This is a genomic window from Desulfovibrio piger ATCC 29098 (genome assembly GCF_000156375.1).
Lineage (GTDB): Bacteria > Desulfobacterota > Desulfovibrionia > Desulfovibrionales > Desulfovibrionaceae > Desulfovibrio > Desulfovibrio piger.
On sequence record NZ_DS996359.1, the window covers coordinates 608780 to 666450 of the forward strand.

44 protein-coding genes (1 of these 44 cut by a window edge) are annotated in these 57671 nt (G+C 65.7%); 16 read left to right on the plus strand and 28 right to left on the minus strand.

Going from position 1 to position 57671, the window contains the following annotated elements; all coding sequences use genetic code 11:
• Nucleotides 1-60: 60 nt before the first annotated feature.
• Complete coding sequence (locus tag DESPIG_RS09225) at nt 61-1128, minus strand: tetratricopeptide repeat protein (protein WP_246118345.1); 1068 nt, start codon at nt 1126-1128, stop codon at nt 61-63.
• Between the two features lie 11 nt (nt 1129-1139).
• Nucleotides 1140-2927 carry an LIC12162 family transferase gene (locus tag DESPIG_RS09230; protein WP_006007854.1) on the minus strand — a complete coding sequence of 596 codons (1788 nt, stop codon included), beginning with the start codon at nt 2925-2927 and terminating at the stop codon, nt 1140-1142.
• A gap of 189 nt (nt 2928-3116) precedes the next feature.
• Between DESPIG_RS09230 and DESPIG_RS09235 the strand changes: the two genes are divergently transcribed.
• Together DESPIG_RS09235 and rdgB are read left to right on the plus strand one after the other, a co-directional pair.
• Nucleotides 3117-4031 (plus strand): DMT family transporter, encoded by a 915-nt coding sequence (locus DESPIG_RS09235; protein ID WP_040369783.1) that lies wholly within the window; start codon nt 3117-3119, stop codon nt 4029-4031.
• Nucleotides 4028-4663, plus strand: a complete 636-nt coding sequence (rdgB, locus tag DESPIG_RS09240; RefSeq protein ID WP_006007858.1) for an RdgB/HAM1 family non-canonical purine NTP pyrophosphatase — start codon at nt 4028-4030, stop codon at nt 4661-4663. Before DESPIG_RS09235 ends, rdgB begins: the two co-directional genes overlap by 4 nt.
• Nucleotides 4664-4949: 286 nt before the next feature.
• On the opposite strand, the gene DESPIG_RS09245 is transcribed toward rdgB, so the two are convergent.
• The gene (locus tag DESPIG_RS09245; RefSeq protein ID WP_040369784.1) at nt 4950-6317 is read right to left on the minus strand and encodes a helix-turn-helix domain-containing protein; all 1368 of its coding nucleotides are present in this window, start codon (nt 6315-6317) and stop codon (nt 4950-4952) included.
• Between the two features lie 1463 nt (nt 6318-7780).
• Here DESPIG_RS09245 and DESPIG_RS12915 point away from each other — a divergent pair.
• The gene (locus DESPIG_RS12915) at nt 7781-9403 is read left to right on the plus strand and encodes a GGDEF domain-containing protein (protein ID WP_050760307.1); all 1623 of its coding nucleotides are present in this window, start codon (nt 7781-7783) and stop codon (nt 9401-9403) included.
• Nucleotides 9404-9461: 58 nt separating this feature from the next.
• A complete protein-coding gene (locus tag DESPIG_RS09260; RefSeq protein WP_006007872.1) occupies nt 9462-10877 on the plus strand; it encodes a TolC family outer membrane protein in 1416 nt (471 codons plus the stop codon).
• Between the two features lie 536 nt (nt 10878-11413).
• Here the strand turns inward: DESPIG_RS09260 and DESPIG_RS09265 are convergent.
• The 10 genes from DESPIG_RS09265 to DESPIG_RS09310 all read right to left on the minus strand — a co-directional run bounded on the left by DESPIG_RS09265 (nt 11414) and on the right by DESPIG_RS09310 (nt 21602).
• Nucleotides 11414-11962, minus strand: coding sequence for a 4Fe-4S dicluster domain-containing protein (locus tag DESPIG_RS09265; RefSeq protein ID WP_006007874.1), 549 nt, complete (start codon nt 11960-11962; stop codon nt 11414-11416).
• The gene (locus DESPIG_RS09270; RefSeq protein WP_006007876.1) at nt 11955-12335 is read right to left on the minus strand and encodes a hydrogenase maturation nickel metallochaperone HypA/HybF; all 381 of its coding nucleotides are present in this window, start codon (nt 12333-12335) and stop codon (nt 11955-11957) included. The genes DESPIG_RS09265 and DESPIG_RS09270 overlap by 8 nt, the downstream gene beginning before the upstream one ends.
• A 13-nt stretch (nt 12336-12348) precedes the next feature.
• Nucleotides 12349-13437, minus strand: a complete 1089-nt coding sequence (locus DESPIG_RS09275) for a hydrogenase large subunit (RefSeq protein ID WP_006007878.1) — start codon at nt 13435-13437, stop codon at nt 12349-12351.
• Nucleotides 13434-13973 carry an NADH-quinone oxidoreductase subunit C gene (locus DESPIG_RS09280; protein ID WP_006007880.1) on the minus strand — a complete coding sequence of 180 codons (540 nt, stop codon included), beginning with the start codon at nt 13971-13973 and terminating at the stop codon, nt 13434-13436. The genes DESPIG_RS09275 and DESPIG_RS09280 overlap by 4 nt, the downstream gene beginning before the upstream one ends.
• A gap of 21 nt (nt 13974-13994) precedes the next feature.
• Nucleotides 13995-14576: a 4Fe-4S binding protein gene (locus DESPIG_RS09285; RefSeq protein WP_006007882.1), complete on the minus strand. Its 582-nt coding sequence runs from the start codon at nt 14574-14576 to the stop codon at nt 13995-13997.
• A gap of 215 nt (nt 14577-14791) precedes the next feature.
• Nucleotides 14792-15241, minus strand: coding sequence for an NADH-quinone oxidoreductase subunit B family protein (locus tag DESPIG_RS09290; protein ID WP_006007884.1), 450 nt, complete (start codon nt 15239-15241; stop codon nt 14792-14794).
• Nucleotides 15242-15252: 11 nt separating this feature from the next.
• Nucleotides 15253-16215 carry a respiratory chain complex I subunit 1 family protein gene (locus DESPIG_RS09295; protein WP_006007886.1) on the minus strand — a complete coding sequence of 321 codons (963 nt, stop codon included), beginning with the start codon at nt 16213-16215 and terminating at the stop codon, nt 15253-15255.
• 15 nt (nt 16216-16230) lie between these two features.
• Nucleotides 16231-20016 (minus strand): complex I subunit 5 family protein, encoded by a 3786-nt coding sequence (locus DESPIG_RS09300; RefSeq protein WP_006007888.1) that lies wholly within the window; start codon nt 20014-20016, stop codon nt 16231-16233.
• 178 nt (nt 20017-20194) lie between these two features.
• Nucleotides 20195-21187 carry an NAD(P)H-dependent glycerol-3-phosphate dehydrogenase gene (locus DESPIG_RS09305; RefSeq protein ID WP_006007892.1) on the minus strand — a complete coding sequence of 331 codons (993 nt, stop codon included), beginning with the start codon at nt 21185-21187 and terminating at the stop codon, nt 20195-20197.
• Nucleotides 21188-21404: 217 nt separating this feature from the next.
• Nucleotides 21405-21602, minus strand: coding sequence for a heavy-metal-associated domain-containing protein (locus tag DESPIG_RS09310; RefSeq protein WP_040369785.1), 198 nt, complete (start codon nt 21600-21602; stop codon nt 21405-21407).
• A gap of 112 nt (nt 21603-21714) precedes the next feature.
• Here DESPIG_RS09310 and DESPIG_RS09315 point away from each other — a divergent pair, with 112 nt between their 5' ends.
• Nucleotides 21715-24075, plus strand: coding sequence for a heavy metal translocating P-type ATPase (locus DESPIG_RS09315; protein ID WP_040369786.1), 2361 nt, complete (start codon nt 21715-21717; stop codon nt 24073-24075).
• A gap of 551 nt (nt 24076-24626) precedes the next feature.
• Here DESPIG_RS09315 and DESPIG_RS09320 read toward each other — a convergent pair.
• The 4 genes from DESPIG_RS09320 to DESPIG_RS09335 form a co-directional block, all read right to left on the minus strand.
• On the minus strand, nt 24627-25523 hold the full coding sequence (locus DESPIG_RS09320; protein WP_006007900.1) for a tRNA (adenine-N1)-methyltransferase: 897 nt from the start codon (nt 25521-25523) through the stop codon (nt 24627-24629).
• Nucleotides 25524-25803: 280 nt separating this feature from the next.
• Nucleotides 25804-28266 carry a penicillin-binding protein 1A gene (locus DESPIG_RS09325; protein ID WP_006007903.1) on the minus strand — a complete coding sequence of 821 codons (2463 nt, stop codon included), beginning with the start codon at nt 28264-28266 and terminating at the stop codon, nt 25804-25806.
• 149 nt (nt 28267-28415) lie between these two features.
• Nucleotides 28416-28733 carry a TusE/DsrC/DsvC family sulfur relay protein gene (locus DESPIG_RS09330; RefSeq protein WP_006007905.1) on the minus strand — a complete coding sequence of 106 codons (318 nt, stop codon included), beginning with the start codon at nt 28731-28733 and terminating at the stop codon, nt 28416-28418.
• 226 nt (nt 28734-28959) lie between these two features.
• Nucleotides 28960-29616 (minus strand): CBS and ACT domain-containing protein, encoded by a 657-nt coding sequence (locus DESPIG_RS09335; RefSeq protein ID WP_006007907.1) that lies wholly within the window; start codon nt 29614-29616, stop codon nt 28960-28962.
• A 155-nt stretch (nt 29617-29771) separates the two neighbouring features.
• Between DESPIG_RS09335 and larC the strand changes: the two genes are divergently transcribed.
• From larC to DESPIG_RS09355, 4 genes are all read left to right on the plus strand, one after another.
• A complete protein-coding gene (gene larC, locus DESPIG_RS09340; RefSeq protein WP_006007909.1) occupies nt 29772-30932 on the plus strand; it encodes a nickel pincer cofactor biosynthesis protein LarC in 1161 nt (386 codons plus the stop codon).
• Between the two features lie 122 nt (nt 30933-31054).
• The gene (locus tag DESPIG_RS09345; protein ID WP_040369787.1) at nt 31055-31579 is read left to right on the plus strand and encodes a hypothetical protein; all 525 of its coding nucleotides are present in this window, start codon (nt 31055-31057) and stop codon (nt 31577-31579) included.
• 171 nt (nt 31580-31750) lie between these two features.
• Nucleotides 31751-32980: a dicarboxylate/amino acid:cation symporter gene (locus DESPIG_RS09350; RefSeq protein WP_006007913.1), complete on the plus strand. Its 1230-nt coding sequence runs from the start codon at nt 31751-31753 to the stop codon at nt 32978-32980.
• 294 nt (nt 32981-33274) lie between these two features.
• Nucleotides 33275-34561: an L-cysteine desulfidase family protein gene (locus tag DESPIG_RS09355; protein WP_006007917.1), complete on the plus strand. Its 1287-nt coding sequence runs from the start codon at nt 33275-33277 to the stop codon at nt 34559-34561.
• Between the two features lie 624 nt (nt 34562-35185).
• Here DESPIG_RS09355 and gatA read toward each other — a convergent pair.
• The 5 genes from gatA to dnaK all read right to left on the minus strand — a co-directional run bounded on the left by gatA (nt 35186) and on the right by dnaK (nt 41263).
• Entirely contained in the window at nt 35186-36646 is a 1461-nt protein-coding gene (gene gatA, locus DESPIG_RS09360) for an Asp-tRNA(Asn)/Glu-tRNA(Gln) amidotransferase subunit GatA (RefSeq protein WP_006007919.1), read from the minus strand.
• Between the two features lie 12 nt (nt 36647-36658).
• A complete protein-coding gene (gene gatC / locus DESPIG_RS09365; RefSeq protein WP_006007921.1) occupies nt 36659-36955 on the minus strand; it encodes an Asp-tRNA(Asn)/Glu-tRNA(Gln) amidotransferase subunit GatC in 297 nt (98 codons plus the stop codon).
• Between the two features lie 23 nt (nt 36956-36978).
• A complete protein-coding gene (locus DESPIG_RS09370) occupies nt 36979-38385 on the minus strand; it encodes a type 1 periplasmic-binding domain-containing protein (protein ID WP_006007923.1) in 1407 nt (468 codons plus the stop codon).
• A gap of 547 nt (nt 38386-38932) precedes the next feature.
• On the minus strand, nt 38933-39226 hold the full coding sequence (locus tag DESPIG_RS13830; protein WP_147589012.1) for a hypothetical protein: 294 nt from the start codon (nt 39224-39226) through the stop codon (nt 38933-38935).
• A 117-nt stretch (nt 39227-39343) separates the two neighbouring features.
• Nucleotides 39344-41263, minus strand: coding sequence for a molecular chaperone DnaK (dnaK, locus tag DESPIG_RS09375; protein ID WP_006007927.1), 1920 nt, complete (start codon nt 41261-41263; stop codon nt 39344-39346).
• A 430-nt stretch (nt 41264-41693) separates the two neighbouring features.
• Here dnaK and DESPIG_RS09380 point away from each other — a divergent pair, with 430 nt between their 5' ends.
• On the plus strand, nt 41694-42530 hold the full coding sequence (locus tag DESPIG_RS09380) for a split-Soret cytochrome c (protein ID WP_040369788.1): 837 nt from the start codon (nt 41694-41696) through the stop codon (nt 42528-42530).
• Between the two features lie 152 nt (nt 42531-42682).
• On the opposite strand, the gene DESPIG_RS09385 is transcribed toward DESPIG_RS09380, so the two are convergent.
• The 5 genes from DESPIG_RS09385 to DESPIG_RS09405 all read right to left on the minus strand — a co-directional run bounded on the left by DESPIG_RS09385 (nt 42683) and on the right by DESPIG_RS09405 (nt 47973).
• Nucleotides 42683-43498: a ZIP family metal transporter gene (locus DESPIG_RS09385; protein ID WP_006007932.1), complete on the minus strand. Its 816-nt coding sequence runs from the start codon at nt 43496-43498 to the stop codon at nt 42683-42685.
• A 558-nt stretch (nt 43499-44056) separates the two neighbouring features.
• Nucleotides 44057-44671 carry a recombination mediator RecR gene (recR, locus tag DESPIG_RS09390; protein ID WP_006007935.1) on the minus strand — a complete coding sequence of 205 codons (615 nt, stop codon included), beginning with the start codon at nt 44669-44671 and terminating at the stop codon, nt 44057-44059.
• A 3-nt stretch (nt 44672-44674) separates the two neighbouring features.
• The gene (locus DESPIG_RS09395; protein ID WP_006007936.1) at nt 44675-44986 is read right to left on the minus strand and encodes a YbaB/EbfC family nucleoid-associated protein; all 312 of its coding nucleotides are present in this window, start codon (nt 44984-44986) and stop codon (nt 44675-44677) included.
• A complete protein-coding gene (gene dnaX, locus DESPIG_RS09400) occupies nt 44979-46991 on the minus strand; it encodes a DNA polymerase III subunit gamma/tau (RefSeq protein ID WP_006007937.1) in 2013 nt (670 codons plus the stop codon). The genes DESPIG_RS09395 and dnaX overlap by 8 nt, the downstream gene beginning before the upstream one ends.
• Nucleotides 46992-47052: 61 nt before the next feature.
• Nucleotides 47053-47973, minus strand: coding sequence for a branched-chain amino acid transaminase (locus DESPIG_RS09405; protein ID WP_006007938.1), 921 nt, complete (start codon nt 47971-47973; stop codon nt 47053-47055).
• 473 nt (nt 47974-48446) lie between these two features.
• Here DESPIG_RS09405 and DESPIG_RS09410 point away from each other — a divergent pair, with 473 nt between their 5' ends.
• The 6 genes from DESPIG_RS09410 to DESPIG_RS09435 all read left to right on the plus strand — a co-directional run bounded on the left by DESPIG_RS09410 (nt 48447) and on the right by DESPIG_RS09435 (nt 57341).
• Nucleotides 48447-50183, plus strand: a complete 1737-nt coding sequence (locus DESPIG_RS09410; RefSeq protein ID WP_006007940.1) for a hydantoinase/oxoprolinase family protein — start codon at nt 48447-48449, stop codon at nt 50181-50183.
• 265 nt (nt 50184-50448) lie between these two features.
• Nucleotides 50449-50934 carry a tRNA (cytidine(34)-2'-O)-methyltransferase gene (locus DESPIG_RS09415; protein ID WP_006007942.1) on the plus strand — a complete coding sequence of 162 codons (486 nt, stop codon included), beginning with the start codon at nt 50449-50451 and terminating at the stop codon, nt 50932-50934.
• 355 nt (nt 50935-51289) lie between these two features.
• Complete coding sequence (locus DESPIG_RS09420) at nt 51290-52030, plus strand: sulfite exporter TauE/SafE family protein (RefSeq protein ID WP_006007943.1); 741 nt, start codon at nt 51290-51292, stop codon at nt 52028-52030.
• Nucleotides 52031-52171: 141 nt separating this feature from the next.
• Entirely contained in the window at nt 52172-55324 is a 3153-nt protein-coding gene (locus DESPIG_RS09425; RefSeq protein WP_040369923.1) for an efflux RND transporter permease subunit, read from the plus strand.
• Entirely contained in the window at nt 55314-55940 is a 627-nt protein-coding gene (locus DESPIG_RS09430; protein WP_040369791.1) for a hypothetical protein, read from the plus strand. Before DESPIG_RS09425 ends, DESPIG_RS09430 begins: the two co-directional genes overlap by 11 nt.
• 186 nt (nt 55941-56126) lie before the next feature.
• Nucleotides 56127-57341: a bifunctional 3,4-dihydroxy-2-butanone-4-phosphate synthase/GTP cyclohydrolase II gene (locus DESPIG_RS09435; protein ID WP_006007946.1), complete on the plus strand. Its 1215-nt coding sequence runs from the start codon at nt 56127-56129 to the stop codon at nt 57339-57341.
• 197 nt (nt 57342-57538) lie between these two features.
• On the opposite strand, the gene DESPIG_RS13835 is transcribed toward DESPIG_RS09435, so the two are convergent.
• Nucleotides 57539-57671: the 3' portion of a hypothetical protein gene (locus tag DESPIG_RS13835; protein WP_006007947.1), read on the minus strand. 212 nt of this gene lie beyond the right edge of the window; the window shows 133 of its 345 coding nt (coding positions 213-345); the start codon falls outside the window, past its right edge; it ends in the stop codon at nt 57539-57541.

Genomic DNA, 57671 nt, shown 5'->3' on the forward strand with positions numbered 1-57671 from the left:
GAGGGAGGACCCTTTTCCAAAAGGGTCTCCCTCTCCCCCCTCATAAAAAACTCTTTGCCGTTACTTGCGGTTCTGGGCGCGCAGATAGGCCTTGGCGTCGGGGTCGCCGTTCTTGGCGGCCAGACGGTACCAGCGGGTGGCTTCGGAAAGGTTGCGCTGCACGCCGGTGCCCTGGTCGTACATGAGGCCCAGGCTGTACTGGGCGGCGGGCTCGTTCTGTTCGGCGGCCTTGCGGTACCATTCCACGGCCTTGGCGTAGTCCTGCGGCACGCCGCGGCCCTGTTCGTACATGAAGCCCAGGTTGTACTGGGCCTCGGCATAGCCGCGTTCGGCGGCACGGGTGTACCATTCCACGGCCTTGAGGTTGTCCTGGGCAAAGCCGCGGCCTTCGGCATACATGTAGGCCAGATTGTTCTGGGCCTTGAGGTGGTCCTGTTCCGCGGCGCGCTGGAACCAGTGGGCCGCCTTGGTGTCGTCCTGGTTGCTGGCCTTGGCGTTGAGATACATCCAGCCCAGGGAATACTGGGCATCGGCCAGGCCCTGGTTGGCGGCACGGCCGTACCAGTCGATGGCTTCATTTTCGCTTTTGCGCACGCCGCGACCGTGGGCGTAGAGGTAGCCCAGATTGTACTGGGCCATGGCCAGCCCCTGTTCGGCGGCCTTGCGGAACCAGCGTCCGGCCTCGCCGTAGTTGCGCCGCACGCCGTCGCCCGTGGCCAGCGCGGTGGCCAGCGCGTTCTGGGCGTTGGCCAGCCCCTTGTCGGCGGCCTGACGGAACAGGGTCACGGCACGCTGGGGGCTCTTCTTGACGCCGCGCCCGTCCTGGGTCAGGCGGCCGAGGATGTACAGGGCCTCGGCATTGCCGCTCTTGGTGAGCGGCGTGAGCAGGGTGACGGCTTTTTTGTAATCCTTGCTGTCCAGGGCGCTCTGGACTTCGCCCAGCACGGCTTCCGCGGCGCGCTCTTCGGGGCTGGGGCCGCTTTCGACGGCCTGCGCGGCGTCAGGGGTGGGAGCCGTGGCATCGGCCGCCGGGATGGGCGCGGGCAGCAGCAGGGTCAGGGCCAGGACGGCGGGCAGGGCGAACAACGGCAGGCGGCACAGGGCGCTGCCGGTGGACATACGGGACATGGGAGGTCTCCTTACAGACGTTGCAGCAATGAAACGATATGGGCATCCGGGCCCTTGGGATCGACGAAGGCGTGTTCGCGGCAGAACGCCCGGCGGGCGGACTGGACGCGCTCATCCTGCCACCAGCGGGCGGGGTTGTCCCAGACTTCCCGGACCTTGGCGGCGGCCGCCTCGGCAGAGGGCTGCCAGATGCCGGCCTCGGCCAGCAGGTCCAGCCGGGCCAGGGCTTCGTCGGTCATGGGCCAGATGGATCTGTCCCAGTAGGCGATGGTGGGCACGTTGGCGGCCAGGGCCTGGAGCAGGGTGGTGCCGTGATGGTCCAGGACCATCAGCGAACAGGTGAGCATCTGCGCTTCCAGCGGGCCGCTGCACAGGCGCACATGGGGGAAACGCGGCAACAGCCAGGGCGCATCGTCCAGCGCGCCTGGGGCGTCGAAATGGGGGCGGTAGAGGATCTTGTCGTGCAGGCGGCGGGGCAGGTCTTCCAGGAACCACTGTTTGTCTTCCCGGTACTGGAGCCACTGCAGGGGCGTGGGGCGCGAATCGAGACGGTGGCCGTACAGGGGCATCTCCGCGCCCACGAAGAGCAGGGTATCGTCGCCGCCGCGCCACTGGTCGGCCATGTTGGCCAGCAGGGGATAGGGCAGCGGCAGGAACTGGCCGCCCTTGCCGGCGCCCGTGGCGTCGTAATGGTCCCAGCCCCAGGTGCCGAACGCATGCTGGCTGAACTCCACCAGCGGGGTCTCGCACAGGCAGCGCACCTGGCCCACGTTGCCCCCGTGCTGGACGAACATGACACGGTGGCCGCGGGCACGCCAGATGGCCAGCTGCTGGCGGTAATGGGTATCCTCGTGGGCACGGACCGAGGCCACGCGCACGCGCGGGACGCGCGCCGGGGCGACGTGGTCGGGATGCTCCAGCTCGGCAAGGGTCTGGGGCAGGGCCCCGATGAAAATGGGCAGGGGATCGAGCGGCAGATCGTGCGCCACACCGGTGGCCGCGCTGCCGAAATGGGCGGCCAGAGGACGGCTGGCATCGGGCTGGCGGCTGGGATGGAGCAGGGCCAGCGAATAGCGCAGGGCCTGATGCAGCCGCATGCCGCGCAGGGGCGGGCAGGGCAGGCGCAGCACGCAGGAGCGCGCCCAGGCCCGCAGGCGCTGTTTCAGGCTGCCGCTGTCTTCCGGCGGGACGAGCTGGCCATAGGAGGTGCATACGGGCAGGGCGTAGGAGCGGGTCCAGCGTTCGGGCCAGACGGCCTCCAGCAGGCGGGACATGAGCCAGGTGTTCCAGTCCGCGCCCAGGGCGCCGCTCATAACGAAATCGTGTTCCGTGGCAAAGGAAAACGCGCAGTCCTCGGGCAGCAGCTCCACATGCAGGGGCAGGTGGCCCCAGTCCTCCACCATGGCGCGCACGCGCAGCCAGCGTTCCACCAGCTGGCGCGCCACCGTACAGGCCCAGGGGGTCAGCAGGGTCTCCCAGTAGACGCCGGGCAGATCGACCTCTTCCGGGCCCAGCAGGGTGCTGACGGGATTGTTCTCCTCGGCGCGGCGGCGTTGCAGGCCCAGCAGGTGCCGCCCCAGGGCGGGGATGCTGTCCACGGTCAGGGATTGGGCCATGAGCACGGCCCTGTCCAGCGTTGCGGGATCGCGCAGAGGTTCCCGGCCGAAGACGAAGCTGTCTTCCCAGCCGGGAAAGAAATCTTCTTCCGTATCGAAACACCAGGGCCCGGCTGCCCAATGGGTATCGGGATCGGCCCCACGGGGCATGAGCCCAAGGACAAGGTGGCGCGTCTGAGCCATGAGAGCAAACCTTGGTGGAAGTGGGCAGCGGGGGAACCCCGTGCAGGAGTGGAGACAGCGCGACACGCGCCGCGTAACGGCCAAGATAGCCGGTTTGCAGGGAAAAGGAAAGACTGCCCCGTCCCGCTTTTGCCATTTGCAGGGCAACCTGTTATGAGAGCGCAGGAGGACGGCAGCGCCGGGAAAAGCATGAAACAGAACACATCAGGCTACTTGCTGGCCCTGCTGGCCGTGGTCATCTGGTCGGGGAATTTCGTGGTGGCGCGCGCCGTGGCGGACATGATCCCGCCGTGGCAGTGCAACTTCTGGCGCTGGTTCACGGCCTTCGTCACCATCCTGCCCTTTGCCTGGCGCCACCTGCGCGAGGACTGGCCCGCCCTGCGCCGTCACTGGCGCTTCGTGGTGGTCATGTCCCTGCTGGGCGTGACGCTGATGAACACCTTCTTCTACAAGGCCGGACAAAGCACTGAGAGCCTGAACATGGCCCTGATCGCGCCCACGGCCCCCATCATCATCCTGATATTCTCGCGCCTGCTCTATGGCGAGGCCATCACCCCGCGCCGTCTGCTGGGCATGCTGGTGGTGGCCACAGGCATCGTGATCCTGGTCAGCCGCGGCGATATGGAACGCCTGGCGGCCCTGCGCTTTGCCCCCGGTGACCTCTGGTCCCTGGGCGGGGCGGCCAGTTTTGGCCTCTATTCGCTGTTCATGCGCCACCGGGGCACGGACCTTTCCGTCTTCGGCTTCAGTGCCGCCACCTTCGGGCTGGGGACGCTGTTCTGCGTGCCGCCCGTGCTGGCCGAGATGAGCTGGCTGCCGCCCGTGCAGTGGGAGCCTGCCGTCATTATCGGCGTGCTCTATGCCGGGGTGGGCTGCTCCTTCTGTTCCTTCTGCCTCTGGACGGCCGCCATCAGCCGTATCGGGCCCGTGCGTGCGGGCATCGTCTACTACAGCATGCCCGTCTTCGCCGCCACGGGGGCCCATATCGTCCTTGGGGAGGCCGTCAATACGGCCCAGGTGGTGGGCGGCCTGCTCATCATCGGCGGTATCCTGATCGCGACACTGCAACGACCGCACCTGCCGGTGCGCAAGGAGAACTCATGAACGACAACGGAAAGCTGCGGGTGGTGCTGGCCACCCATAATGCCGGCAAGATCCGGGAACTGGCCGATCCCATGGCCGACTTCGGCATCGAGGTGGTGGGCCTTTCCCTCTTCCCCGAGATCGGCGAGATCGAAGAGACCGGGACCACCTTCGAGGAAAACGCCCTCATCAAGGCCCGCGCCGTGTGTGCCGCCACCGGTCTTGTGGCCGTGGCCGACGACTCCGGCCTGGAAGTGGACGCCCTGGACAAGGGCCCCGGCGTCTATTCCGCCCGTTATTCCAACGACTGGGAAAGCCTGCCCGGCGAGAGCGTGGACAAGCGCAATATGCGCAAGCTGCTGTTCGAACTGCGTGACGTGCCCCAGGCCCGCCGCTCCTGCCGCTTCGTGAGCTGCATGGTGGCCGTGCATCCCGACGGCCGCGAGCTCGTGGTGCGCGGCACCTGGGAAGGCCGCATCCTCGAAGAGCCCCTGGGCGAGAACGGCTTCGGCTACGATCCCCTGTTCTGGGACGAGAGCATCCGCAAAAGCGCCGCCCAGCTCACCCGTGACGAGAAGAACGCCCGCAGCCATCGCGGCAACGCCCTGCGTGCCCTGCTGGCCCGCTGGTCCGATTTCATGGCCGGGGAATAGGCTCCACCGCGACATGACAGGCGGCCTTGGGGCCGGGAAGCGCCGTGTGCCCGCGCCGGCACGCGGGAAGGCCCCCTGGCCTGGGCGATGACGTCCAGGGGCACGCTTTTTCTTCGTCCAGGACACGAGCGCCCGTTACCGTAAGGACGGTAACGGGCGCTCGTGTGTTTTTTGGGCTGTCACCGGCAGATGCCCGGCAGCCCCGCCGGTATGGCGGCGGGCCCGGGCTGGGGCAGCGACGCAGTAGGGGCGACATCGGCAGGCCGGCGGGGGCGGATGACGGAGGTTACGGGGGCGTCTGGCCGAAGAAGGCTGTCACCAGCTCCAGACGGCCGCTCACACCGCACTTGGCGTAAATGGAAGTCAGGTGCCGTTGCATGACCCGTTCCGATATGCCCAGGCAGACAGCGATATTCCCCAGGGGATCCGACGAGGCGAGCACGGCGCGCAGCACGTCGGTCTCCCGGTGGGTCAGGGCGTGTTTTTGCGCGAAAAGGCCGATGGCCTGAGCCTGGCGCAACGGCGGCGCGGATCTGGCGGCGCCGTGATCGCGCAATTGTCCGCTCCAGAAGAATATGGCGCACACGCCTGCCAGCAGCAGGGTATTCAGGACGATGGAGTACTCCTGCCCCAGCAGCCCGAACAGGTCGCTTGGACACAGAAAAAAGGCGCCCACACACAGGGAGCGGCAAAGGCGTCCCATACCGGCCCAGAGCAGCGGCCAGCGCGTCCCGGGGGCCAGGTCGAGGAAAAGCACGGTGAAATAGACGACGTAAAAACCGCTGTAAAAATACAGGATGGACAGATTGAGCTGGTAATGCCGCGGGTCGCTCAGGAAAAAAATCGCCATGTTGGACAGCATGAGCACGCACAGCGTGATCACCGGCATGAAGGCACGCTTGCGTATGTCCGCAAGGAAGCCCGCCAGCAGCAGGCTGGCCAGATAGCACAGGCGGGGCCAGGAGGTCACGTCCAGCGCCCCCGTGGCGTACAGCCGGGTGACGATATCTTCGTTCAGGCCCACGACGATGGAAAGGATGGCCGTGCCCGCCGTGACCAGAGCCAGTGTGCGCCGGGAAGGGGGGGCGGAGGGGGCCTCATCCGCCGTCGCGGGAGCGGGCGTCCGGGCCAGCAGCATGGCCAGGACCAGCGAGACCAGGGCCAGCAGGATGGCGGTTTGCCCGCTGTCCAGGCAGGTGTCCGTCAGGAACTGGATGGCGACGGCCAGGCCGATGCTCCCGCCTGCCACCCTGCCGGTCACGGCGCTGCGGTGCAGGCAGAGGGCCGCACTGTAGTGGAGGAAGGCCCCGGTGCCCCCCAGAAAATACGAGCAGGCGGCGGCCCACAAGAGCAGGGAGGCCGGGATGCCCATGAAGGCAAGGGCGATGAACAGCAGCGCGGGGAACAGCATGGCCGCCGCCGCAACGCTTCGCAAAAGGCCGTAGGCGCAGCGCCGGCACAGGGCCAGGCTCAGATAGCCCGCCGCCAGGTAGGCCATCTGCCCCAAAAAGAAGATGTGGAGGTCTTCCGGCCTGTCCAGCGCCAGCAGGCAGTCTTGCAAAAAAACTTCCGAGGTGAGGAAGACAAAAAAATACAGCGTAAACAGGACAGCGGTCCACAGAGAGGAGATGTGGGGACGGGGTATCGTGCTCATGGCGCCTGGGCCTTGCAGATGGACGGTAACAGGCAGGACGTGGCATATGGTGCCCTCGGTCCTGCTTCTCTGCCTTCCCGGAAACATCCGACGATGGCGGAGGGCCATGCCGCGCTTCAGATCGGCGGCCAGCCGACGCCACCCATGCGGACGGCCCCCGGTGGAGAGCATGTATGGGACATACGGCGGAGGACGTTCCTCGGTTTGTCCAGCGGCGCGCTCCCCGTATGAAAACTTCTTGCTACAGTGCCATCTTAAACAAGGCGCTTGCTTTCAGCAAGCTGCCTGCCTTGGCGGTGCGCATCGCAGCGCCAAGGCAGGATGCATGATGGGGCGTCCAGGCGGAAAAGGGCCCCAGGCCCGCCAGGGGGCCACTTCCCCGTCCCGCGCAGCATCGCCGGGATGATCGCAGCTTCCTGCGTCGCAACGGACATGGCCGGCGGCCGCCATCCGGTGGCCCCCATGACGCGCTTTCATGCGGAAGAGGACCGGCGGGCCAGGGGCGGGATCGCCCCCGCGCAGACGAGCGGGGATCTTCCTTTTCAGTCTGTCGTGGCGACATGTTCAGCCGGGCGCCGCTCCGTGATGCGTCCTGGCTCCAGGAAAAACCGCCTTGCCCGGGAAAGCGCCCTTTTCTTCCAGCGCCGGAAGGACGGGGCGCTTTCCTGTCCGGATTGCGCGATAGTGCGCGATCCCTTTTATCTGATGGAGAGCATGTCTTTTGGGGGGCGTGGCGTAAAGACGACCCCCCGTTTGCGCGACAAAGGACGCATTTTGGCGGCGGGACGGCCTGCCCACATCAGGTCGGCCGGGCTATAGTCAGCGCTGGATAGGGCAGGCAGGGCGTTGTGCGGACACGGGCACCTGAAGGAAGAGGGGTGTCCCTCTCCTTGCCATGGCCTGCCTTCGTGGGAACAGCCCGAGCCGCGCGGACTTTTCCAGACGAGCGCGCACGCCTGGACAGGAAGGGGAACCTTCGCACCGGGCCTCTCCAGGCCGCGCGGGACGGCGACGCTCAAAGGGCCCGGCCATGCGGGCGGCGACAGGCGGCGGCACAGGAAGGCACAGTCTTCGCGGGCCAGGTCGGCCGGGGAAGCAGGACGACCTGGCGGCCCATCCGTGCGGCAAACTGGCGACAGGTAAGAATCATCAATCGTACAGGGTGGAAAAATATCGATAGGAAGGCAAAAAAGTGTACTTTTTTAGCGTATTATATTCCTTAATACATGTGGCTGAAGATAGCTTTCCAAATAGTTATGGCAAAAAAGTACACTTTCTTGCCATAATATGGAATTTTTATTGGCTAGCATGCAGCCATATCCCTGAAACAGGATGGCTGGCTGCCGGAAAAGGAAGGAGATAGGGGCCGCAGCTCCCTGTGCTGCCGCTTCTGAAAGGCTATCCCGTTTTTGACGGGATAGCGCATCGCCTGCTTCCCTATCCCCCGTAGCCGAGGAGGCAACGTGCTGTTCTCCACCTCTTCCTCTCCCGCCTTCTCCTGGCACCTCCAGACGGACACGCTCCTTTTTTGCACGTCGGCCCTCGCCATGTTGGGGATGCGGGAGGACACAGCCCCGGCGACGATGGAAGCCCTGCTGGAGCATGTGCCGCCCTCGCAACGCCGTTTCCTGCGACAGCAGCGGGCTGTCCTGCGCTCCGGCGGAAGGCTGCCCGGAGCGGCCTGCGCCTATGTCTGCAACGGGAGGGACGTCAATGAGCATATGCATGTCCTCCGGCGCGATGACGACGACAGGCCGCAGATTATCCTTGCCTGCCTGGAGTTGCTGGATCCTCCGGCATCGTTGCCGGAAGACGTTGAGGATGGCTACTGGAGCTATACGCGGGGCCAGGCCATGCCCTTCCTGGACATGCGCTGCATGCTGTTGCTGGGGCTGGGCGAGGCGCCCGGTACGCTGGACAGGGAGGGGCTGCGCCGTCTGCATGGCCGCTACCGGGTGGCCGGGCTGCTCTCCCGACTGCGGCGCTGGCTGGACGCCCGCGACGGCGCGGAGCGCCTGCGTCTGGTGCTGATGCCGCGCAGGCCCCAGGGGACGCCCCTGCTGTTCACGGCTTCCGTCCTGGTCCGTGACGACAGGGGACGTGCCTGCGCGGCGGCGGGGACCCTGGCGCCGCTGCTGGAGCACAAGGCGGCCTCCGTAGGCGGGATACGGCGCCTGCTCCTGGCCATGACCGGTTGCCGCGACGGTCTTTGGGACTGGGACGTCTGGAGCGGCCAGGTCTACTACAGCCAGAGCTACCTGGCCATGCTGGGACACACAGCGGAGACCTTCCCGGCGGAGCTGGGGTCGTGGATCCGGGCCATACATCCCGACGACCATGAAAAAGCCGTGGCCTTGCCAATGAAGGTGGCGGCATCGCCGGATGCGGGGGATGCTTTTGTTTGCACCTACCGGATGCGTCATGCCGACGGTTCCTGGCTGTGGATACTGGGACGCGGCTGCGTGTCCGGCAGGGACAGCGCGGGGCGGGCCCTGCGGGTGGTGGGCATGCATACGGACGTCACGGCGTTGCAGGAGGAACGCGATGCCCTTGAAGGGAAGGTGCAGACGGATCCTCTGACAGGCGTATCCAGCCGCTACCATCTGGAACGGGTGTTGCAGCACGCAGACGGGCAAGGCCGGCCCCTGTATGCGGTCATGGCCGATGTGGACGGCCTGAAGCTGGTCAACGACCACTTGGGCCATGAGGCCGGCGATACGTTGCTCTGTCGTGCCGCCCATCTGCTCCAGGCGCATATCAGGAAAGAGGACTGCCTTGCCCGCATCGGGGGGGACGAATTCGTCATCCTGTTCTTCTGTCCGGGAGCGGTGGTGCGCAAGCGGCTGGCGGCCATCCGGCAGGCCCTTTTGCACAGGCGGCAGGACAGTGGCCTGCCTGTGGAGCTTTCTTTCGGCGTCGCCGGATCGGACAAGGGTGGCATGGATGCCGAGGAACTGTTGCGCCGGGCCGATGTTGCCATGCTGCGGGCAAAGAAGCGCCGCCGCGCCGCATCCCATGCCCGCATCCGCGCATGGCTGGAGCGGCATACGGGGCGGGAAGTGGCGTCCGGTGATCCCCGGCTTTAGAAGAGGGCGCATGGGCGCCCTGCGATCTCTGTCATGGTGCAGAACGTAAGGAGGAGTTATGGACGATCTGAAAAAATGGATGCCGGCAGCTTTGGCTGTGGCCTGTTTGCTGGTCTGGAGCGCCGGGAGTGCCTGGGCAAAGGACGATGTCCGGCCGGGGAGCACGCGGGCGCACATCACGGTGAACGATACCGTCCACGGTGTCTTGAGCAGCCACCGCAGCCTGATGAGCATCAAGGAGAACCGTTCCGCCCTGGAACATGAGGTCAGCAAGGCACAGGCGGGTTTCGGGCCCCGTGTGGACGTCAGCGGCTCCATCGGGGTCGGTGTCCTGAGCGATACCACCTCCCGCGGGCTCGATGTCGATGACCAGTGGCTGAGCGTGGGCAGCGTGTCCGCCAAACTGGTCCAGCCCATCTGGGACGGCTTCGCTACCCGCAGCCGGGTACGCACGGCCCAGGCCACCCTGGATTCGGTCAAGGCCCGGGTCTTCGATACGGCCACGTCCCTTTCCCTGGACGGCATCATCGCCCATATCGACCTGTTGCGGCGCATCAAGCTGCTGGAGCTGGCCCGTACCAATGTGGCCCGTCATGAAGCCATCCTGGGCCAGGCCCGCGACCGGGCCAGCATGGGGGCCGACACCCAGGCCGACGTGACCCAGGCAGAGTCCCGTCTGCAACGCGCCCGCTCTTCCCTGGCCGAGGCCGAGGACGCCCTGCGCGTGGCCTATGCCACCTATTCCCGCCTTACGGGCATCTATACGGTGGGGCAGCTGGATGCCGTCCCCATGCCGCCGGACATGCCCGATACGGTGGCGGCCTTCATCGAGACGGCCGAAAAGCATAACCCCAAGCTGGCGGCCTTCCTGCAGGACATCCGCGCTGCCAAGGGGCAGAAGGAGCTGGCCGAGGCCAACATGTACCCGACGTTCCAGCTGGAGGCCGGGCCGGAGTACAGCGACCGCGGTGGCGACCGTGACCGCTGGGTCTACAGCTTCGACGTGCTGGCCACGGTGCGCTGGAACGTGTTCAACAGCGGCGCCGACGTGGAAGGCATCCGGGCCGCTTCGGCACGGGAACGCGAAGCGCGGCAGAACCTGTACGACTATATGGATACCCTGCGCCTGGACATGGAATCCACCTGGAGCAACTACCAGGCCGCGAAGGAGCAATACAAGCACTACTCCGATGCCGTGGTGAACAATACCTATACCCGGCAGGCCTATCATGACCAGTTCCTGCTGGGGAACCGCAGCCTGCTGGACGTGCTGGACTCCGAGAACGAACTTTACAATTCCGCGTCTCAGGCCGAGACGGCACGGGGCAATATCCTGGTGGGGGCCTATCGTCTGTGTGCCCTGTCCGGCGACCTGTTGCCGCGCATGAGCGTCCCGGAAGAACTGGTGACTGGCGGCCCCGGAGAAGCCAAGCCCGTCAAGGGGGAGGATTTCGATCTGGGCTGGTTCCGCTAGTCCCAAGGCCCGGCCGTCCGGCGGCCCGCATCTCTCCCCCCCCTGCGGGCATACGGCGGCCCGTGCCGCACCCTGACCGGCGTCCGTACCTGCGGGCGCCGGTCGTCTTGTTCCCGGGCATGGGCCCGCCACCGGAGCCGCCGGTCAGGGAAGACCGTGCCGCAGCGTTCATGGAACGTCCGTCAGGAGACGGGGCTTGCCCGCTGGTACAGGATCGCCGGCCTCCAGCGGCCCTTTCCTCTTGCCACGGCGGAAGGAGGGGAAGGCGGGGCAGGAAGATGGGCCGGCCGGATGGCGGCCCATCTTCCTGCCCATCGTGACGAAGGCCCGGAGCGTCGCGTGCGCAGACAACAGCGGATGAAGCCGGTGCGTGACGGCGTCGCGTCCTGCGCAGGCCCTGCGGACAGCATCCGCCGCACGACGCAGCGGGTATCGGGAACAGGGAGAGGCGAGGGGGGAGAGGAGGAGCTTTTTCAAAGCTCCTCCTCTCCCCCCATCGAAATGCGGCTGCAACGCCGCCTGGTGGCCCGTGCGCGCTATTCGGCGGCGGGCTTTTTCTTTTCGGGCTTGGGCGCTTCGATGATGGTGCCGTCGGGCTCCACCATGGAAAGGGCGTGCACGGGGCAGGCCTCCATGCAGGCGGTGATCTTTTTGCCGTTCTCTTCGCGCCATGCCTTGCACATGTCGCAGCGCACGGCCACTTCACGGCGGCTGCGCTGGGCCATGGTCTCGCCGCCTTCTTCGGGCATGCCGATGGTATCCAGCGAGATGGTGCCGTAGGGGCAGACGGCGATGCACATCTTGCAGGCCACGCACAGCTGCACGCGCATGGTGATGCGGCCGTCCTCTTCCTGCTGCAGGGCGCCGGTGGGGCAGATGTTGCAGCAGGGGGCGGGGCTGCACTGGTGGCAGCGCACGGTGGTCTTGAAGCCTTCGGCCTTGACCACCTGCACGCGCGAGACCAGCACGTCGCGGTGCTTCATGGCTTCCTTGAAGGTCATCCCGTGGTGCGCGGCGATACAGGCCACTTCGCAGCGGCGGCAGGCGCGGCATTTGTCGGGTATTACCTGAATATGCTCAATCATGGCTTTCCTCCGGCTCCACCTCCAGATTGGTCATCACAAGACCGTGTCCGCCGGTGAAGCGTATGGCGTCGCTGCCGCAGTGGGGGCAGGTAAAGTGCCTTCTGTGCAGCTCGAATGTATGTCCGCAATCCGTGCAGCGGCAGGGCAGGGGAGCGGTCTGCAGGATGAGCTCCGCGCCTTCGGCCATGCCGCCCTGGGCAAGGATCTCGAAGCAGCCTTTCAGGGTCTGCGGCTCCACACAGGAGATGAGGCCCAGCTCGCAGGTGATGCTGCGGATGCGCCGCACCCGCTGTTCCGGGTGGGCCGCATTGTGGTCTTCCACAGTTTTCAGGGCTATCTTGAGCAGCCCCTGGACAAGACTGGCTTCGTGCATCCTTGTTTCCGGCCTAGCGCTCCGTGCAGGAGACGCAGGGGTCGATGCTGTTGGTGATCAGGGCCACGTCGGCCACGGCGCAGTCGCGCATCATGACGCCCAGGGCCTCCCAGTTCATGTACGAAGGCACGCGCCACTTGAGGCGGGCCGGGATGTCCGTGCCGTTGGTGCGGATGTAGTAGAAGACCTCGCCGCGGGGCGCTTCGCTGCGGGCACAGGCTTCGGCCGTGTGGATCTGGCGCATGGGCACGCAGTGGGGGCCTTCGGGCATGCGCTCGCAGCACTGGCGGATGAGCTTGAAGGATTCGAAGATCTCGTCCAGGCGCACCATGGTGCGGGAGTGGATGCAGCAGCCGTCATGGGTGATGCTCTTGAACTCCAGGTCGGGATAGGCCGCATAGGGCGAATCCTTGCGCACGTCGATGGCGATGCCGGAACCGCGCGCCACGGGGCCCACCACGCCCAGACGCAGGGCGTCTTCCCTGGGCAGCAGGCCCAGGCCCTTGGTACGGCCCAGGACCATGGCATTGGTGGCATAGATCTCGCGGATCTCGTCCACGGCGGGCTCCACCTTGTCGACCATGCCCAGGATGTACGTGAGCATGTCCGGGGGCACGTCGCACTTGACGCCGCCGATGCAGTTGGAGGCCAGGTTCATGCGGTTGCCGTAGACGGTCTCCTTCACGTCCTGCATCATCTCGCGCACTTCCATGACGTGCATGAACAGCGACTTGAAGCCGATGATGTGGGCCTGGATGGCGGTGTTGAACAGGTGCGAGGCAACGCGCTTGATCTCTTCGGCCAGCACGCGCAGGTAGTGGGCGCGGACCGGGATCTCCATGCCCAGCACGTTTTCCACGGCCATGCTGTAGGTGAAGCTGTGGCTGTTGGAGCACAGGGAGCAGACGCGCTCGGTAAGGGTGACGTTCTTGATGAGGTTGCGCTGGGTGGCCAGGGCTTCCATGCCGCGGTGCACGTGACCGGAGGTCAGCTCCACCTTGCGGATGGTCTCGCCTTCCACGGTGAGGTTGAAGTAGACGGGCTCTTCAAGCGCCACATGCACGGGGCCCAGCGGCATGTTGAAAGTGGTGAGCTTGCTCATGCGCGTTCCCCTTCCTTTTCTTTCAGAATGCGTTCCCAGAGGTCCGTGGTGCAGGCCCCGTTCATCATGATGGACAGCGGCACGGCCTCGTTGAGGATGCCGGCGTCCAGTTCCTCGTCAAGGAAGAGGCGGCGCGGGTTGGGCTGGTTGGCCACACGGATGCCGTACAGTTCCATCATCTCGCGCTCATGCCAGTCGGCATTGGCGAACAGGGGGGTGATGGAAGGCACGGTGTTGTGTTCGGCGGTCAGGGTGACGGTGATGTTGTAGACCACGCCCTGCAGCTCGAAGTGGTAGCACAGTTCCTGCTGCTGTTCTCCCAGCTGCTTCAGGTTGTAGGCCGTGATCATGCACAGACGGGCATGGGCGCCCTGCAGGGCGGTGGCGGCCTGGCTCATGAAACGGGGATGGTCCAGGCGGAACCAGTGGTAGGCGTTGCCGTAGGCGTCGGTGCTGTGATGTATGGCTTTGTCGCGGGTGCAGAGGGCTCCCAGAGCCTCTATGAGCGCGGCGTTGCCTTGCAGAATCTCTTGCATGTTCAATCCTCGTAAAAACGGCTAATCCGTGGTGGGCGCGGCAGAAGCGGGGGTCTGGGCGGGCTCCATGGCCTTGTGGGGCTCGGGCAGATGACAAAGGCTGCGCTTGGCGTCCTCGATCTGGCGGCACTTGGGGCACAGGTGACGGATCTGGTCGGGGTCGATCTCGCTGTTCTGGGCGTAGAGTTTTTCCGCCAGTTTGAGCGGCAGGGGCCGCATGAGGGTGCCGCAGTGCGAGCAGGGTTCGTAATTGATGGTCTGCTGCTCCACACGACCGAACTTTTCGGACTCCAGGTGGGCCGAATGCCAGTCATTGGTGATGCTCATGGCACCGGTGGGGCAGTACTGGCGGCAGGAGGCGCACAGACAGCAGGAGTCCTGCCAGACCGTGATGGTGTAGCCGCTGTTGTCCGGTTTCTGGCGGATGTTGATGGCCCCGGCGGCACAGACATGACGGCACACGCCGCAGCCCATGCACAGGTTGGGGTCGATCTTCACCCGGCCCCGCAAGCGCTCGGGCGTGAATGTTTCACCCAGCGGGAACGGGTCCGTGCTGGGGCCTTGCAGCAGATTGCGGAACAGAATTTTCAGAAAACCCGCCATAATTATTCCTCCGGGCCCGGGCGCGGGCCTTTGGGCGTACGGGGAATCAGACCGCAGACGTGGTGGCATATGCCGCAGCGCCGGCAGGGCTGATCCCCGGAAGTTGTCTCGGCAGCGGGGGAGGCACTGTCAAGAGGTGCGGTACCGTCAGCGGGAGCGGCGTCACGCAGCCCCAGCCAGACGGCCAGCCGATGCAAAGGCTTCCCCCTGTCCATTTATTCCTCGATGCCCAGCTTTTTGAGCCACATCTTGCGTGCCAGCACCACGCCTTCCAGGATGGCCTGGGGGCGGGGCGGACAGCCGGGCACGTTCACATCCACGGGGATGTAGCGCGAGATGGGGCCCTCGATGGAGTAGCCTTCGCGGAACACGCCGCCGGAGATGGGGCAGATGCCCACGGCCACGGTGATTTTGGGCTCGGGGATCTCGTTCCAGACCGCGAGCACGCGGTCGCGCACACGGGTGGTCAGCGGGCCGGTGATGAGCACGATGTCGGCATGGCGGGGGCTGCCGCAGTACCGGCACCCCAGGCGTTCCACGTCGTAGCGGGGGATGCAGGCCGTGGTGGCCAGTTCCACGTCACAGCCGTTGCAGGAGCCCGCGTTGATGCGGAAGAGCCACGGCGAGCGTACCGACAGTTTCTTGAGCATGTTGTCCAGACTCATGCCCGACCTCCTTACAGCGCCCACACCAGCACCAGGCTCACCAGAGCCAGGACGGTGGGGACCTTCACATAAAAGCGGAACGCCTGGTCGATGCGGAAACGCCCGGTGGCGGACTTGACCAGGGTCAGGGACAGCAGCATCAGCACCAGACACTTGAAGACGAACCAGATCAGGTTGACGATCCAGAAGTCGGAGATGGTGCCGGGGAAGAACAGGGCCACGCCCAGGCCCAGGACCACGAAGGTCTTGAGGGCGGAGCCGATCTGGAACAGGGCCAGCAGGGGGCCGCCGTATTCCAGCAGGGGACCTTCCAGCACTTCGGTCTCGGCTTCGGGGATGTCGAAGGGCGGCACGCCCATGGTGCCGGGCAGGAAGATCAGGTAGGCCAGCAGGGCCGGGATCATGACCGGGTTGAGGCCCAGGGAACCGGCGTTCTGCTGCCAGTCCACGATGGCCAGCAGCGAGAACTCGGCACCGGTACCGGTGGCCTTGCCCACCAGCATGGCCACGGCCAGCAGGATCATGAGCAGGGGGGTCTCGTAGGCCAGCATCATGAGCATCTCACGCGAGAAGCCCATGGCGCCGAAGGGCGAGCTGGAGGCCGAGCCGCCCAGCATGATGGCGATGGCCGGGATGGGCAGCAGGTAGAAGAGCACCAGCAGGTCGCCCATGTTGTACAGGCCGCTGAACACGCCGGGCACGGGGATGAAGGCCGCACAGACGGCCATGCCCGCAAAGCCCACCACGGGCGCGGCCAGGAAGACGCTGCGCACGGCCGTTTTGGGGATCAGGGTCTCCTTGGTCAGCAGTTTGGCGATATCCAGCAGGGGCTGGATCAGCGGCGGGCCCACGCGGCGCTGCAGGCGGGCCTCGACGCGACGGTCAAGGCCTTTGAACAACAGCCCCACAGCCAGCGCGAACAGGCCGCCGGGGAAAATGCACATGTGCAGCACACCAAGAATGATGTCGGTCATCTCGGTTTCTCCTTCCTAGCTCTTGTTGTCTACGCTGGTATTGCCCGGGAACCAGGCCAGGCGGCGAACCAGCCCGCCGTAGATGCCCGAGGGCGCCATGCGGCTGGTGGCCACCTCGGTGGGCAGACCGCAGGTATGCACGTCCACTTCACGCAGCACCACGAAGCGGCGCACGAAGTACCAGCCCGCGGCGGCGGCGATGGCCATCATCACGCTCAGGCCGGTGGCGTTCCAGGCACCGGGGCCTTCCTGCAGGCCCGAGAGGCCCACCACCAGGCTGCCGGCGTTGTAGTCGCCCAGGATGGCGTTGATGGGCCAGAGCATCAGGCCGGGGAAGATGCCGGTGATGATGCAGCCGATGGCCAGGATGGCCATGGGCACGCGCATGGTCAGCGGGGCTTCCTGCACATGATCCAGATGCGTGGAAGGCTGGCCCAGGAAGGCCGCATGCAGGAACTTGGCGATGTAGGCCAGGGTCAGCACGCTGCCCACCAGGGAGAGCAGGGCCAGGAAGGGCTGGTCCGCCTGCATCAGGGCGTGGTAGATGATCCACTTGGACGAGAAGCCGCTGGTGGGCGGCACACCGACCACGGACAGGCCGGCGATGGCGAACATGCACAGGGTGAAGGGCATCTTGCGGCCGATGCCGCCCAGGTCATCCAGGCTGTCGGCGTGGGTGGCGAACATCACGGCGCCGCAGACGAGGAAGAGCAGGTCCTTGAAGAACACGTGGTTGACCACGTGCAGCATGCCGCCCGCGTAGCCCAGGGCACCGCCGGCAGCCACGGCCAGCACCATGTAACCGATCTGGCTCACGGTGGAGTAGATGAAGACCAGCTTCACGTTGTTGACCAGCAGGGCCTGGGTGGCGGCCATGACGATGGTGATGCCGCCGATCCACATGACCACGGTCTGGATCAGTTCATTGGGCCAGGCGGCGCTGACGCCGATCATGGCCAGGCTGCCGCCCATGAGCATGAAGAGCTTGATGAGGCCCAGGATGGAGCTCTTCAGCAGCACCGAGGATATGTAGCCGGACACGGGCGTGGGGGCCAGGGCCGGATGCATCTGCCAGTCGATGCGGAAGGGCAGCTGGGCGGCCTTCATGACGAAGCCGATGGCCAGCAGGGCGGTGCCGCCCCAGACGACCCAGCCGGGCAGCAGGAAGAGCTTGGTCAGGTGCTGCATGGACTCGGACGAGAACGGCGTGGCCGGACCGAGCACACAGACGCCCACGAAGATGAAGCCGGCGCCCAGCACGTTGAAGAAGAAGTACTTGAAGGCTTCGCGCAGCGAGGCCTTGTCGCCTTCATGGGCGATGGCCATGTAGAGCGTCCACGAGCTCATGATCTCCCAGAACAGGAAGAACTGGAAGAGATAGGTGCTGGCGGAGATGCCCACCAGGCCGCCGCACATGGCGGTAAAGGCACAGTAGAAGCGCCACTGGGTGTGGCTGTGGGACATGTAGCCCTGGGCGTAGAAGACGTTCAGGGCGCCGATGAGCGGCACGATGAGTGCGAAGCAGTAGCTCAGGGTATCCAGGTCGCGGCCCAGGAAGATCACCAGGACGGCGGTCAGCAGCAGCACGAAGGCGCTGGAGCGGGCGGCCCAGATGGGGTTGCGGCGGAAGAAGGCCGGCAGCAGGGCACCGAACACGGGCACGGCCACATAGACGGGCCAGGGCGCCATGACGGACTGGAGCACGACCAGATCCATGGAGGCCGGGGCGAAGCAGGACGAGGCCACGGGGATGACCAGCGTGAGCGGGGCCCAGGGAGCCAGGCCCAGCAGCAGGCTGAGGGCGGCCAGGGCCATGAGGGCGCCGCGGATGGACCACGGGGCCTCTTCCACCATGGGCAGGTCAGCGGGGCGTTCCTCGAAGACCAGGGTCTTGAGGATGCGCACGTAGTAGATGGCGCCCACCAGGGAGCCGATGAGGATCAGGGCCGCCAGCGCGGGATGACCGGCGTGGATGGCGGACTGGATCATCAGGTATTTGCTGAAGAAGGCGGTGAACGGCGGCAGGCCCATGATGCAGATGAGGCCCACGGCCATACAGCTCACGGTCCAGGGCATGCACTGGCCAAGACCGCGCAGGTCGGCGAGCTTGCGGCTGCCGGCCCGCAGGATGAGGGCGCCCGCACCGAGGAAGAGCAGGTCCTTCATGATGGCGTGGCTGAGCATGTGCGACAGGGCGCCGGCCGTGGCCAGCCAGGTGCCCATGCCCAGCACCAGGGCGATCTCGCCCAGCTGGCCCAGGGTCGAGTAGGCCAGCATGCGCTTGATGTCGTCCTGCTTCAGGGCCATGAGCTCACCGAAGATCAGGGTGGCCGCGCCCATGAAGGTCAGGATGGAGCCGAACCAGGACAGGCCGAAGACCTCGGCCTTGGCGAACAGGGCGCCGTTGGTCTGGCCCAGCAGCAGGACCACGATGCCGAACATGCCCATCTTGGTGATGATACCGGACAGGGGACCGGACACCGAGGAAGGCGCGGCGGGGTGGGCGTCGGGCAGCCAGGAGTGCAGGGGCACCAGACCGGCCTTGACGCCAAAGCCGACGAGGCAGAGCAGGGCGGCCATGTTCAGCACATGGGGCGAGAGCAGGGCGCTCTGGATGCGAACATCGGCAAGGCCCAGGCCGCCGTTGCCCAGCAGCAGCATGCCGGGCAGCATCAGCAGGGCGCCGCCCGCGCACATCAGGTAATATTTGAAGCCCGCGTCAAAGGCCACGCGGTTGGCTTCGTGCACCACCAGGAAGTAGGAGGCAAAGGTCATCAGTTCCCAGTAGCCGTACATGGCGGCCATGTCGGGCGTGGAAACGATGCCGGCCAGAGAGGCGAAGGTCAGCAGCAGGAAGAACCAGTACCAGCCCTGCCGGTGGGCGTGGGCCATGTAGCCCAGGGAGTACACCGAGACGATGAAGGCGATGAAGCCGATCATCACCAGGAAGAGCAGGGCCACGGGCGCGGGCGCATCCAGCGTCAGGGTCGCGGCCAGGGCGGCGGCACAGGCCAGCACGCCAAGGTGGGGCATCCAGCGGAATTTCGCCCAGGCGGCCACGCCGCAGACGAAGGCACCGGCAAAGTAGATCCAGAAGGCGGGATGCACGGTGGCGTGGGCCACCTGCAGGCCCGCCCAGCCGGCGGCCACATCCAGCATGGGCGCGCGGGCCAGGCCCATGAGGGCCACCAGCACGCCCAGCACCAGGGTCAGGGCGTCGGAGCGGCAGCTGGCGGGAGCATCGCCGTCACAGGCGGCGCTACAGGGCTGCAGGAAGCACTGGCGCAGGGCGTCCACATGCAGGGCGATGAGGACCGTGGCCGTGACGGCCGCCAGCACGGTGCAGAACAGGCCGCAGTGCAAAGGCAGGGAAGAGGCCAGTATGCCCTGGGTGATAAAAAGACGCCCTTCCGGGATCAGGAAGGGCGAACCGCCCACGCTGGCCATGAGGCCGAGGGCGAACAGGGCACCATTGACGGGCTGGAGTTTGACGGCCCCGCGCAGGGCCGCGAAGGTCGCCGACGGCGCGGCGGGCCCGGCCAGGGAATTGAGGGCGCTCCAGCTCAGGCCGCGGGCCAGCAGCTGGAAGGCAACGAACAGCCAGACGCCGGTACCGGCGGCAGCATTGGCCGCACCCAGCGCCATGCAGATGAGGCCCGCGTCATGCACGGCCCCCCACAGGATGAGCCGGCGGGCGTTCTGCCGCTGGCGGATCGCCTGCCATGCGCCGTACAGCAGGAACAGCAGGCCCGGGATGAAAAGAATGAAGGAACCGCTTGCCGTGTAGGATGGTATTGTCATACGCGCCCCATTGTCTGCCGGGTAAAAAGTACAAAATTATTGCAGAGGACGTGGATGCGCGTCATCTGCCCGTGTTTGCCCTTCCGGCGGGATATCCTCGTGAAAAAAATTTTTTTCACGATTAGCCAAAAGATACGCGACATTCCTGACTGGTGCAAGCCTCTTTTTGGCTTGCTTGTCATTCCTGGCGCAAAGTCCTCGTCATCAGACGCATGACCGCTTTGCGGGGGGATTCGCCCCCGTGCAGCAGGCCCTGGACGGTATCGGTCACCGGCGTCTCCACGCCCAGCCGCCGGGCCAGGTCGTAGACCGCCGCGGTGGTCTTGACCCCCTCGGCCACCATGCCCAGGCTGGAGGTGATGTGCTCCAGGCTCTCCCCCTGCCCCAGACGCAGGCCCACCTGCCGGTTGCGGGAAAGGTCGCCCGTGCAGGTCAGCGCCAGGTCGCCCAGGCCGGAAAGCCCCATGAAGGTGGCCGCCTGCGCCCCGCAGGCCTCGCCGATACGGCTCATCTCGGCCAGGCCGCGCGTCAGCAGGGCGGCCCGGCTGTTGTGGCCCAGCCCCAGCCCGTCGCAGACGCCGGCCGCGATGGCCATGACGTTCTTCAGCGCGCCGCCCAGCTCCACGCCCAGCACGTCGGTGCTGGAGTAGCAGCGGAAGGTGGCGCAGGAAAAAAGTTCACGCAGACGGCAGCCCAGGGCTTCTTCCGCCGTGGCCAGCACCACGGCCGTGGGCTGGTCGCGCACCACCTCGGCCGCGAAGGACGGCCCGGAAAGCATGGCGTAGTGGAACGGCCTGCCCGCCAGCTCTTCCGCCACGATGCGGCTGCACGGAGAGAGCGTGCCCAGCTCCAGCCCCTTGGCGGCATTGATGAGCACGGGCTCGGCGTGCAGATGCTCCCGCATGGTGTGGAGCCAGCCGCGCAACTGCTGGCAGGGGATGGCCAGCAGGAGGAGCTCCGTGCCCAAAAGCTCCGGCCCCGTCCCGGCCTCAAGGTCGGGATGCAGCGCGAGCCCCGGCAGGTAGCGCGGGTTCTCGTGCCGGGTGTTGATGGCCTCGGCTACGGCGGCATCGCGCAGCCACAGGCGCGTCCTGTGCCCGCGGACTGCCAGCAGATGCGCCAGGGCCGTGCCCCAGCTGCCGCCACCGGCCACAGTGATGGTGTGTCGCATGTTCTCTCCTGACGATCTGCGGACAATAAAACTCTTCGTTATTACGGCTTTTGTGCCATCACGGCAAGTAGGGAACGCTTGTTGCCCTATACGTGTAGAATCATTGGAATAAATCAGAAAATATTTTATAAGATATTTTCTGGGGATAAGGATCCTGCCGTTCGGGGACAAAAAAAGGCCGCATGCGCGGCCTGAAAAAGATGTGTCGGTCGTGGGGCTATTGGGGATCGAAGCCGATGTCGAAGATGGCCTGGCGCAGGGCGGCCTCGTCGACCGGAGCGCTTTCTTCGTAGCGCAGTTCCTTGGCGTCCAGGTCCACCACGGGGTTGCTCACGCCGGGGATCTTGGCGGCGGCTTCTTCCACAGCGGCTTTGCAATGGCCGCAACGCATGCCGTTGACTTTGAGGATCTTCATGCGACACTCCTTGCTGTGTTCCCACATATTGATTTTCATTTTCAATGGGAGCACCATCAGGAATAATACTGCCGGAACGGAGCGTCAAGACCACCGGCAGGCAGGAGGTTTTATGGAAACGCGAAAGGCAGGTCCCTTGCGTTTTGATATCGGCGGCATGCATTGCGCCGCCTGCTCCTCGCGCATCGAGCGCGTGGTAGGGCGTATGGAGAACGTGGAGCGCATCGCGGTCAACCTGGCCACGGCCAAGGCCCAGATCTGGCTCAAGCCGGGCACGGAAAGCGCGACGGTGCCCCTGATCATGGAACGTGTGGCGGGCATGGGCTTCAGCGCCGTGCCGTCACAGGAAGAGGACGTGGCCGTCCAGTACGAGAAAAAACGGCAGCAGGACGAAAAAGACCGGCGCGTGCGTCTGGGGCGGCTGGGCCCCATGCTGGTCTTTGCCGTGCCCCTGCTCATCCTCTCCATGGGCCATATGCTGGGCATGCCCCTGCCCGTCTGGCTCGATCCGCATCACGCGCCCCGCACCTTCATGCTGGCGCAGCTGGCCCTGACCCTCCCCGTGGTCTGGCTGGGCCGCCATTTTTACCGTGAAGGCCTGCTGGCCCTGGCACACAAGGCCCCCACCATGGACAGTCTGGTGGCCGTGGGCACGGGCTCGGCCCTGCTCTACAGCCTGTGGACGACCTTGCTGGGCCTTGCGGGCAGCGAGCCCCAGCTGCGGGCCATGAACCTTTACTATGAGTCCGTGGCCGTTCTGCTGACCATGATCGAACTGGGCCAGTTCCTGGAGGCCACGGCCAAGCGCAAGGCCGGGGACGCCATGGGCGCGCTGCTGCGCCTGACGCCGGAAACGGCCCTGCGTCTGGAAGCTGATGGCCAGAGCCGCGAGATCCCGCTGGCCGAGGTCATGCCCGGTGATACCCTGGTCATCCGGCCCGGCGCCCGCATCCCCGTGGACGGCAGCGTGGCCGGCGGCAAGAGCGCCGTGGACCTCTCCCTGCTGACCGGGGAATCCATCCCCGTGGCCGTGGGCCCCGGCGACAGCCTTGTGGCCGGGAGCGTCAACGGGGAGGGCGCCCTGACCATGACCGCCGAGCATGTGGGGCAGGACACCCGTCTGGCCCGCATCATCCGGCTGGTGCGCGAGGCCCAGGGCAGCAAGGCCCCCATCGCCCGCCTGGCCGACCGCGTGAGCTTCTATTTCGTGCCCGCGGTCATGGGTATCGCCACGCTGGCCGGGCTGGCCTGGCTGGTCTTCAGTGACGAGCCCGCCACCGTGGCCGTCACGGTCTTCGTGGCCGTGCTGGTCATGGCCTGCCCCTGCGCCATGGGCCTGGCCACGCCCATGTCCATCATGGTGGGCACAGGGCGCGGCGCCCAGCTGGGCGTGCTCATCAAGAACGGCGCGGCCCTGGAGCAGGCCGGTCACGTCCGGGCCATCGCCGTGGACAAGACCGGGACCCTGACCACCGGCAAGCCCGTGCTGACCGGGGTCATCCCCCTCGCCGCCCATGACGAGCAGGCCCTCGTCACCCTGGCCGCCGCGCTGGAGGCCCGCTCCGAGCATCCGCTGGCCCTGGCCCTGGTGACCGCAGGCAAGGAACGCGGCTGCCCCGCCTGCCCGGTGGATGCCGTGGATGTGGCGCCGGGCCTGGGCATCGCCGGTGTGGTGACGCTGGACGGCACGGCTTGGCGCGTGGCACTGGGCAATGCCGCCTTCATGGAACAGAACCGCATCGCTCCCGATGCCGCCGTGCTGGAACGGCTGGCCACACTGGCCGAGGCCGGGCAGACGCCGCTGCTGCTGGCGCTGGCTCCGGCCCGTGCCGCCCTTGCCGATGCCGGTGAGGACGACGGCGCCCGCTGGCAGTGGGACGACCTCCGGATGGCGGGCATCCTTGCGCTGGCCGATGCCCTGCGTCCCGAATCCGCCGCGGTGGTGGCCCGTCTGCACGAGATGGGCATCCGGGTGGTCATGCTCACCGGGGACAATGAACGCACCGCCCGGGCCGTGGCCCGGCAGGCCGGTCTGGATGACGCCGACGTGGCCGCAGGACTGCTGCCCGCCGAAAAGGCCGAGCGTATCCGCCAGCTCCAGGCCGAAGGCCTTCTTGTGGCCATGGTGGGCGACGGCATCAACGACGCCCCGGCCTTGGCCGTGGCCGACGTGGGCATGGCCGTGGGCAGCGGAGTGGACGTGAGCGCCGAAGCCGGGGACGTCGTGCTCATGCGCGGCGGCATGGAGGCCGTGCTCACCGCGCTGGCCCTTTCCCGCGCCACCATGCGCAACATCCGCCAGAACCTGGGCTGGGCCTTCGGCTACAACCTGCTGGGCCTGCCTGTGGCCGCCGGTCTGCTGCATGTCTTCGGCGGGCCCATGCTCTCACCCATGATCGCCGGTACCGCTATGGCCCTGTCTTCCTTCTCCGTGGTCAGCAACGCGCTGCGACTGCGGTTTTTCAAGGTATAGGCGGGGGCTGGTTGTTTGCAGGGGGGGAAGGGAAACCTTTTTGGAAAAAGGTTCTCCCTTCCCCCCTTGCATCCCCCCATCCTTTCCAAAAACTTTTATCTTGAAGGATGGCAGTGGCGGGAGGGGCGGCGGCCTGGTCGCCGGCTGCCGGTCTCCATCAGGCAGGACAGGATATGCATGAAAGGCCGTGACCGGATCGCGGCGAGCGGGCAGCGGTCGCCTGAAAAGAGAGTGCGGTCACTCCCCTTGTCATCTCTCCGCTCTATCCAGATACCAAAAAAGAGAACGTCCGAAGACGTTCTCTTTTTTTGTGCGGGCAGGCCGGGACGATGGATTTCCATGAGCGGTGGCCCCGGTGCTGCGGGCGTGATCTGCCGTTGCTATTCGGGATCAGGGCCGCGTTATTTTCTGCTGTGAGGCAGCGACGGGGACCTGCCATCCCGACCAGGAAAAAGTTTTTTCAGGGTGGGGGGAGAGCACGAGAGGGGGGAGGGACAGTTTTTACAAAAAACGTCCCTCCCCCCTCTCGTTCAAAAAAGCGTTGCGGCCAACTATTCGTCGTCGCCGGCGGTCTCGCCGTCGTCGTAGGGATTGGTGCCGCTTTCGGCAAGGCGGGCCTGACGGGCGGCTTCCTGCTTGCGCTGGCGGGTGCCCAGGGGGCGGCTGTATTCGAAGTCGGCGCTGCGCTCCTGATGGCGGCAGAAGATGAGGAAGCCGGTATGGGCGTTCATGCGGTCTTCGGGGCGCAGACGGTCAGCCACGGGCTTCCAGTTGCGCATGAGGATCTCGCAGACTTCGATATCGGCGAAGGGGCCTTTTTCCAGCCCCATGAGCAGCTTGCTGACCTGATCCACGGTGGGCACGAGGAAGCCGAACATGGCGCCGGGCTTCACGGCCTTGACGGCATGGTCGAGGTATTCCCAGGGGGTGCGCACGTCGAGGAAGAGGGCATCGGCGTTGTCGATGCAGAAGCCGTCGGCGATGTCGCGGTGGACGATCTCCACGTTGTCGCCCACGCCGGCCCATTCGAGGTTGCGGCGGGCCAGCTTCATGAATTCTTCGCGGGCCTCGTGGCTCACGACGCGGCCGGTGGGGCCGCAGAACCAGGAAAGGCCGGTGGTCAGGCCGCCGGAGCCGCAGCCGGCCTCGATGATGGTACGGCCTGGACCGGCGCCGAGGCGCAGGCAGATATAGGCGATATCCTTGGGATAGATGATCTGGGTCTGGCGCTTGAGGCCCTTGAGGCGGTCGTGCAGGGTGGCTTCCAGCACACGGATGGGGATATCCAGGCTGGTGCGCACTTCGCTGCCGAAGTTGGCGGCATGTACGGCTTCGGCGCTGAGGACGCCGTCGTTGCTGTGCCAGTCCTGACCTTCCTCAAGGCGCTTGATGTAGCGCCGGTCCTTGTTGGGGGTGACGTAGACCACCAGAGAGCCGTAGGGGATCATGTGTTTCCTTGTGGTTGGAGTGGGTCGGGCAGGGCGCGGGCACTGCCCGGAAAGGGGCGCCGCAAGGCAGGGGATGCCGGGCGGCCGGGGCCTTTCGTTATGGTCCGGGCCTGTCCGTCCGGGAAAGGAGGGCAGGCGGATCCGAGACTGTCGCAGCGCCGGGCTGCGGGGGCTTCGTGTACATCAGGCGGGGCCTCCTTCCGGTGGACGGAGGCCCCGCAGTATGCGTGCGTTTGTTTTTTCAGGAGCTGCCCCTGCCGGGACAGCAGGGTGCCGGGGGCTAGAACATCTGCCGCATGAGGTCTTCGCCGCCGCCGGAGGTGTCGGGGGCCGTCGGGGTACTGCTGCCCGTGGCCGGATCCTCGCTGGCATTGTCGATGGCCGAGAGGCCGGGACCGGGCACGCCCTGGAAGGCCAGGCCATCCTGCATGGTGATGCCGGGCGGCATGGTGAAGTCCTGGGGCTGGTCGTTGTACAGGTCTTCGATCTGGCTGCGGTAATAGCGGAAGATGGGGGCCGCGGTACGTCCGCCCTGTTCCTGCTTGCCCAGGGACTGGAGCTGGTCGAAGCCCACATAGACGCCCGTAACCAGAGAGGGCGAGAAGCCCACGAACCAGGCATCGTTCTCGTCGTTGCTGGTGCCGGTCTTGCCGGCGATGACATGGCCTTCCACGCGGGCACGGCTGCCGGTGCCGGAGTTGACCACGTTCTTGAGCAGGGTGGCCATCTGGTAGGCATTCTGCGGGGTGAGGGCCTGCCAGTGCTGGATGTCCTGGCGGTAGAGCTCGCGGCCGTTGTTGTCGGTGATGGACGTGATGATGCGCGGGCGCACGCCCAGGCCCTGGTTGGCGAAGGCGGCATAGGCCTGCGTCAGGTTGAGGGGCGAGACGGCCACGGCACCGAGGCTGATGGACAGTTCCTGCGGGAAATGGGGCTCGAGGCCCAGCATTTTGGCACGCTGGATGACGTTGCTGATGCCCACCTTGTGGGCCAGACGCACGGTACAGGTGTTGCGGGAAAGGGTCAGGGCCTCATAGAGCGGCATGATGCCGCGGAAGTTCTTTTCGTAGTTGCCGGGGCGCCAGACTTCGTTGGTGTAGGGGTTCACATAGACGAAGGGGCCGTCCAGCACCGAGGACGTGGGCGTGAAGCCGAAGTCCAAGGCCGTGGAGTAGACCACGGGCTTGAAGCTGGAACCGGGCTGGCGCCGGGCCTGGGTGGCACGGTTGAAATGGCTGTCGCCGAACTGGTAGCCGCCGATGAGGGCCACCACGTCGCCGCTCTGGGTCTCCACGGAGGCCAGAGCGCCCTGCACCAGCGGTTCCTGCTGGAGGAGCAGGGTGATGGGCTTTTGCGGCGAGACCATGGCGGGATCGAAGTCCACGGTCTTGGTGGCGGCTTTGCCCTTTTTGCCGCCTTCGGCCTGGACGGTCACGGGCGCGGCCGAGACCATGATCAGGTCGTTGACGTTCAGCACCTTGCGGGCGTCGCGCACGGCGGGAGCGCCCCAGCCGGAGATCTTGCGGTTGGGGGTACGGGCCCAGGACATGTTGGCCACGGGGATGTAACCGGTGTAGCCCTTGCCCAGCATGACGCGGGCGCCCTTGGCGTCCACGGCGGTGACCACGGCCTGCACCCAGGCCTTGCCCATGAGATCGGCTGGAGCGAAGGTGCTTTTTTCGCCGAACTCGGTCACCTCGGCAGGGGAGAGCTTCTTGACCGGGCCGCGCCAACCCTGGCGCTTGTCCAGCTCTTCCAGACCGCGGCGCAGGGCCGCGCCCGCGGCATCCTGCTGCACGGGATCCATGGCGGTACGCACGGTGAGGCCCGCGGTGTAGACGTATTCCTCGCCGCTCTTCAGGGTATCGATGCCCAGGGTGCGCAGGTTCTCTTCGGTGAAGAATTCCACCAGCAGGCGGCGGGCTTCTTCGAAATACCATTTGGAGGCCCCGCCGCGGTTCTCGGGCATGCTCCAGTAGACCAAGGGCTCGTTGATGGCCTGCTGGTACTGTTCCTCGGTGATCCACTTGAGGGTGCGCAGGCGGCCGAGGACGTACATCTGGCGGGCCTTGGCGGCCTCGGGATGCCGGAAGGGATTGTAGCGGCTGGGGGCCTGGGGCAGGCCGGCGATGACGGCGCTCTCGGCCAGGGTGATGTCGGAAGCGTGCTTGCCGAAGTAGGTCCGGGCCGCGGCCTCCACACCGTAGGCGTGCTGCCCCAGATAGATATAGTTGAGGTAGGTCTGGAGGATGTCGTCCTTGCTGACGGTGTGTTCCAGCCGGTAGGCCAGGATGGCTTCCTTCATCTTGCGGGTGTAGCTGCGTTCCGAACTCAGCAGGAGCTGTTTGATGATCTGCTGGGTGATGGTGCTGCCGCCCTGCTGGCCGCCGCCGGAGGCCTTGTTGCGCAGGTTGTAGATGAAGGCGCGCACGATGGCCACGGGATCGACACCATGATGCTGGTAGAAGGAATCGTCTTCCGCAGCCAGGAAGGACATGGGCAGCCAGGGAGACATCTCCTTGAGGGTGATGCTGTAGCGTTTTTCCGTGGCGAGGGTGCCGATGGTGGAGCCGTCACGGGCCAGGATGACCGTAGCCTGCGGGGCTTCGTAACCGGTAAGGCGTTCCAGGTCGGGCAGGTCGCGCGAGGCCCAGTAGAACAGGCCGGCCACGGCGGCGCAGCCGAGGATGCCCAGCGTGAACAGCAGGCCAAAGGACCAGAGGAAGACTTTTTTTACGTTCATGGCAAGGCGGATACCGTTTTTTTGTCTGCGCGTAAAGGGAGGGCGCGGGGCGCCGCGGGCCGGGAAAGAAAAAGGCGTCCGCCTGCGAGAGGGGACGCCTGAAAGGGAAAAGGCGGGACGAAGCCCCGCCTTTCAAGCAATGCTGAGAACTACACGCAGCCGGTGGGCTTGGGCAGGCCAGCCATCTTGCAGGCGCCTTTGCCGGGGCCGGAGGGGAACAGTTCGTACACTTCTTTCAGCTTGTAGCCGGTGTTCTTGGACAGAATGCGGACCATGGGAGCGATACCGTTCTTCTTGTAGTAGTCCTGCAGGAAGTCCAGGATCTTCTGGTGGTCAGCGGTGATTTCGGCGATACCTTCGGATTCCTTCACGAATTCCATCCATTCCGGGCACCAGTCGTCGAAACGGAGCAGGAAGCCGTCTTCATCAACTTCGAAGGTTTTGCCCTGAAAGCTAATTTCAGCCATGCGTGTCCTCCTTGGACGTTTGCTCTATTCGGGCCTTGCGGCCCGAGCCAGACAGCCGAAGCATATGGTGTTCGGCTCATTCCCCATTGATTGCGAAAGCTCTGCAATCGCAAATGCACACTTCTTTTGCCACAAAAAAATAATCTTGGCAAGCCCTGAAAAAACCGTCAAAACCTACGCATATACGAAGATTTGCGTCTGCTGCTTGCTTCAGGGAGGCGGTCAGCTACACATCATAAGGAGCAGCCAGCAGCAGCGTGCCGGTCGCTTCCAGATCTTTGACGAGGGCTTCGACAGCGGATTCTTCCATGCTGCGGATACGGACATAGATCTGGCGCTTGTTGTCTTCCATATAAGAAGACAGCACCGAGATGATGCGGGCATCGTGCTTGCGCAGGGTATCGAAGATCACACGCATGCTGCCGGGGGTATCGGACAGTTCGAAAGCGAACTGCATGCCTTCCACACGGGCGCCGGTGATGTTGATCAGCAGCTTGAAGATATCCTGGTCGGTGATGATGCCCACCAGCTTGTTGTCTTCGGAGACCACGGGCAGACCGCCGAACTTTTTGTCCATCATGAGGATGGCCGCCTGTTCCACGCTGTCCCAGGGCTTGATAGTGACCGGCTTGGCGGTCATAATGTCCTTGGCCTTGAGTTCTGCCAGAAGGTATTGCATTTCATGCACTTCCAGCGCCGTGGCCTTGGAGGGCGACGCGCCCTTGACGTCTCTGTCGGAGATGATGCCCACCACCCGGTTCTGGTCATCGACCACGGGCAGGCGGCGGATCTGGTGTTCCTTGAGCAGGTTGCGGCACTTCAGCAGGGACGTGTCGGGCTTGACGGCAATGACGTTGGTAGCCATCCAGTTTTCTACGAGCATGGATCCTCCTGTTGAACAGAGACCCTGCGGCATGCCGCGGGCGGGAAGGTTCCCTTTTCTGTCCTGTCCTTTCACCATATACCAAGCCGCGCCCACAAACAAGCCTGTAGGCAAAAGTGTGGCAGCGCGGATTTTCATGACGGAGTCAGTATCAGATGCAGCATCTTTTCCTTGATTGCAGTCACGGCATGAGCGGGGACATGACCCTGGCGTCCCTTGCCCATCTCGGTGTGGACCTTTCCCCCCTTCCGGGCCTGCTGGCACAGGCGGGCGTGGCCTGCCGCCTGGAGGTCTGGCGGGAAGAGCGGGGCGGCGGTCCCGGATGCCGGGTGGAAGTCAGCTGGGAGGCGGAGGGCCAGCCCCTGCGGCACCAGGCGGACATCGCCGCCATCTTCGCCGCCGTGCCCGTGGCCGACAGGGTGCGCGAAAGGGCCCTGGCCGTGCTGGAAGCCCTGACCCTGGCCGAGGCCGAGGCCCACGGCATCGCCCCTGAAGAGGTCCATTTCCACGAAGTGGGCGCCGTGGACACCCTGGTGGACATCCTGGGCGCCTGCTGGGCGCTGGACCGGCTGGGTGTGGAGCGGGTGACGGCCTGTGCGCTGCCCTGGTTCGGGGGCAGCATCACCTGCGCCCACGGCGAGATCCCCCTGCCCGCGCCCGCCACGGCCAATCTCATGCGCGGCCTGCCCGTACATCCCACCGATGCGAAGACGGAGCTGGTGACCCCCACCGGCGCGGCCCTGGCCCGTGTACTGGTGGACGAGTTCGTGGACGGCCCGGAAGGTCGCCTGCTGGCCATGGGCACGGGCTACGGCGCGCGTCCGGCGCCCACCGGCCTGCGGGCCTGGCTCGTGGAGGCCCGGGAGCCCCGTCAGGCCGATCACGGCCGGGGGGGCGAAGAGGACGTGATGCAGCTGGAGTGCCATCTCGACCATCTGACCGGCGAGGAACTGGGCACGGCCCTGGAACGGCTGGCCGCTGACGCCGGGGTGCTGGACGTGCTGTGGCTGCCGGGCACAGGCAAGAAGAACCGCCCCGCGGGCCTGCTGCGGGTGCTTTGCCGTCCCGCCGATACGGAAGAGATCGCCCGGGCCGTCCTGCGCCATACCCACACCCTGGGCCTGCGGCGCCAGCTGCTGCAACGCCTGGTGCTGCCCCGCAGGGCCACGACCTGTACCTGCGGCGGGGCAAGCCTGCCCGCCAAGGAATACGAACTGGAAGGCAGGACGTATGTCCGGCCGGAGGCCGACGCCGTGGCCCGTCAGGCAGAGGCGCTGGAGCTGGGGGCCCCGGCATTGCGCTTTGGGAGAAAATGAAAGCTTTTTCCACTATCTGTAAAAATATTTAGCCTTGCTCCTCTCCTTCGGGGATGCTATGCGGGAAATGTGGGGCAAAGCTGCCCGCAACGGGTGGCCCCCGACTCGCAAGGAGTTTTGCCATGAGCGCAAAGAACTTTCGTCTGCTGCTGCCGGCCCTGGCCCTGGCCTGTATGACCACGTTCGCTTTTGCGGATGAAGGACAGGCCGCGCAACATGTCGCTGACGGGATGCCCGTGGTCGCGGATCATGCCGACCACGTGGGCGTGATGCCCGGGACCCTGGTGGCCCGCAACGACAACGGCCGTCATGAAGGCTGGCATAAGGATAAGCCCCGTCCCAAGGGACATTACAAGAAGGGCCCCCCTCCCGGACCCCGCCCCGGGTACCATCGTCCCGGCGACCGCCCCGGACCCCGTCCCGGTTATCACCGTCCTGGTGATCGCCCCGGTCCCCGTCCGGGCTACCACCGTCCCGGTCCTCGTCCCGACGGCCCGCGCCCCGGCTATCATCGCCCCGGTGACCGTCCCGGACCCCGCCCCGGCATCCATGACGGTCGCGGCCCGCGCCATGATGGTCCCCGTCCCGGCCCGCGTCCCGCTGGCCCTCGTCCCGATCACCGGCCTGATGGCCCCCGTCCCCGTTAGGACGCTGTCCTTTCCCGGTTAGGTAATCCACAGGAGGTCTGCTTTGCAGGCCTCCTTTTTTTGTCAGGGAAAGCAGGCCATGCGGCACGGCGCATTGCAAAAGCCTCTGGCCTGCGCTACGGTAGCCAAGGTGTCTATGGTTTGCGTATCTTAACCCCCCGGAGGTGCAGGATGGCTGCTAAGGTCGGCGATTTTTCCCTTATTCTCAAACTGTTGGGCGGCATCATCATCGGCGCCCTGCTTGGTCTGTACATCGGCGAGAACGCCGACGGCTCCCTGAAGCACGTCATGGACGTGGTGGTCTCCCTGCGCCATATCTTCGGCCAGATCATCTTCTTCCTGGTGCCCCTGGTCATCGTGGGCTTCATCACCCCCGCCATCGTGCGTCTGGGCCAGAACGCCAGCAAGATCCTGCTGGTGGCCGTGGCCCTGGCCTACATCTCCTCGCTGGGCGCGGCCTTGTTCTCCATGATCTCCGGCTACTGCATCATCCCCAACCTTTCCATCGCCACCAGCACCGAGACCCTGCGCTCCCTGCCCGAGATGGTCTTCCGTCTGGACATCCCGCCGCTGTTCAGCGTCATGAGCGCCCTGGTGCTGGCCCTGACCATGGGCGTGGCCATCGTCTGGACCAAGTCCGAGACCCTGGGCAAGATCTTCTGCGAGATGGAACGCATCATGACCGCCCTGGTCAACCGCATCATGATCCCCATCCTGCCCTTCTTCGTGGGCCTGTCCTTCCTGGGCCTGGCCTATGAGGGCTCCCTCAGCCGCCACCTGCCCGTGTTCATCATGATGGTGCTCATCGTCATCGTGGGCCACTTCATCTGGCTGGCCGTGCTCTACGGCATCGGCGGCGCCCTGTCCGGCCGCAACCCCTCGCAGGTCTTCCGTCATTACGCGCCTGCCTACCTGACCGCCGTGGGCACCATGTCCAGCGCCGCCACCCTGCCCGTGGCCCTGGAATGCGCCCGCAAGTCCTCCGTTCTCAGCCGCACCATGGTGGAATTCATGGTGCCCCTGGGCGCCACCGTGCACCTGTGCGGTTCCGTGCTGACCGAGACCTTCTTCGTCATGACCATCAGCCTGATGCTGTATGGTTCCCTGCCTTCCGTGGGCACCATGCTGCTCTTCTGCGTGCTGCTGGGCATCTTTGCCGTGGGCGCCCCCGGTGTGCCTGGTGGTACCGTGGTGGCCTCGCTGGGCATCGTGACCGGCGTGCTGGGCTTCGACCCCAATGGTGTGGCCCTGCTCATCGCCATCTTTGCCCTGCAGGACAGCTTCGGCACGGCCTGCAACGTGACCGGTGACGGCGCCCTGACCCTGATGCTGGAAGGCCTGTTCAACCGCAATGGCGAACTTGGGCCGTTGCAGGACGTGGCTCCGGCGGAAAAGATCTAGGCGTTTTTTCAGTTTCGATCGTTTGACGGGGAGGGGCCCGGCGGCAGGTACGCTCCGGCCCCTGTCTCCGGGCCCTTCCTGTTCTGTGTCCTTTCCGGCGGCCATCCTTTTTCTCATGGCTGCCCATGTGTCCCCTGTCCGCCGGGAGCCCGGAACCGGCCCCCTGCCGAAAGCGTCGTCCCGCTGTCCGCGCCGTGCTGCTGCCGGAAGGGGCTCTGGTCGCTATTTCCGGGAGCCTGTCTCCCGTTCCCTGTTCCAACCTTCTACATCGTGGGCCTCAGGCCCGGAGAATGCATGAGTCTGTCTCTTGCCGACAGGCAGGCCATCCTGGCCCTGCTGCATCAGGAAGTGGTGCCCGCCCTGGGCTGCACCGAACCCATCGCCGTGGCGCTGACCGCGGCCCGTGCCGCCGAGGCGCTGGGCCGGACACCGGAACGCCTGGACGTGGCCGTCAGCGCCAATCTGCTCAAGAACGGCATGGGCGTCATGGTCCCCGGCACGGGCGAGATGGGCCTGGCCATTGCCGCCGCTGCCGGTGCCCTGGGCGGGAAGAGCGCCCTTGGCCTGGAATGCCTGGCCTCGCTCGATCCCGCACAGGCCGAAGCCGCCCGGGCCATGGTGGCCGCCGACGCCGTGGAGCTGCACCTGCCGGACAACGACTTGCTGCTGTACTGCCTGGTGACGGCCCATGCCGACGGGCACAGTGCCGCCGCCGAGCTGCGTGACAGCCATGACAACATCACCCGCGTCTGGCAGGACGGTGCCCTGGTGGAAGACCACATGCCCGCGGAGACCGGCGAAGCCGCTCCCGCCGACTGGCCCCTGACCCTGGCCCGGGTCTACGAATTTGCCACCACCGCGCCGCTGGAAGAGATCAGCTTCATCCTCGAAGCCGCGCGCATGAACCGCCAGGTGGCCGAGGAAGGCCTCTCCAGCCAGTACGGTCTGGGCGTGGGCAAATCCATGGACGCCCGGGTGCGCAAGCACATCCTTTCCGATGATCTGCCCACCTTCGCCATCCGTCTGACCGCCGCCGCGGCCGACGCCCGCATGGCCGGGGTCATGATGCCCGTCATGAGCAATTCGGGCAGCGGCAACCAGGGCATCACCTGCACCATGCCCGTGGTGGCCTGCGCCATCCGGCAGGAAAGCAGCGACGAGGACCTGGCCCGCGCCCTGATGATGAGCCACCTCACCTCCATCCACATCAAGCATCACCTGGGCCGCCTTTCCGCCCATTGCGGCGCCATGGTGGCCGCCACGGCCGCCGGGTGCGGCATCGCCCTGCTGCTGGACGGCGATCTGGCGGTCATGGAGCGCACCATCCGCAACATGGTGGGCAACGTGGCCGGTATGATCTGCGACGGTGCCAAGAGCAGCTGCGCCCTTAAGGTCGCCACCGCCGTGGGCGCCGGCATCCAGGCCGTCATGCTGGCCCTGGACGGCTCCGTGGTGCCCGGTAACGAAGGCATCACCGACGACGATATCGAAGTCTGCATCGCCAACCTGGGCCGCTTGGGCTCCACGGGCATGAAGGAAGCCGACAAGGTCATCCTGGATATCATGCTCAAAAAGTCCTAAGCAGGAAGGATGGCTGAAGAAAATGTTTGATGAGGGGAGAGGGAAACCCTTTTGGAAAAGGGTTCTCCCTCTCCCCTCATGCTCCCCTCTCCCTTCCCAAAACTTTTGTTCCGGTCTCCGGCAGGTGGCGTAGCGCCACAGGCGGAAGAAGATGGGCAGTCTCCAGAAGAGCATGGGGGAGGACGGTAAGATCTGCTTAACTCAAGCATAAAAAGCGCCCGGTCGTTTCGACCGGGCGCTTTTGCATTCACAGGGCGAGGGGCCGGGCAGGCCGTGTTTTCTCCACGGGGTGTCATATCGTCCCCTTTGGGCAGTCGTGGTCGATTGACGATCCAAGAGACAGGATGGCCCGGGGAGTTTTGTCTCCTGCACGAACGGTCAGACGAGAGGAGCCCGGTCAGTTTCTGGCCGGGCTCCTCGCATCTGGCGGCCCCGCATCCGAAGACGGGGACCTGCATGCAGATCAGAAAAAGAGGTTTTGGAAGGGAGGGGGGAAGGCCGACCAGGGGCGGCCCTCAGAGCCGTGCCCGTTACGACGAAGGAAGTTACGGGCATCGAGAGCTGGCTGGAGGGAGAACCTTTTCTCGAAAAGGTTTCCCTCCCCCGTTGCCTTGCTTGCGCATTCTACAGCTGGGCCAGACCGATGCCGGGCAGGGCGGCTTCGAGACCGGCACCCAGACGGAAGAGGCCCGCTTCGTCAAAGGCCTTGCCGATGAGCTGCATGCCCACGGGCATCTTGCTTTCGGCGGCCATGCCCACGGGCAGGGACAGGCCGGGCAGACCGGCCAGGTTCAGGGACAGGGTGTAGGCGTCCATGAGGTACATCTGCAGCGGATCGGCGCTGTGGCAGCCCATTTCCCAGGCCGTGACGGGGGAGACTGGGGCCAGCAGGGCGTCGCACTGTTCGAGGGCGGCCAGGTATTCGTCACGGATAAGGCGGCGGACCTGGGCGGCCTTGCGGAAGTAGGCGTCGTAGTAGCCGGAGGAGAGCACATAGGTGCCCAGCAGGATGCGGCGCTTGACTTCCTGCCCGAAGCCTTCGCTGCGCGAGCGCACGTAGAGCTCGGCCAGCTGCTTGACGTCGGCGGCGCGATGGCCGTAGCGCACGCCGTCGAAGCGGGCCAGGTTGGAGCTCGCTTCGGCCATGGCGATGATGTAGTAGGTGGCGATGGCCGCATTGGTGTGCGGCAGGCTCACTTCCACGATCTCGGCACCTTCGGCGCGGGCCGTCTCGATGGCTTTTTCGCACACGGCGCGCACTTCGGGAGCGAGGCCTTCGGCATAGAATTCCTTGGGCAGGCCCAGGCGGGCGCCCTTGAGGGAAGGCGCGGCGGCAGCGGCGTCATAGTCGTCCACGGGGCGGGGATCGCAGGTGGCGTCGCGCTGGTCATGACCGGCGATGACGCCCAGCACGCGGGCGCAGTCGGCCACGCTGCGGCCCAGGGGACCGATCTGGTCCAGGGAGGAGCCGTAGGCGATGAGGCCGTAACGGGACACGCGGCCGTAGGTGGGCTTGATGCCGGTGCAGCCGCAAAGGCTGGCGGGCTGGCGGATGGAGCCGCCGGTATCGGAACCCAGGGAGGCGAAGCACTGGCAGGCGGCCACGGACGCGGCGGAACCGCCGCTGGAGCCGCCGGGCACGCGCTGGAGATCCCAGGGGTTGTGCGTGGTCTTGTAGGCGGAATTTTCCGTGGTGGAGCCCATGGCGAATTCGTCGAGGTTGTTCTTGCCCAGGATCACGGCACCGGCCTCACGCAGGCGCTGCACGGCAAAGGCGTCGTACACGGGTATGTAGCCTTCGAGGATGCGGGAACCGGCGGTGGTGGGCATGCCCTGGGTGGACAGGGCGTCCTTGACGGTGACGGGCACGCCCCAGAGGGGCTGGGAAGCATCGGGGCCCTGGGCGTCCAGCTGGCGGGCGCGGGCCAGGGCGCCTTCGGCATCCACATGGAGCAGGGCGCCCACGCGTTCTTCAGTGGCGGCGATGCGGTCGAGGCAGGCGCGGGTGGCTTCTTCGGCACCGATCTCTTTCTTTTGCAGGGCATCGGCCAGCGCGGTCAGGTTCAGCGAGCAGATCTCGTTCATGATGCGTCTCCTTTAGACGATGCGCGGCACGATGAAATAGTCTTCATCATGTTCGGGAGCGTTGCCCAGCACGTCCTCACGGCGGCGCTTGCGCTCGGGCTGGTCGTCGCGCATGGGGGTGGCATGGCTCACGGGGCTGTAAAGGGGTTCCACGGCGCTGGTATCCACCTGGGCCAGCACATCCATATAGGCGAGGATGTCGCCGAACTGGCGGGCAAAGAGGGCCTTTTCCTCGTCACTGACGGCAAGGCGGGACAGCTGGGCCATGTGGGCCACGACGTCCTGGCTGATATTCTTGTTTTCGGACATGGGATCTACCTTGAGGTGCACCGTTATCGGGCGGTACGGGTTGTGCCGGTGGTGGCCGGCGAAAGGCGCAGTTTGTACGACGGCTGGGGCGTGGTGGACAGGGGCGCCACACCGGGCGTCGGGGACGTGGCCGCGGGCGTGTTGAGCACGGCGGGCCCGGCCGACATGCCGGGCAGGCCCGGGATGAGGGAGTTGCCCTGTTCGTCCACGGTGGGCAGGCCCTGCATGCGCAGGGCGGCACGCTGCAGGATGGCTTCGCGCATGTTGCGGAAGCGGGTCAGATCCAGCGGCTCCATACCGTTGGCGCCGGGCTGGAACAGATGCAGTTTCTGGTGGGCGATGCCCTTTTCGTCCCAGGAAAGGGGGGCCATGGCCCACTGGATCTTCATGTTGGCGGCCTGGGCATTGACCGTGGCGGCCGGGGGACGGCTGTCGAAGGCCATGCGCACGGCAAAACGCACGAAGTCATAGCCCAGGGCCACCCAAAAGTCGGTACCGGGGGCCCGCAGGGCGGCGGGGGCCTGCGTGATGTCCCAGGCGGCGGGGAAGACCGCCAGGGCATAGCGGTCGGGCTCGGCCACGGTCTTGCCGTCCAGGCCCTGTTCCCACAGGGTGGTGCCCAGCAGCACGAGGCGATCCTCGCCGTTGTACATCAGGCTGGTGGTCAGCAGGTTCATGTTCTTCCAGGAGTCGGGCAGGAAGAGCGCTTCGAACTGCGTCTGGGGGATGGGCGCGGTGATGTTCTCCTGGGTGGTCGGATTGATGAGCGTGGCGGCCTGGCCGCTCCAGGTGCTGGACTGGCCGGGCGTGTAGCTGGCCGAATGCAGGGTGATGCCCATGCCGGTGAGCTTCTGGTCCAGCAGGCCGGTCATGCGGGGGCCGTAATTGTCCGTGGGATAGAAGGCGCCAAAGGTGCGCAGGCCCAGGTCTTCGGTGACGAAGCTCACCAGACGGTCGATCTGGTCCTGGGGGCTGGGGAAGAAGCGCCAGGCCCGCACGCCTTCGTCACCGGGCAGCAGGCTGGGCATGAAGGCGAAGAAGACGCGCTTTTCCAGCATGCCGGACGTCTGGATCTGCTTGAAGATGGGGGCCTGCAGGGGGCCGCCAACCATGACGCAATTGGGGGGCAGGGCGGCAAGCTGGGCGTTCCAGTCGGACTTGCTGGTATCCACCACATGCAGCTGTGCCAGCAGGCCGCCGGCCTGGAGTTCGCGCAGGGCGATCTCGGCGCCGTTGCGGATCTTGGCGGCAACGCCGGCATAGGGGCCGCTGCTGGGCAGGGCCAGGGCGATATGGGGCCCCGTGGGCGTGGCGGGCTTGGGAGCCGGAGCCTTGCTGGGAGCGGAGGGGGAGAACTGGCAGGCGCTGAGCGCCAGCACCAGGAGCAGCAGGATGGGGAGAAAAACGCGGGGCGAGCAGCTGTTTTTCATGGCAGTACAGGGCTGAAAGGATGCGTCGTTTCCGGACGCGGGACGGGCCGGGACCGGATGGCCGGTGATGGCATGCCTCAGGCAGGCGGCATGGTGGACATGCTGCCGGATACGGGACGGGCGGGAGCGGCGTTCCCGGGCAAGTCTGGAATCATAGCCCGCTCTGCAACGTGGCGCAAGGGGCGGGAAGGAGGTGCGCGGGGAAGGGGGAGAGGAAGGGACAAAAAAACGCGACGCGCCCAAGGATTGGATTGGAGCGGAGCGCGTCGCGGCTGTGCCTGTGGGAGGCACAAATATGGCAGGCTTCCGGGGTACCGGAAGGGGGACCTTTTTCAAATCCAGAAAGTTATGCAGCAAAAAGAATTTTTTGTAAAGATGCGTCATGGCAGGAAATATCCTTGCCCTGCCAAAGCGTTTCCCGGCAGTGGCAAGCGGTACGTCCCGGGCCTTTCCAGCCCGCATGCGGGACGATGCCACACGCCCTTTGATCCGGATGCGGGCCGGAGACAAAAAATGCGGAAGCTCCGGAGAGCTTCCGCAAAAGGCATCAGCGACGCGGGGGATGATCCCGCCTGTCATCGCGTCGGTCATGGACTGGGACGGGCTTGTTGTCCCCGTGGCGGGGCTCCGGGCGGGGAGTCACATGGGCCGGGGGCGCGGGCTTGCTGGGCTGGACCCTGTGCGGCGGGGGCGGCGGTTGCCGGTGATGGCGCGGCGGTGGCGGGTCGTCGTACCAGGGATCGTTGTTATGCACACAGCCTGTCCCCAGGAGGAAGAGCCCGGAGAGCAGGATCAGGGCCAGGACGTGCAGGAGCCTGACAAAAGCGGGATATGGACGCATAGGCACTCCTTGGTTCCCTTCAGGATAGCATCCCCGGCGCAGGAACGAAAGAGTCTGCGGGCACAAAAAAAAGGACGGCCCCGAAGGGCCGTCCCTGATATCCGGTTGGTGTGGGGATTATTTCTTCACTTCGGTGAAGTCGGCGTCCACCACGTCGTCGTTGTTGTTGCCCTGGGCGGCACCGGCGCCGGGATTGGCGCCCGCACCGGGCTGCTGCTGGGCACCGCCGTTGGGAGCCTGCTGCTGGTAGAGCTGTTCAGCCAGCTTGTGGGAAGCCTTGGCCAGCTCTTCGGTGGCAGCCTTGATGGCGGCGGCGTCATCGCCTTCCATGGCCTTGCGCAGGGCGGCGATCTTGCCTTCCACGTCGCTCTTCACAGCGGCGTCCACCTTGTCGCCCAGATCGTTCAGGGACTTTTCGGTGCCGTAGATCAGGCTGTCGGCGTGGTTGCGGGCCTCGATGGTCTCCTGCTTCTTCTTGTCTTCGCTGGCGTGGGCTTCAGCTTCACGCACCAGGCGCTGGATGTCTTCTTCGGACAGGCCGGAAGAGGACTGGATCTTGATGGACTGTTCCTTGCCGGTGCCCATATCCTTGGCGGACACGTTGACGATACCGTTGGCGTCGATATCGAAGGTCACTTCGATCTGCGGCACGCCACGGGGTGCCGGCGGGATACCGGTCAGGTCGAAGCGGGCCATGGTCATGTTGTCGGCCGCCATGGGACGTTCGCCCTGCAGCACGTGGATGGACACGGAGGGCTGGTTGTCAGCGGCCGTGGTGAACACGTTGCTCTTGCGGGTGGGGATGGTGGTGTTGCGGTCGATCAGCTTGGTGAACACGCCGCCCATGGTCTCGATACCCAGGGACAGGGGCGTCACGTCCAGCAGCAGCACGTCCTTCACGTCACCGGCCAGGATGCCGCCCTGGATGGCAGCGCCCATGGCCACCACTTCGTCAGGGTTCACGGAACGGTTGGGATCCTTGCCGAAGAACTCGCCCACCTTCTTCTGCACCAGAGGCATACGGGTCATGCCGCCCACCAGGATGACTTCGTCGATCTGGTTGGGGGAAAGACCGGCGTCGGCCAGGGCCTTCTGGCAGGGAGCGATGGTGCGGTCCACCAGGTCGCTGACCAGGGCTTCCAGCTTGGCGCGGGAGAGCTTGACCACCAGGTGCTTGGGACCGGTCTGGTCGGCGGTGATGAAGGGCAGGTTCACTTCCGCTTCCATGGAAGTGGACAGGTCCTTCTTGGTCTTTTCAGCGGCTTCTTTCAGGCGCTGCAGGGCCATGCTGTCCTTGGACAGGTCGATGCCGTTTTCCTTCTTGAATTCTTCCACCAGGTAGTTGATGACGCGCTGGTCGAAGTCTTCGCCGCCCAGGAAGGTATCACCGTTGGTGGCGAGCACTTCCACCACGTTGTCGCCCACTTCCAGGATGGAGATATCGAAGGTACCGCCGCCCAGGTCGAACACGGCGATCTTTTCGTTGGCCTTTTTGTCGAAACCGTAGGCCAGGGAAGCGGCCGTGGGTTCGTTGATGATACGCTTCACTTCCAGACCGGCGATGCGGCCGGCGTCCTTGGTGGCCTGACGCTGGGCGTCGTTGAAATAGGCGGGCACGGTGATGACGGCTTCGGTCACGGGTTCGCCCAGGTAAGCTTCGGCGTCGGCCTTCAGCTTGGCCAGGATCATGGCCGAAACTTCAGGAGCGGTGTAGGTGCGGCCGTCCACTTCCACACCGGCGTCGCTGTTGGCGGCGGAGGTGATGGTGTAGGGGGAATGTTCCTTCCAGCGGTCCACTTCGGGAGAAGCGTACTTGCGGCCCATCAGACGCTTGATGGCGAAGATGGTGCGCTTGGGGTTGGTCACGGCCTGACGTTTGGCGATCTCGCCCACCAGGCGTTCCTTATCGGTGAAAGCCACCACGGAGGGAGTGGTGCGGCCGCCCTCAGGATTGGTGATGCACTTGGGGTCCTTGCCTTCCATGACGTAGACACAGGAGTTGGTGGTCCCAAGGTCGATGCCGATGATTTTGGACATATGTGGATCCTCCTCGGAGAAATAAAAACTGTATCGGTGAACGCCGTAGCGGCGTCTCTTTCGCTTGCGTCCTCTAAGTAAGTCTTTCTGCGTGCTCGTCCAGTGGCAAATGAAAAATTTTTTCCGTGATTCCGGTCCGGGCACGCGGCGCAGGCCGAAGGGAGGGAAGGCGGGGCCCCGTGAACCCGAAAAAACAGCCGTCCGGCGCCATAGAGGGCGCTGTTGGCAGGGCGTGACGGACATGCGGCAGCGCCTGCCATCCGCATGTCGTCAGGGGGATGGGACCATTTTGGGCTACCGGGACCCGGCCGGAAAAAAAGGAAAGTACCCCTGCTCCGGGCGGCCTGGTCTTGCTTTCCCTGCTGGAAAAATGTAGTGAAAAAAGTAACGACTATCATAGAGGGCGCAACGCGCCGAAGAAGGAGGATATATGGACAACAGCAGACGTAATTGCCTGTGTGGTCTTGGTGGCCTGGCCGTAGGCGGGGCTGTGGCGGCCCTGGTGGGCACCGGCAGCAGCATCGCCCAGGCGGCGGCTCCGACCAAGCGCTTCGAGCAGGTCAACGGCGAATTCGGCTGGAAGCCCCACAAGCTGGATCCCAAGGAATGCGCCAAGGTGGCCTATGAAGGTTACTGGTACAAGGGCTACGCCTGTGGTTACGGCGCCTTCTACAGCATCATCGGCGTGCTGGGCGAAAAATACGGCGCCCCGTACAACCAGTTCCCCTTCAGCATGCTGGAAGCCAACAAGGGCGGCATCTCCGACTGGGGCACCATCTGCGGCGCCCTGTACGGTGCTGCGGCCGCCTTCGCCCTGTTCTGGGGCCGCAAGGAACGCACCCCCATGGTCAACGAGCTGTACCGCTGGTACGAAGTGACCAAACTGCCCATCTACAATCCCGGCGAACTGGCCCAGGGCGTCAAAGGCGACCTGCCCAACAACGCTTCCGGCTCCGTGCTCTGCCACATCTCCGTGTCCAAATGGTGTGCCGCCAACAAGATCGAAGCCACCAGCAAGGCCCGCAGCGAACGTTGCGGCCGTCTGACCGCCGACGTGGCCTACAAGGCCGTGGAGATCTTCAACGCCAAGATCGAACAGGGCAAGAACTACAAGGGCACCTTCGCCGTGCAGCCCGCCGTGAGCGGCTGTGGTGAATGCCATCAGACCAAGGGCAACGATGCCAACTGGGCCAAGGGCGTCATGGACTGCACCCCCTGCCACAACGGCGCTGAGCCCCTGCTGAACAAGTTCGAAAACCATCCCTAGGTCAGGGACCCTGCTGCCGGGCATGGCTGCCTGAGCGCACATGATACGAAAAGGGCGCGGCTCCAAGGAGCCACGCCCTTTTCGTTTGTCTGATTTTCGTTGCCCCATGGTCAGGCGCCCATGCCTGCTGGCCGAAGGTATGGCAGCAGGAACTAGCCAACCAGGCTGGAAAAACTCATGACCAGGCAGAGGCCGCCGATGCAGGCCACCGTGGCGGCGTTGCCGTTGCCGGAAGCATTGGCTTCGGGGATGACTTCTTCGATGACCACATAGACCATGGCGCCCGCCGCAGCAGCCAGGGCAAAGGGCAGCAGGCTGCCCGCCACCTGGGAGGCGACGGCACCGAGGATGGCACCGATGGGCGCCGTACAGCCGGAAAAGACACCGCACAGCCAGGAACGTTTGGCCGAGAAGCCTTCGGCCCGCAGGGCCGTGGCCACCACCAGGCCTTCGGGCAGGTTCTGGAGCAGGGTGGTGCCGGTGACCATGAAGGCGGAGCTCATCTCCAGGGCCACGCCCGAGGGCAGGGTGCTGCCCGCGGCCACGGCGCCGTAGCCCACGCCCATGGTCAGGCCTTCGGGGATGTGGTGCAGGGCCATGGCCGTGACCAGCAGGACGCTGCGGCGCCAGCTGGTGGAAAGGCCTTCCTGCTGCTTCTGGCGGATGTGCAGATGGGGCAGGAGATGGTCGAGGCCCATAAGGAAGGCCGCACCGGCCATAAGGCCGCAGACGATGGGGATGAAGTGCCAGCGGCCCATATGGGAGGCCATCTCGGCCGCGGGCTGCAGCAGGCCCAGGAAGGCCGCGCCCAGCATCATGCCGCCGGCGGCCCCCAGCATGCAGTCCATGGCCAGACGGGAAAATTCGCGGCGCAGGAAGATGGCGCTGGCCCCCAGGCTGACCGAGATCCAGGAAAGGATGCCGGCAAGCAGGGACTGCAAGATGGGATGACCGAAAAGTGCTTCCATGAAACGTTCTCCTTCTGGTTGGTCAGACCGGGCCCGACGTATCACGCGCTGTTGCAGCAACGCGCGACCGGATGGCGGCCGTAGGCCGTGCCCGTTGGCCGCGAGGCCATTACGGGCATCGACAGCAACGCGCGACCGGATGGCGGCCGCAAGGCCGTGCCCGTTGGCCGCGAGGCCACTACGGGCATCGACAGCAACGCGCGACCGAATGGCGGCCGCAAGGCCGTGCCCTCGACGCCGGACCGGGCGTGGCATCCGGGGCCGTCGGTCTGACCGGCAGGGGGCTGTAAGGCGAAAGGTCCACGGAACGCGCCGCGAAACGGCATCCCTGCGGCCTGCCGCGCCCCCCGGAACGGCAGCCGCCGGACATGCGGACATGGCGGCGTGATGAAGACGCCTTCCCGGGATACACCGGGAAGGAGAGGACGGCACAGAGCGTCCTGCGGGGAGATCCCCGGGCCGGGACAGGGACGGACAGGCCGCCTGTCTCCGGCATGAAAAAAAGAAAGGGCGCCTTGGGCAAGGCTCCCTTTCCCGTCTGGAAACTGTCGGGATGCGCTAGATGTCCTGCCGGTATTGCAGGGACTGGCGCAAGGTCTCCCGGTCCATGTATTTGACCTCTGCCCCCAGGGGGATGCCTTGGGCCAAGCGCGACACCCTGATGTGCGGGAAACGTTTGCGGACGAGGTTCCTGATGAACGACGCCGTGTTCTCCGCATCGATGGTGGCCCCCAGGGCAAGGATGAGCTCGCGGATCTCGCCTTCCTCCAGCCGGGAGATGAGGCGGTCGAGGTCGAGGTCGAGGCTGTCGCTGTCCATGTTGGCCAGCGGGGCCAGCAGGCCGCCGAGGATCATGTACTGGCCGTGATAGAAGCCGCCTTCGTCCAGGGTCAGCATACTGTCCCATTCGTTGACCAGGCAGAGCGTGTCCCGGGAGCGGTTCTCGTCCTTGCAGATGTCACAGGGATCGGTGGCCGAAAGGCCGCCGCAGCGCGAACACAGGTGCAGATTGTCCCGCAGGTCGTGGATGCCCTTGCCCAGGCGCCGGGTCTCGGCCTCGGGCCACTTGAGCAGGGTCATGGCCACACGCATGGCCGATTTGGGGCCAAGCCCGGGCAGGCGCGCCAGCTGTTCCACCAGGGCGCGCAGCGGTTCGGGAATCTGGCTGTGCATGGCCTAGAACACGCCGGGAAGACGGATGCCGCCGGAGATGGCGCTCATCTCGCGGTCCAGGGTCTCGCGGGCGATGCGGCCGGCTTCGTTGACGGCAGCCATGATGAGGTCCTGCAGCATTTCCACGTCGCCGCCTTCCAGGGCCTTGGGATCGATGGTGAGGCCGCGCAGTTCCTGCTTGCCGGAGACAACGGCCTTGACCATGCCGCCGCCGCTGCTGGCTTCGTAGGTGCGTTCGTTGAGTTCGTTCTGCAGCTTGGCCAGTTTGTTCTGCATGACCTGCGCCTGGCGCAGGATATCGTTCATGTTACGCATGGGTATCTCCTTGGTTGGATTCGGTACAATGTTCGATATTGGCGTTGAGCAGACGGAGGCAGGCCTGCATCTCGGGCCTGTTCCGAAATTCTTCTATCAGTTCCGCCTCGGTACGGGCCTGACGCGGGGCCACGAATTCCAGGCGCAGATGCCCGGCGCCCCAGGCCGCCAGGGCCTGTTCCAGCTGGGGGCGCTGCTTCTCGGTCTGGTGCAGCAGGGTCTCGGCCCGCGGGGTCAGGCGCAGGCAGTCCGGTTCCCAGCTGGCGCGCAACTGGCGCAGCAGGTGCAGCTGCGGCGCGGCCTCGCCATTCTCCAGACGCCGGGCGCAGAAATCACAAAAGGCCTGCCAGTCGGGGCGGAAGCCTGCCGCAGCCGCAGGGGCAGTCGGACGCGTCTCCACGGCAGGCGCCGCCGGAGGCACGGGGGGCGTCGCCGGTGCGGCCGGTGCCACAGGAGCGGCCGGAGCCGCGGGCCGGGCAGGCGCCACCGGGATTATCGGCGCGGCGGCCGGGATGTCGTCCGCCTCGATCATGCCCGATTCGCTGGGCCCCACATGCTCCGGATGCGCCGGGGCTTCGGCCCGGGGCTGGGCGGCTTTCGGGGCCGGGGTCTCCGTCACCCGCGCAGGACGGGACGTGGCTTGGCGGGCGGGCGCCTCCCGCTGGGGCCGCGCGCAACTTCCGGGGCGCCGGGAGGGCGCAGGCTCGGGAGCGGGTTCGCTGCTGCCGGCAGCGGCGCTCTTTTCCGCCGGGGTCCCGTGTTCACGGGCGCGGGCCGCCGGGGCCTGGACGGGAGCGGCATGGCCCATGTCCCGGGGCGGGAGGGGGCTGCCTTCCTGCCTGTCGTGGCCGGGATGGCCCTGTACGGGCGCGGCCGGTGCCGGGGCGCTGTCCATGCGTTCCAGGGGCAGCAGCTGCGGCAACAGGGCCAGATTGAGCAGCAACAGCTCCAGGGCCGCGGCCGGCTCGGGATTCTGCACGATGCCGCGCTGGGCGTCCAGTACCATCTGCCAGGCGGCGTGCAGGTGCCCTGCGGAAAAACGCGGGGCCAGGCCCTGCCAGAAAAGGATCTCTTCGCCGGGCAGGCCCAGGGTGGGGGCCACGGCATCGCCGCCCTGCCGCAGCAGGAACAGGTCGCGCAGATGTCCGGCCAGCTCGCGCACGAAAAATCCGATGTCCACCCCCTGGCGGAACAGGCCGGCGCACAGCTGCGAGACGGCCGCGCAGTCCCGGGCGTGGAGGGCGTCGAACAGGTCGGCGGACAGCTCCTGTCCGGCCAGGCCCAGCACTTCGCGGGTCACGGCGCTGGTGAGGTTGTCGCCGCCCAGGGCCAGGGTCTGGTCCAGCAGGGACATGCTGTCGCGCACGCTGCCCGCGGCCCGGCGCGCGATGAGGCGCACGGCACCTTCCTCGAAGGGGACGTTCTCCTTGTTCAGGACCTGGGACAGGTGCTGCACGAGGGCGTCCTCGCCCAGATGGCGGAAGACGAAATGCTGGCAGCGGCTGACGATGGTGATGGGGAACTTGTGCGCCTCGGTGGTGGCGAAGATGAAGACCACGCGCGCGGGCGGCTCCTCCAGCGTCTTGAGCAGGGCATTGAAGGCGCTGCGCGAGAGCATGTGGGCTTCGTCGATGATAAAGACCTTGTAGCGGCCCTCCATGGGGGCGTAGCCGATGTTCTCGCGCAGGGCGCGGGCGTCTTCCACGCTGTTGTTGGAGGCGCCGTCGATCTCGGTGACGTCCACATGGCTGCCCTGGGTGATCTTGCGGCACTGGTCGCACTGGTTGCAGGGCTCGGGGCCCGGCGCATGGCGGCAGTTGAGGGCCTTGGCGAAGATGCGGGCGATGGTGGTCTTGCCCACGCCGCGCGTGCCGCTGAGCAGATAGGCGGCGGCGACCCGGTCTTCGGCGGCGGCACGGGAGAGCACGGCCTTGACCATGTCCTGTCCGGCGACCTGGGCAAAGGTCTGGGGGCGGTATTTGGCGGCGAGGGAGAGGTGCTTCATGAAAAAAACGGCAGGGCGCGCCTGTCCCCCAAAAAGGTTACAGGCGCGCCGGAAGAGAGTGCTAGAACGTGTAGTGGCTCAGCCAGTCGGCGTACTTGGCGTTCTGGCCCTTGACCACGCCGAAGTATTCCTTCTGCAGGTGCTTGGTCACAGGGCCGGCATGGCCGGCGCCGATGGTGCGGTTGTCCACTTCGCGGATGGGCGTGATCTCGGCGGCGGTACCGGTGAAGAAGGCTTCGTCGGCGATGTACAGCTCGTCACGGGTGAACTGCTGTTCTTCCACGGTGTAGCCCAGGTCGCGGGCCACCTTCATGACGGAGTCACGGGTGATGCCGCCCAGGATGGAGGTCCAGGGCGTGGTCTTGATGATGCCGTCGCGCACGATGAAGATGTTTTCACCGGTGGCTTCGGAAACGAAACCGTTGGTATCCAGCATCACGGCTTCGTCGTAACCGTCTTCCTTGGCTTCGATCTTGGCCAGGATGGAGTTCACGTAGTTGCCGGCGGCCTTGGCCTTGCTCATCAGGGTGTTGACGTGCATGCGGGCGAAGGAGCTGGTCTTGGCGCGGATGCCCATCTCCAGGGCTTCGGGGCCAAGGTAGGCGCCCCAGGGCCACACGGCGATGATGGTGTGGACCTTGTTGTTGCCGGGGTAGACGCCCATTTCGCCATCACCCACGAAGGACAGGGGACGGATGTAGCCTTCCTTCATCTTGTTGGCCTTCAGGGTGTCCAGGATGCCCTGGCTGATCTCGTCGACGGTGTAGGGAATGTTCAGACGCAGGATCTTCGCGGAATTGAGTAGGCGCTGGCTGTGTTCCTTCAGGCGGAAAACGGCGGAAGTGCCGTCAGCACAGGCATAGGCGCGGATGCCTTCGAAAACGGCGCTGCCGTAATGCAGGGCATGGGTGAGAACGTGAACCTGGGCGTCGGCCCAGGGGACCATTTTGCCGTCAAACCAGATGAAATCGGTCGTTTGCATGATACATTCCTCAATATATTCCGCGATATTGGCCAGGCCGGATCTTCCGCGCGCGGCGGGGCCTGTCCGAAGGGTAAAAATTTACTGGAAAGCGCCGCGTATGGCAAGCGTCCGCGGGCAGGAAGATGCACTGCCCGCAACGGGAAGGCGAAGGTCCCGCCCGCAAGGCGGCGTGTCCGCTTGGTGTTCCCCGTAAGGGGAAGGATGGAGGCGGACGGCACGGCGAAGGACAGGGCCTGTCCGGGACCGGGGGAGGTACCCCATGGGCCTCCCGGCGGACACGCCCGGCCGGACTGCGGCCCCGTGCGTTACGGGCGCTCCCCGTCAGCCGCTGCGTCCGCTTCCGGGTGGTCAGATCTACGGAGGGCACACCGGCCGCCAGGGCAGGGGCCGGGCCTTGCTTGTCAGTGGCGGGACGAAAGTTTACAACCCAGCAGACAAACATTTCAGGCAGCGATGCCTGTGGAGGCAGCATGACAGCGCAGACGTTTCTGGGGATCGATGCGGGCGGCACGCATACCGATGCCGTGCTTTGCGGGCCGGAAGGCATCCTGGCCGGGGCCAAGGCGCCCACCTGCCACGAAGATCTGCCCTCTTCGGTGCGTGCGGCACTGGCCGCTCTGGAAAAGGCTCTGGAAGAAAGATTCGGCCCCGAGGGCCCGGCGCGCCTGCGTGCCGCGGACCGGGTGACCGTGGGCACCACCCTGGCCGTCAACGCCCTGGTGCAGGGCCGGGCCGACCGTGTGGCCCTGGCGCTGAGCGCCGGGCCGGGTCTGGCGCCCGCCCGTTTCGCCATCGGGGACGATGTCTGCATCCTGCCCGGCGGTCTGGACCATCGCGGCGTGGAAGTGACGCCTCTGGATACCCGTCCTCTGGCCGAGGCCTGCGCCGCCTGGAAAAAGAAGGGCGTGCGGGCCGTGGCCTGCGTGGGCAAGTTCTCGCCCCGCAATGCCGCGCACGAGCTGGCCATGGCCGACGTAGTGCGCGCTGCCGGCCTCACGCCTGTATGCGGGCACAGCCTGTCCGGCGAACTCAATTTCCCGCGCCGCATCGCCACGGCCTATTACAATGCCGCCGTGGCCCGCATCGTGGACGGCTTTTTGACCGCTGTGGAGCAGAGCCTGCAGGAAGCGGGCATCCGGGCCCCCCTGCGCCTGCTCAAGGCCGATGGCGGGGCCGTCCCGGCGGCCCTGGCCCGGCAGGAACCCGTGCAGTCCGTCCTGTCCGGCCCGGCGGCCAGCGTCATGGGCATTCTGGCCCTGTGTCCCGCCGTGGCGGAAGATGCCTGCTCCGTGCTGCTGGACGTGGGCGGCACCACCACGGACGTGGCCCTGTTCGCCCAGGGCTCGCCGGTGGTGGACCGTGACGGCATGAGCGTGCGCGGTCGCCGGACGCTGGTGCGGTCGCTGGCGTCCCTGTCCATCGGCGTGGGCGGCGATTCCCTGCTGCGCGTGGAAGGGCAGGGCGCGGCGGCCCGTGTGCACACCGGCCCCCTGCGCGAAGGTCCGGCCATGGCGTTTGGCGGCGCGCGTCCCACGCTGCTGGATGCCCTCAACGTCTGTGACCGGGAACGGCCCGGCAACCTTTCCGGCGATGCGGCGGCCTCCCTGCACGGCGTGGCGGCCCTGGCCGGGGAGCACGGCATGAAGCCCGAAGACCTGGCCGCCCGGGCCGTGGCCGATGCCCTCGATCAGGTGGCGGCGGCCGTGCGCGAGCTGGTGGACGGCGTCAATGCCCGTCCCGTCTATACGCTGGCGGCCCTGCGCGGCCTGCGCGACATCGCGCCGGAGCGGGTCTGGCTGGTGGGCGGCCCGGCGGAACGTCTGCGCGAGCGTCTGGCCGGACGGCTGGCCCTGCCCGTGGATTGTCCGCCCCACGCAGCGGTGGCCAATGCCGTGGGCGCGGCCCTGACCCTGCCCACCGCCGGTCTGGAAGTCTATGCCGACAGCGGCCGTGCCCTGCTGCGTGTGCCTTCGCTGGAACTGGAAGAAAAATTGCCGCGTGCGGCCACGCTGGAGACCGTGAAGGAACGTGCCGTGGCCCTGCTGGAAGAACGTCTGGCCGCCCATGACGCTGCCGGGGCCCGGGTGGAGGTGGTGGAAGCCGACCTCTTCGCCGTGCTGGACGACAGCGGCCGGGCCTCGCGCGACATGCGCGTGCGCTGTCAGGCCGTGCCGGGCATCACCGGACAGGTGAGGGCGGCGGGCTAGGCCTGTCGCTGGCCCACCATGGCATGCATGTTTTTTAGGGGAGAGGGGGCTGCGCGCTGCCGATGCCCGTCAGGTTGTTCCAGCGGTCCCGGGCCTGCTGTTGGGGGCGCCTCATCTTTGTGCCCCTGTCTGTAACGCTCCCGCGTTGCTGACGGGCAGGCCCAGAGGGATGCCATCAGCTCGCTGCGGCGCGCGAAGGGGCTCTGCCTGGACACCTCTTTATCCTCCTTTCGATTACCGTCGTCATAAAAAGGGACGCCATCCTATGAAGATCGTGCTGTTCGAGCCGGAGATCCCGCCCAATACCGGCAACATCGCGCGCCTGTGCGCCTCCACGGGCATCCATCTCAACCTCATCGAGCCGCTGGGCTTCAAGCTGGAGGACCGCTACCTCAAGCGCGCCGGGCTGGACTACTGGCCGCATGTGCGCATGGATGTCTGGCCGGACTGGGACAGCTGGCTGGCCGCCGCCACGGCGGAGAACGGCGGTACGCCGCCGCGCTGTGTGATGACCTCCGCCCGGGGCGGGGAGCCTTTGCAGCACTTCGCCTTCGCGCCGGACGACTGCCTGGTCTTCGGGCCCGAGACGCGCGGCCTGCCGCCGGAGATCCTGAAGCGCTCCCCGTACAAGGTCCGCATCCCCATGCTCAAGGACAGCGTGCGCAGCATCAACCTTTCCACGGCCGCGGGCATCGTGCTGTTCACGGCCATGAGTTCCTGCGGGCTCATGGAAGGCCCGGAATGGCAGTGATCCGGCTGCCCGCCTCGCAGCCTGCGGGGTAATCGATTTCCCGGAGCCATAAGGCAGGGTGTCCCCCTGCCTTTTTTCATGTCTTTTTCCGGAACGGCGGGGGGGCGTGCCCTGCCGCGAAAACGTGCGCAGGGTATGTCGCCGGTCGGGGACGTGTGAGAGGAATCTATCAGTAAAAATAATCTGTTTCCTTTTTGTGATGCGTTTATGCAACCTGTTTTTGCCTTTTGGGGAGGATGGGGACGCATCCGCGCAACATCCGCGCCGTATCTTGCCAGCAGGGCCAAAAAGGAGAATAAGGCATAAGAGGTGCGGCCAGCGTGCCGTATCGATTTTTCCACATCCGGGGGTCGTGATGATCGTTGTTTTGCTGGTATGCCTGCTGGTGGGCTTTCTTGTGGGGCTGGCCGGAGTGGGCGGCATCCTGGTGCCGCCTGTGCTCATCCTCATGAGCGGACTGGAGCCGCACACGGCCATGGGGACGGCGCTGGCCTCCTTCATCGGTACGGGCTTCGTGGGCACATGGCTTTATCACAAGAACGGACACTACCGTTTTATGGAGGCCGTGCCCTTTGCGCTGGGCAGCTTCGTTTGCGCCGCGCCCGGTGCGCTGGTCAACGCCCGTATCGATGCCGGACCGCTGGTCATGATCCTGGCGGTCATCATCGTGTTTGCCGGTGCCTGCACCCTGCGCCCGCCCAAGCCGGGCCGCAAGGGCAGCCCCTTCTGGCTGGGCTGGAAGGGCAGGGCGGTCATCGGCGGCGCCACGGGCTTCATGGCCGGGCTCACCGGCGCGGGCGGCCCTGTGGCCTCCATCCCCTGGATGGTGCTGGTGGGGTATTCGCCCATCCATGCCGTGGCCCTGTCCATGCCCTACCAGATCGCCACCTCGTTTTCCGGCAGCGTGGGCAACATGATGGGCGGCCATGTGGACTGGATGCTGCTGCCCGCCCTGTGCGCCGTGCAGGTGGTGGGCCTGCTGGGCGGCATCGCCATGGCCCAGCGTGTGTCGGCACCGTTTTTGCGCAAGGTCATCGGTGCCTTGTGCATCGGACTGGGGGCCTTCCTCTTCCTGCGCCAGGCGGGCTGTTTTTGATAGAAAAAATTCCCGGCCTGTTTCTGGGGGATAATCCCCTTGAATCTCAAATAAAATAACGTTGCAGACGCAACATTTTGGCGGGCGGGCCATGGGCTCGCCCGCTTGTGTCCTGCGGGACGGGCAGGTATGCTGCAGCGTATGAATATCGCTGCCCTTTTCATCCGCCGACCCGTGGCCACGGCACTCATCATGCTGGGCATGCTCTTTTTTGGGGCTGCCAGTTATGTGAACCTGCCGGTCAACCAGTTGCCCAACGTGGACTTTCCCACCATCCAGGTGAGCGCCGACCTTTCCGGTGCTGACCCGGAGACCATGGCCGCTTCCGTGGCCACGCCGCTGGAAAAGGAATTCTTCACCATCGCGGGCATCGACTCCATCTCGTCCGTCAATGCCACGGGTCGAACACGCATCACGATCCAGTTCGCCCTGGACCGTGATATCGACGCCGCGGCCCTGGACGTGCAGGCCGCCATCGGTCTGGCCCAGCGCCGTCTGCCCACCAACATGACCAACGACCCCAGCTTCCGTAAGGTCAACCCGGCGGACTATCCCATCCTCTATCTGCGCGTGGGGTCTCCCACCCTGCCGCTGTACGAGCTTAACGAATATGCCGATACCCTGGTGGGGCAGCGACTCTCCATGGTCAAAGGGGTGGCCCAGGTGGTCATCTACGGGCAGAAGAAGTATGCCGTGCGCGTGCGTGTGGACCCCGACGCCCTGGCCAGCCGCGGGCTGGGCATCGACGAGGTGGCCGATGCCGTGAGCGGCGCCAACAGCAAGCTGCCCACGGGTTCGCTGGAAGGGGAGCGGCGCGCCAGCGCCATCAAGGCCTCGGGCCAGCTGGAGAACGCCGAAGCCTTCCGGGACGTGGTGGCGGCCTACCGCAACGGTGCTCCCGTGCGCCTTTCGGACATCGGCGAAGTGGTGGACAGCGTGGAGCAGGACAAGCAGCTTTCCTGGGCCGATGACGGCAAGCCCTGTATCATGCTGGCCGTGGAACGCCAGCCCGGCGCCAATACCGTGCAGGTGGTGGACGACATCAAGACCCTGCTGCCCGGCCTGACCCGCCAGCTGCCGCCCTCGGTCAAGCTGGAGATCTTCTATGACCGCTCGGAATCCATCCGCGAGTCCGTGGCCGAGGTGAAGTTCACCCTGGTGCTGACGGTCTTCCTGGTGGTGCTGGTCATCTTCCTGTTCCTGCGCAACCTGCCGGCCACCATCATCCCCAGTCTGGCCCTGCCCATGTCGGTCATCTCCACCTTTTCGGTGATGCTGGCCATGGGCTTCAGCCTGGACAACCTTTCGCTCATGGCCCTTACCCTGGCCGTGGGCTTCGTGGTGGACGACGCCATCGTCATGCTGGAGAACATCGTCCGTCACCAGGAGATGGGCAAGGACCCGCTCACGGCGGCGTATGACGGCTCGGGCGAGATCGGTTTCACCATCCTTTCCATGACCGTCTCCCTGGCGGCGGTCTTCATCCCGGTGCTGTTCATGGGCGGCATCGTGGGCCGTCTGTTCTACGAGTTCGCCGTGGTCATCATCACGGCCATCCTGTTCTCGGGCGTAGTCTCCCTGACCCTGACCCCCATGCTTTGCGCCTACTTCCTGCGCCATTCGGGCAGCAAGCACCGCGTGGGCTATGAGGGCATCTACGGCAAGCTGGAGCGCGCCTTCGAATGGCTGGCCAACAAATACGCCCGTTCTCTGGATGTGGTGCTGCGGCACCGCCGCACCACGCTGATCTTCTCGCTCCTGTTGCTGCTGGCCACCGGCTGGCTGGGCGTCATCGTGCCCAAGGGCTTTTTGCCCAGCGAAGACATGGGCTTTGTGGTGGCCACCACCGAGGCGGAGCAGGGCATCTCCTTTGAAGGCATGGTCAAGGCCCAGCACAAGCTGGACGAGGTGCTGCGCAACAACCCGCATGTGGACCGCTTCAATTCCGTGGTGGGCATCGTGGGCAGCAGCCAGAGCATGAGCAACGGCACGCTCATGATCCACCTCAAGCCCCACGGCGAGCGTCCGGACATCCAGACCGTGGTGCAGCGCCTGCGCCGCGAGCTCAACACCTCGCCGGCCATGCAGGTCTTCCTGCGCGTGCCGCCGGCCATCAACATCGGCGGGCGCTCCACCAAGGCCCTGTACCAGTACACCCTCACCGGCACCAACATGCAGGAGCTGTTCGAGTGCGCCCAGAAGGTGGAGGCCGCCCTGCGTCAGGTGCCGGAGATCCAGGACGTCAACAGCGACCTCCAGCTCAAGAATCCCGAGATCCGGGTGACCATCGACCGCAACCGCGCTTCGGCCCTGGGCATCAGCGCCGGGCAGATCGAGCTGGCTTTGCAGACGGCCTATGGCTCGCGCGAAGTCTCCACCATCTACGCGCCCACCAACGACTATACGGTCTTCGTGGAAGTGCGCAAAGACTTCCAGCGCAACCCCGACGCCCTGACGCGCCTGTATGTGCGTTCTTCCAGCGGCGAGCTGGTGCCCCTGTCCACCGTGGCCAAGATGAGCCCCGGTGTGGGCCCCATCGCCGTGAACCATGACGGCCAGTTCCCGGCCGTGACCATCTCGTACAACCTGCGTCCCGGCGTGGCCCTGAGCGAAGGCGTGGCCGCCGTGGAGCGCGTCAGCCTGCCGCTGTTGCCCGACTCGGTGAGCGCCAAGTCCCAGGGCACGGCCCAGGCCTTCCAGGATTCGCTCAAGGGCATGGGCTGGCTGCTCCTGCTGGCCATCGTGGTCATCTATCTGGTGCTGGGCATCCTTTACGAGAGCTTCATCCACCCGCTGACCATCCTTTCCGGCCTGCCGTCGGCGGGCTTCGGGGCCCTGTTCACCCTTTGGATCTTCGGTCAGCCGCTGGACCTTTACGGCTTCGTGGGCGTCATCATGCTGCTGGGCATCGTGAAGAAGAACGCCATCATGATGCTGGACTTCGCTTTGGAAGCCCAGCGCCATGATCCCTCGCGCACGCCGCTGGATGCCATCACCGAAGGCTGTCATGTGCGTTTCCGTCCCATCATGATGACCACCATGGCGGCCCTCATGGGCGCCCTGCCCATCGCCATCGGCATGGGGGCCGGCGCCGAGGCCCGCCGTCCTCTGGGCCTGGCGGTGGTGGGCGGCCTGTGCTTCTCCCAGCTGGTGACCCTGTACATCACGCCTGTGTATTACGCTTATATGGAAGACTTCTCGCGCTGGCTCACCCGCCGCTTCGGACAGCGTTTCGAGGCCAACCGCGCCGCCCGCGCCGAGCATGAGAAGGAGGAGGGCAGCCATGCCGGATAACACGCCGGTCTGCCGCCGCTGCGGCCGTTGCTGTGAACTGGGCGGGCCCGGCCTGCTGCGGGACGATGCCCCGCTGTTGTCCTCGGGTGCCCTGAGACCGGAGATGCTCGTCTGCTTGCGTCGCGGCCAGTGGGCCCGGCAGGACGGCATGGGCGGCGGCCTGGCCCAGCTGGAGAACGAGATGCTTAAACTGGCCGGGACGGGCAAGGCCCCGCATCCGTGGCAATGTCTGGCCTATGCGCCCGGCACGGGCTGTACCATCTATGACCGGCGTCCCGTGCAGTGCGGCGTGCTGTTCTGCGAGGATACCCGGCCGCTGGAGGCCCTGTTGCGGGACGTGCCGGCTCTGGACCGCCGGGCGGCCATCGCCCTGCTGCCCCTGCCCGACGCGCGGCGCCGCCTGTGGGAGGAGCTGGTGCAGGCCCATGAGGAAGCCTGCGACGTGCGCCAGTATTTCGTCCTGCTGGACATGGGCGACCGCGAGGCCGCCGCGGCCATGGAACGTTACGACGCCGCCTTCCGCCGGCTTTGTGTGGAGCGCGGCGCGCTGGCGGAGGCCGAGCTGCCCTTTTTGCTGGGGCAGCCCCTGCGCGATCTGCCCCGCAACGAGGGCTAGCCCCCGGCTGCGGACCGCGGGCCGCCGAATGGCCTTGCCTGCCTCCAGGCATCTTGCCGGAGACCGTTCCCGGGCCACGGCCCGGCCCAAAACTGCGCCCCCCGTTGACAGGACGGCAGAGCGGCCCTACTTTTAGGCACAAACGAAGATAACGCCGTCCCGTACGGCACAAGCCAAGGAATTGACATGCCTCTGTGCAGCACTGAAGAAGCCATTGCCGAGATCCGGCAGGGCAAAATGATCATTCTTGTGGACGATGAGGACAGGGAAAACGAAGGCGACCTGACCATGGCCGCCGAATTCGTGACCCCTGAAGCCATCAATTTCATGGCCAAGTTCGGCCGTGGTCTCATCTGCCTGCCCATGTCCGGCGAAATGGCCGACAAGCTGCAACTGCCCCTGATGGCCAAACATAACGGTTCGCGTTTCGGCACCAACTTCACGGTGTCCATCGAGGCCCGCGAAGGCATCACCACCGGCATCTCCGCCGCCGACCGCGCCACCACCATCAAGGCCGCCGTGGCCGACGGCGCCCGTCCTGACGACCTGGTGACCCCCGGCCATGTCTTCCCCCTGCGTGCCCGTCCCGACGGCGTGCTGGCCCGCGCCGGCCAGACCGAAGGCAGCGTGGACCTGGCCCGTCTGGCCGGTCTCAAGCCCGCCGCCGTCATCTGTGAGATCATGAAGGACGACGGCACCATGGCCCGCATGCCCGACCTGGAAGTCTTTGCCGCCGAACACGGCCTGAAGATCGCCTCCGTGCGTGACCTCATCTGCTACCGCATGCGCCGCGGCCAGGTGTCCGTCAAGTGCGATGCCAAGGCCCATCTGCCCAGCCTGTACGGTGACTTCACGGTCTACGCCTACGAGAGCGACCGCGAGCCCGGCACCCATCTGGCCCTGGTCAAGGGCGACATCACCACGCCCGAACCCGTGCTGGTGCGCGTGCACAGCCAGTGCCTCACCGGTGACGCTCTGGGCTCCCTGCGCTGCGACTGCCGCGGCCAGCTGGCCGCCGCCCTGCGCCAGATCGAAAAGGAAGGCCGCGGCGTGCTGCTCTACATGCGCCAGGAAGGCCGCGGCATCGGCCTGGCCAACAAGATCCGCGCCTATGCCCTGCAGGATCAGGGCTACGACACCGTGGAAGCCAACCGCAAGCTGGGCTTCCCCGATGACCTGCGCGACTACGGCACCGGCGCCCAGATCCTCGTGGACCTCGGCATCACCAAGATCCGCCTGCTGACCAACAACCCCAAGAAGATCGTGGGCCTGTCCGGTTACGGCATGGAGATCGTGGAACGCGTGCCCATCGAGATCGAAGCCTGCCCCGAAAACGAATCCTACCTGCGTACCAAGAAGGAAAAGATGGCCCATCTGCTGACGGGCATCCGCTGCCACTAGGCCGCAGGACAACGCGTCTGCATGGCGGGGAAGAGGACTTGCTCCTCTTCCCCGCTTTTTTTGTGCCCTTGTTCCATCCCCGGCTGCGGAGGAGCGGGTCAGTCCCTGCCATGGCCGGACCACAGGGAAAAGCGGGGCTGATGACGCGAAGATGTTCGCGTCATCACAGGTGAATGTTTGTAATCGATAGATGAAATTTATAAAATATTTAAAAAATTTTGTAAGAAAATCATTTCACATGATTGCATGAATGATTTTTTATGAAAGTTGTCTTCTGATAGAGAGCGGGTTTTTGCATATTCTCCATTTATTCCTGCATTGGTATCGCAA

What these genes read in the sequence shown, in the direction of transcription:
- DESPIG_RS09370 (WP_006007923.1), bottom strand. Translation starts at nt 38,385, where the DNA reads ATGAAAAACAGCTGCTCGCCCCGCGTTTTTCTCCCCATCCTGCTGCTC.
- DESPIG_RS09415 (WP_006007942.1), top strand. Translation starts at nt 50,449, where the DNA reads ATGAAGATCGTGCTGTTCGAGCCGGAGATCCCGCCCAATACCGGCAAC.
- DESPIG_RS09425 (WP_040369923.1), top strand. Translation starts at nt 52,172, where the DNA reads ATGAATATCGCTGCCCTTTTCATCCGCCGACCCGTGGCCACGGCACTC.
- dnaK (WP_006007927.1), bottom strand. Translation starts at nt 41,263, where the DNA reads ATGTCCAAAATCATCGGCATCGACCTTGGGACCACCAACTCCTGTGTC.
- DESPIG_RS09325 (WP_006007903.1), bottom strand. Translation starts at nt 28,266, where the DNA reads ATGAACGTAAAAAAAGTCTTCCTCTGGTCCTTTGGCCTGCTGTTCACG.
- DESPIG_RS09245 (WP_040369784.1), bottom strand. Translation starts at nt 6,317, where the DNA reads ATGAGCACGATACCCCGTCCCCACATCTCCTCTCTGTGGACCGCTGTC.
- DESPIG_RS09305 (WP_006007892.1), bottom strand. Translation starts at nt 21,187, where the DNA reads ATGCGACACACCATCACTGTGGCCGGTGGCGGCAGCTGGGGCACGGCC.
- DESPIG_RS09275 (WP_006007878.1), bottom strand. Translation starts at nt 13,437, where the DNA reads ATGAGCAAGCTCACCACTTTCAACATGCCGCTGGGCCCCGTGCATGTG.
- DESPIG_RS09225 (WP_246118345.1), bottom strand. Translation starts at nt 1,128, where the DNA reads ATGTCCCGTATGTCCACCGGCAGCGCCCTGTGCCGCCTGCCGTTGTTC.
- gatA (WP_006007919.1), bottom strand. Translation starts at nt 36,646, where the DNA reads ATGAACGAGATCTGCTCGCTGAACCTGACCGCGCTGGCCGATGCCCTG.
- DESPIG_RS09385 (WP_006007932.1), bottom strand. Translation starts at nt 43,498, where the DNA reads ATGGAAGCACTTTTCGGTCATCCCATCTTGCAGTCCCTGCTTGCCGGC.
- rdgB (WP_006007858.1), top strand. Translation starts at nt 4,028, where the DNA reads ATGAACGACAACGGAAAGCTGCGGGTGGTGCTGGCCACCCATAATGCC.
- DESPIG_RS09395 (WP_006007936.1), bottom strand. Translation starts at nt 44,986, where the DNA reads ATGCGTAACATGAACGATATCCTGCGCCAGGCGCAGGTCATGCAGAAC.
- DESPIG_RS09280 (WP_006007880.1), bottom strand. Translation starts at nt 13,973, where the DNA reads ATGCAAGAGATTCTGCAAGGCAACGCCGCGCTCATAGAGGCTCTGGGA.
- DESPIG_RS09345 (WP_040369787.1), top strand. Translation starts at nt 31,055, where the DNA reads ATGAGCGCAAAGAACTTTCGTCTGCTGCTGCCGGCCCTGGCCCTGGCC.
- DESPIG_RS09350 (WP_006007913.1), top strand. Translation starts at nt 31,751, where the DNA reads ATGGCTGCTAAGGTCGGCGATTTTTCCCTTATTCTCAAACTGTTGGGC.
- DESPIG_RS13830 (WP_147589012.1), bottom strand. Translation starts at nt 39,226, where the DNA reads ATGCGTCCATATCCCGCTTTTGTCAGGCTCCTGCACGTCCTGGCCCTG.
- DESPIG_RS09235 (WP_040369783.1), top strand. Translation starts at nt 3,117, where the DNA reads ATGAAACAGAACACATCAGGCTACTTGCTGGCCCTGCTGGCCGTGGTC.
- recR (WP_006007935.1), bottom strand. Translation starts at nt 44,671, where the DNA reads ATGCACAGCCAGATTCCCGAACCGCTGCGCGCCCTGGTGGAACAGCTG.
- DESPIG_RS09430 (WP_040369791.1), top strand. Translation starts at nt 55,314, where the DNA reads ATGCCGGATAACACGCCGGTCTGCCGCCGCTGCGGCCGTTGCTGTGAA.
- DESPIG_RS09260 (WP_006007872.1), top strand. Translation starts at nt 9,462, where the DNA reads ATGGACGATCTGAAAAAATGGATGCCGGCAGCTTTGGCTGTGGCCTGT.
- DESPIG_RS09410 (WP_006007940.1), top strand. Translation starts at nt 48,447, where the DNA reads ATGACAGCGCAGACGTTTCTGGGGATCGATGCGGGCGGCACGCATACC.
- DESPIG_RS09270 (WP_006007876.1), bottom strand. Translation starts at nt 12,335, where the DNA reads ATGCACGAAGCCAGTCTTGTCCAGGGGCTGCTCAAGATAGCCCTGAAA.
- DESPIG_RS09320 (WP_006007900.1), bottom strand. Translation starts at nt 25,523, where the DNA reads ATGATCCCCTACGGCTCTCTGGTGGTCTACGTCACCCCCAACAAGGAC.
- DESPIG_RS09355 (WP_006007917.1), top strand. Translation starts at nt 33,275, where the DNA reads ATGAGTCTGTCTCTTGCCGACAGGCAGGCCATCCTGGCCCTGCTGCAT.
- DESPIG_RS09295 (WP_006007886.1), bottom strand. Translation starts at nt 16,215, where the DNA reads ATGACCGACATCATTCTTGGTGTGCTGCACATGTGCATTTTCCCCGGC.
- dnaX (WP_006007937.1), bottom strand. Translation starts at nt 46,991, where the DNA reads ATGAAGCACCTCTCCCTCGCCGCCAAATACCGCCCCCAGACCTTTGCC.
- gatC (WP_006007921.1), bottom strand. Translation starts at nt 36,955, where the DNA reads ATGTCCGAAAACAAGAATATCAGCCAGGACGTCGTGGCCCACATGGCC.
- DESPIG_RS09285 (WP_006007882.1), bottom strand. Translation starts at nt 14,576, where the DNA reads ATGGCGGGTTTTCTGAAAATTCTGTTCCGCAATCTGCTGCAAGGCCCC.
- DESPIG_RS09315 (WP_040369786.1), top strand. Translation starts at nt 21,715, where the DNA reads ATGGAAACGCGAAAGGCAGGTCCCTTGCGTTTTGATATCGGCGGCATG.
- DESPIG_RS09420 (WP_006007943.1), top strand. Translation starts at nt 51,290, where the DNA reads ATGATCGTTGTTTTGCTGGTATGCCTGCTGGTGGGCTTTCTTGTGGGG.
- DESPIG_RS09230 (WP_006007854.1), bottom strand. Translation starts at nt 2,927, where the DNA reads ATGGCTCAGACGCGCCACCTTGTCCTTGGGCTCATGCCCCGTGGGGCC.
- DESPIG_RS09265 (WP_006007874.1), bottom strand. Translation starts at nt 11,962, where the DNA reads ATGATTGAGCATATTCAGGTAATACCCGACAAATGCCGCGCCTGCCGC.
- larC (WP_006007909.1), top strand. Translation starts at nt 29,772, where the DNA reads ATGCAGCATCTTTTCCTTGATTGCAGTCACGGCATGAGCGGGGACATG.
- DESPIG_RS09310 (WP_040369785.1), bottom strand. Translation starts at nt 21,602, where the DNA reads ATGAAGATCCTCAAAGTCAACGGCATGCGTTGCGGCCATTGCAAAGCC.
- DESPIG_RS09330 (WP_006007905.1), bottom strand. Translation starts at nt 28,733, where the DNA reads ATGGCTGAAATTAGCTTTCAGGGCAAAACCTTCGAAGTTGATGAAGAC.
- DESPIG_RS09435 (WP_006007946.1), top strand. Translation starts at nt 56,127, where the DNA reads ATGCCTCTGTGCAGCACTGAAGAAGCCATTGCCGAGATCCGGCAGGGC.
- DESPIG_RS09405 (WP_006007938.1), bottom strand. Translation starts at nt 47,973, where the DNA reads ATGCAAACGACCGATTTCATCTGGTTTGACGGCAAAATGGTCCCCTGG.
- DESPIG_RS09290 (WP_006007884.1), bottom strand. Translation starts at nt 15,241, where the DNA reads ATGAGTCTGGACAACATGCTCAAGAAACTGTCGGTACGCTCGCCGTGG.
- DESPIG_RS09380 (WP_040369788.1), top strand. Translation starts at nt 41,694, where the DNA reads ATGGACAACAGCAGACGTAATTGCCTGTGTGGTCTTGGTGGCCTGGCC.
- DESPIG_RS09335 (WP_006007907.1), bottom strand. Translation starts at nt 29,616, where the DNA reads ATGCTCGTAGAAAACTGGATGGCTACCAACGTCATTGCCGTCAAGCCC.
- DESPIG_RS09300 (WP_006007888.1), bottom strand. Translation starts at nt 20,016, where the DNA reads ATGACAATACCATCCTACACGGCAAGCGGTTCCTTCATTCTTTTCATC.